43 protein-coding genes and 1 pseudogene (1 of these 44 running past the window's edge) are annotated in these 57671 nt (G+C 60.7%); 12 read left to right on the top strand and 32 right to left on the bottom strand.

The annotated features are described in order from the left end of the window. From ASE60_RS35010 to ASE60_RS08305, 3 genes and pseudogenes are all read left to right on the top strand, one after another. Positions 1 to 723 (top strand): annotated as a pseudogene (locus ASE60_RS35010) (hypothetical protein); the annotation flags it as partial. A gap of 601 nt (positions 724 to 1324) precedes the next feature. Further along, a complete protein-coding gene (locus tag ASE60_RS08300; protein ID WP_057249283.1) occupies positions 1325 to 1594 on the top strand; it encodes a hypothetical protein in 270 nt (89 codons plus the stop codon). 196 nt (positions 1595 to 1790) lie between these two features. Further along, on the top strand, positions 1791 to 2774 hold the full coding sequence (locus ASE60_RS08305) for a L,D-transpeptidase (RefSeq protein WP_057249284.1): 984 nt from the start codon (positions 1791 to 1793) through the stop codon (positions 2772 to 2774). Between the two features lie 108 nt (positions 2775 to 2882). Here ASE60_RS08305 and ASE60_RS08310 read toward each other — a convergent pair whose 3' ends face one another. Further along, the gene (locus tag ASE60_RS08310; protein WP_057249285.1) at positions 2883 to 3071 is read right to left on the bottom strand and encodes a hypothetical protein; all 189 of its coding nucleotides are present in this window, start codon (positions 3069 to 3071) and stop codon (positions 2883 to 2885) included. Positions 3072 to 3234: 163 nt separating this feature from the next. On the opposite strand from ASE60_RS08310, the gene ASE60_RS08315 reads away from it, so the two are divergent. Next, entirely contained in the window at positions 3235 to 3489 is a 255-nt protein-coding gene (locus ASE60_RS08315; protein WP_057249286.1) for a hypothetical protein, read from the top strand. A 202-nt stretch (positions 3490 to 3691) separates the two neighbouring features. Here the strand turns inward: ASE60_RS08315 and ASE60_RS08320 are convergent, their stop codons facing one another. The 16 genes from ASE60_RS08320 to ASE60_RS08395 form a co-directional block, all read right to left on the bottom strand. Continuing rightward, a complete protein-coding gene (locus tag ASE60_RS08320; protein WP_057249287.1) occupies positions 3692 to 4534 on the bottom strand; it encodes a CoA ester lyase in 843 nt (280 codons plus the stop codon). Further along, on the bottom strand, positions 4531 to 5748 hold the full coding sequence (locus ASE60_RS08325; protein ID WP_057249288.1) for a CoA transferase: 1218 nt from the start codon (positions 5746 to 5748) through the stop codon (positions 4531 to 4533). The genes ASE60_RS08320 and ASE60_RS08325 overlap by 4 nt, the downstream gene beginning before the upstream one ends. Beyond that, a complete protein-coding gene (gene ugpC, locus ASE60_RS08330) occupies positions 5745 to 6794 on the bottom strand; it encodes a sn-glycerol-3-phosphate ABC transporter ATP-binding protein UgpC (protein WP_057249289.1) in 1050 nt (349 codons plus the stop codon). The genes ASE60_RS08325 and ugpC overlap by 4 nt, the downstream gene beginning before the upstream one ends. 30 nt (positions 6795 to 6824) lie before the next feature. Continuing rightward, positions 6825 to 8924 (bottom strand): ADP-ribosylglycohydrolase family protein, encoded by a 2100-nt coding sequence (locus tag ASE60_RS08335; protein WP_057249290.1) that lies wholly within the window; start codon positions 8922 to 8924, stop codon positions 6825 to 6827. 16 nt (positions 8925 to 8940) lie between these two features. Then, positions 8941 to 10146, bottom strand: a complete 1206-nt coding sequence (locus tag ASE60_RS08340; protein WP_057249291.1) for an ADP-ribosylglycohydrolase family protein — start codon at positions 10144 to 10146, stop codon at positions 8941 to 8943. Then, positions 10136 to 11557, bottom strand: coding sequence for an extracellular solute-binding protein (locus tag ASE60_RS08345; RefSeq protein ID WP_082615771.1), 1422 nt, complete (start codon positions 11555 to 11557; stop codon positions 10136 to 10138). Before ASE60_RS08345 ends, ASE60_RS08340 begins: the two co-directional genes overlap by 11 nt. 49 nt (positions 11558 to 11606) lie before the next feature. Beyond that, positions 11607 to 12509, bottom strand: a complete 903-nt coding sequence (locus ASE60_RS08350) for a carbohydrate ABC transporter permease (protein WP_057249398.1) — start codon at positions 12507 to 12509, stop codon at positions 11607 to 11609. Next, positions 12509 to 13384 carry an ABC transporter permease subunit gene (locus ASE60_RS08355; protein ID WP_244495565.1) on the bottom strand — a complete coding sequence of 292 codons (876 nt, stop codon included), beginning with the start codon at positions 13382 to 13384 and terminating at the stop codon, positions 12509 to 12511. The genes ASE60_RS08350 and ASE60_RS08355 overlap by 1 nt, the downstream gene beginning before the upstream one ends. 93 nt (positions 13385 to 13477) lie before the next feature. Continuing rightward, on the bottom strand, positions 13478 to 14527 hold the full coding sequence (locus tag ASE60_RS08360) for a LacI family DNA-binding transcriptional regulator (RefSeq protein ID WP_057249292.1): 1050 nt from the start codon (positions 14525 to 14527) through the stop codon (positions 13478 to 13480). 385 nt (positions 14528 to 14912) lie between these two features. Beyond that, positions 14913 to 16532: a dihydroxyacetone kinase subunit DhaK gene (locus ASE60_RS08365; protein WP_057249293.1), complete on the bottom strand. Its 1620-nt coding sequence runs from the start codon at positions 16530 to 16532 to the stop codon at positions 14913 to 14915. A gap of 10 nt (positions 16533 to 16542) precedes the next feature. After that, positions 16543 to 17538 (bottom strand): ABC transporter ATP-binding protein, encoded by a 996-nt coding sequence (locus ASE60_RS08370; protein WP_057249294.1) that lies wholly within the window; start codon positions 17536 to 17538, stop codon positions 16543 to 16545. After that, positions 17531 to 18628 carry an ABC transporter ATP-binding protein gene (locus ASE60_RS08375; RefSeq protein WP_057249295.1) on the bottom strand — a complete coding sequence of 366 codons (1098 nt, stop codon included), beginning with the start codon at positions 18626 to 18628 and terminating at the stop codon, positions 17531 to 17533. Before ASE60_RS08375 ends, ASE60_RS08370 begins: the two co-directional genes overlap by 8 nt. 4 nt (positions 18629 to 18632) lie before the next feature. Continuing rightward, positions 18633 to 18821 carry a hypothetical protein gene (locus ASE60_RS08380; RefSeq protein ID WP_057249296.1) on the bottom strand — a complete coding sequence of 63 codons (189 nt, stop codon included), beginning with the start codon at positions 18819 to 18821 and terminating at the stop codon, positions 18633 to 18635. After that, a complete protein-coding gene (locus tag ASE60_RS08385; protein ID WP_057249297.1) occupies positions 18818 to 19756 on the bottom strand; it encodes a carbohydrate ABC transporter permease in 939 nt (312 codons plus the stop codon). Before ASE60_RS08385 ends, ASE60_RS08380 begins: the two co-directional genes overlap by 4 nt. Then, positions 19753 to 20700, bottom strand: a complete 948-nt coding sequence (locus tag ASE60_RS08390) for a sugar ABC transporter permease (RefSeq protein WP_057249298.1) — start codon at positions 20698 to 20700, stop codon at positions 19753 to 19755. Before ASE60_RS08390 ends, ASE60_RS08385 begins: the two co-directional genes overlap by 4 nt. Positions 20701 to 20909: 209 nt before the next feature. After that, positions 20910 to 22244: an extracellular solute-binding protein gene (locus ASE60_RS08395; protein WP_057249299.1), complete on the bottom strand. Its 1335-nt coding sequence runs from the start codon at positions 22242 to 22244 to the stop codon at positions 20910 to 20912. Between the two features lie 272 nt (positions 22245 to 22516). Between ASE60_RS08395 and ASE60_RS08400 the strand changes: the two genes are divergently transcribed. Beyond that, a complete protein-coding gene (locus ASE60_RS08400) occupies positions 22517 to 23554 on the top strand; it encodes a LacI family DNA-binding transcriptional regulator (protein WP_057249300.1) in 1038 nt (345 codons plus the stop codon). A gap of 89 nt (positions 23555 to 23643) precedes the next feature. On the opposite strand, the gene ASE60_RS34485 is transcribed toward ASE60_RS08400, so the two are convergent. From ASE60_RS34485 to ASE60_RS08420, 4 genes are read right to left on the bottom strand one after another with little or no spacing between them, the layout of a single operon-like run. After that, positions 23644 to 30894, bottom strand: a complete 7251-nt coding sequence (locus tag ASE60_RS34485; protein WP_156414608.1) for an SEL1-like repeat protein — start codon at positions 30892 to 30894, stop codon at positions 23644 to 23646. After that, a complete protein-coding gene (locus ASE60_RS08410) occupies positions 30810 to 31682 on the bottom strand; it encodes a polysaccharide deacetylase family protein (protein WP_082615773.1) in 873 nt (290 codons plus the stop codon). The genes ASE60_RS34485 and ASE60_RS08410 overlap by 85 nt, the downstream gene beginning before the upstream one ends. Further along, positions 31642 to 33813, bottom strand: a complete 2172-nt coding sequence (locus ASE60_RS33565; RefSeq protein WP_082615774.1) for a glycosyltransferase — start codon at positions 33811 to 33813, stop codon at positions 31642 to 31644. Before ASE60_RS33565 ends, ASE60_RS08410 begins: the two co-directional genes overlap by 41 nt. Positions 33814 to 33821: 8 nt before the next feature. Then, positions 33822 to 34679 carry a glycosyltransferase family 2 protein gene (locus tag ASE60_RS08420; protein WP_244495566.1) on the bottom strand — a complete coding sequence of 286 codons (858 nt, stop codon included), beginning with the start codon at positions 34677 to 34679 and terminating at the stop codon, positions 33822 to 33824. A gap of 701 nt (positions 34680 to 35380) precedes the next feature. On the opposite strand from ASE60_RS08420, the gene ASE60_RS08425 reads away from it, so the two are divergent. Beyond that, positions 35381 to 35683: a hypothetical protein gene (locus ASE60_RS08425; RefSeq protein WP_057249303.1), complete on the top strand. Its 303-nt coding sequence runs from the start codon at positions 35381 to 35383 to the stop codon at positions 35681 to 35683. A gap of 27 nt (positions 35684 to 35710) precedes the next feature. Here the strand turns inward: ASE60_RS08425 and ASE60_RS08430 are convergent, their stop codons facing one another. After that, on the bottom strand, positions 35711 to 36760 hold the full coding sequence (locus tag ASE60_RS08430; RefSeq protein WP_057249304.1) for a POTRA domain-containing protein: 1050 nt from the start codon (positions 36758 to 36760) through the stop codon (positions 35711 to 35713). A gap of 175 nt (positions 36761 to 36935) precedes the next feature. On the opposite strand from ASE60_RS08430, the gene ASE60_RS33570 reads away from it, so the two are divergent. The 4 genes from ASE60_RS33570 to ASE60_RS08455 are packed head-to-tail and all read left to right on the top strand — an operon-like array spanning position 36936 to position 43250. Continuing rightward, the gene (locus ASE60_RS33570) at positions 36936 to 38024 is read left to right on the top strand and encodes a GNAT family N-acetyltransferase (protein ID WP_082615776.1); all 1089 of its coding nucleotides are present in this window, start codon (positions 36936 to 36938) and stop codon (positions 38022 to 38024) included. Continuing rightward, positions 38014 to 38856 (top strand): glycoside hydrolase family 16 protein, encoded by an 843-nt coding sequence (locus ASE60_RS08445; protein ID WP_057249307.1) that lies wholly within the window; start codon positions 38014 to 38016, stop codon positions 38854 to 38856. The genes ASE60_RS33570 and ASE60_RS08445 overlap by 11 nt, the downstream gene beginning before the upstream one ends. Continuing rightward, a complete protein-coding gene (locus ASE60_RS08450; RefSeq protein ID WP_057249308.1) occupies positions 38856 to 41381 on the top strand; it encodes a phosphotransferase in 2526 nt (841 codons plus the stop codon). The genes ASE60_RS08445 and ASE60_RS08450 overlap by 1 nt, the downstream gene beginning before the upstream one ends. 6 nt (positions 41382 to 41387) lie before the next feature. Continuing rightward, a complete protein-coding gene (locus ASE60_RS08455) occupies positions 41388 to 43250 on the top strand; it encodes a hypothetical protein (protein ID WP_057249309.1) in 1863 nt (620 codons plus the stop codon). Between the two features lie 89 nt (positions 43251 to 43339). Here the strand turns inward: ASE60_RS08455 and ASE60_RS08460 are convergent, their stop codons facing one another. Continuing rightward, on the bottom strand, positions 43340 to 44263 hold the full coding sequence (locus ASE60_RS08460; RefSeq protein WP_057249310.1) for an NAD-dependent epimerase/dehydratase family protein: 924 nt from the start codon (positions 44261 to 44263) through the stop codon (positions 43340 to 43342). A 597-nt stretch (positions 44264 to 44860) separates the two neighbouring features. Here ASE60_RS08460 and ASE60_RS08465 point away from each other — a divergent pair. Continuing rightward, entirely contained in the window at positions 44861 to 45853 is a 993-nt protein-coding gene (locus ASE60_RS08465; protein ID WP_057249311.1) for a GNAT family N-acetyltransferase, read from the top strand. Between the two features lie 412 nt (positions 45854 to 46265). Here the strand turns inward: ASE60_RS08465 and ASE60_RS08475 are convergent, their stop codons facing one another. From ASE60_RS08475 to ASE60_RS08505, 7 genes are all read right to left on the bottom strand, one after another. Then, the gene (locus tag ASE60_RS08475) at positions 46266 to 46889 is read right to left on the bottom strand and encodes a dual specificity protein phosphatase (protein ID WP_057249401.1); all 624 of its coding nucleotides are present in this window, start codon (positions 46887 to 46889) and stop codon (positions 46266 to 46268) included. A gap of 17 nt (positions 46890 to 46906) precedes the next feature. Continuing rightward, on the bottom strand, positions 46907 to 47800 hold the full coding sequence (locus ASE60_RS08480; protein WP_057249313.1) for an inositol monophosphatase: 894 nt from the start codon (positions 47798 to 47800) through the stop codon (positions 46907 to 46909). Positions 47801 to 47870: 70 nt separating this feature from the next. Continuing rightward, on the bottom strand, positions 47871 to 48968 hold the full coding sequence (locus ASE60_RS08485; protein ID WP_057249402.1) for an ABC transporter substrate-binding protein: 1098 nt from the start codon (positions 48966 to 48968) through the stop codon (positions 47871 to 47873). Between the two features lie 69 nt (positions 48969 to 49037). Next, a complete protein-coding gene (locus ASE60_RS08490) occupies positions 49038 to 50117 on the bottom strand; it encodes an ABC transporter substrate-binding protein (RefSeq protein ID WP_244495573.1) in 1080 nt (359 codons plus the stop codon). Between the two features lie 85 nt (positions 50118 to 50202). Beyond that, complete coding sequence (locus ASE60_RS08495; RefSeq protein WP_057249315.1) at positions 50203 to 51339, bottom strand: ABC transporter substrate-binding protein; 1137 nt, start codon at positions 51337 to 51339, stop codon at positions 50203 to 50205. A 47-nt stretch (positions 51340 to 51386) separates the two neighbouring features. Continuing rightward, positions 51387 to 52517, bottom strand: coding sequence for an ABC transporter ATP-binding protein (locus tag ASE60_RS08500; protein ID WP_057249316.1), 1131 nt, complete (start codon positions 52515 to 52517; stop codon positions 51387 to 51389). After that, the gene (locus tag ASE60_RS08505) at positions 52517 to 54367 is read right to left on the bottom strand and encodes an iron ABC transporter permease (RefSeq protein WP_057249317.1); all 1851 of its coding nucleotides are present in this window, start codon (positions 54365 to 54367) and stop codon (positions 52517 to 52519) included. Before ASE60_RS08505 ends, ASE60_RS08500 begins: the two co-directional genes overlap by 1 nt. A gap of 591 nt (positions 54368 to 54958) precedes the next feature. Here ASE60_RS08505 and ASE60_RS08510 point away from each other — a divergent pair. Further along, the gene (locus ASE60_RS08510) at positions 54959 to 55948 is read left to right on the top strand and encodes a LacI family DNA-binding transcriptional regulator (RefSeq protein WP_057249403.1); all 990 of its coding nucleotides are present in this window, start codon (positions 54959 to 54961) and stop codon (positions 55946 to 55948) included. 9 nt (positions 55949 to 55957) lie between these two features. Here the strand turns inward: ASE60_RS08510 and ASE60_RS08515 are convergent, their stop codons facing one another. Together ASE60_RS08515 and ASE60_RS08520 are read right to left on the bottom strand one after the other, a co-directional pair. Continuing rightward, a complete protein-coding gene (locus ASE60_RS08515; RefSeq protein WP_057249318.1) occupies positions 55958 to 57604 on the bottom strand; it encodes a Na/Pi cotransporter family protein in 1647 nt (548 codons plus the stop codon). A 17-nt stretch (positions 57605 to 57621) separates the two neighbouring features. Further along, positions 57622 to 57671, bottom strand: partial view of a MurR/RpiR family transcriptional regulator gene (locus ASE60_RS08520; RefSeq protein ID WP_057249319.1) — the end only. 244 nt of this gene lie beyond the right edge of the window; 50 of the gene's 294 nt are visible here — the last part of the coding sequence; its start codon lies off the right edge, out of view; the stop codon is at positions 57622 to 57624.

The following is a 57671-nucleotide window of genomic DNA, read 5'->3' on the forward strand; positions in this document are numbered from 1 at the left end:
GAGGATCGCGAGAGCGACCCCCTGGCCGGAGCGCGCATCCTCAAGGCCTTTCTGGCCGGCCCACAGGATCTTTCCTTCAGCGAAACCGCAAGCGACGTTTCGATGCAGATGTGGACACGGCTGCGGGGCGTCGTCCTGCCGCAATACAGCCTCGACTGGGTGCGCGTCATCCAGCCCGCTTCCTTCAGCCTGAGTGTTGCGTCCAACCGCATCAAGCCGGCGCGACTTGCCGCACCTTTCGCGCGGGCCATTGACAGCGCCTACCGCAAGCGGATGGCGCCGGGCGAACAACGTTGGTCCGCCGTGTCTGCCGCCAGCATCGGCCAGGCCGGTTTCACGACACAGGAAACCGATCGCAACGGCTTTGCCGCCGTGGTCGATCGTTTCATCGCGCAGTTTCCGCTGCGCCCCGAATGGGCCGAAGGGCAGCTCGACTACATTCTCGGCGATGCGGAGCAAAAGCCCGAACAGGGAGATCTCGCGAATGGGCCGAAGGGCAGCTCGACTACATTCTCGGCGATGCGGAGCAAAAGCCCGAACAGGGAGATCTCGTCTACGCTCTGGTCGCGGCGCGCACCGGCACGCTCGTTGGCGCTTTCGCCTATTACGCCAGGGCGGGTGCGATCGGACGGGTGCTGCAGGTTTTGGCGCTGCCGGGCCAGGCCGGCCCGGTCATCGACTGTCTTGTCGATCATGCCTCCAAGCGCGGACTTCCGGGCCTAAGGGGACGGACACAGCCGGTCCTTATGGAAGCCATGCTCGGGCGTCGGATTGCCTTCGCCCATGTTTACTCAACAGTACTCCACTCCCGTGACCCGGCAATCGTCCAGGCCTGCCGGGACGGACAAGGCTTTTTCAACGGCATTGCCGGAGAACACTGGTGCCGGCTGATCGCCGGGACTTTTGGTTGATCTTGCTCGGTGATGCGTATCCGTTCCTATGTTGTTCGATCAACCGTGCAGACCTTGAAGCACCTGGGCCGCGACTTAGCGCCCGCCGCATCGAACGACGCGCGGAACCGGACCTTGTCAACCGCCCCCTTTTTTAGAGTTAACTACGATAGCCACAAAACATGTGCTGCGGCTGCCGAACTCCCGGCAACCCATCGTCACTGGCGTAATTCCATGAAGAGGTATAGATTGACCGGCCGGTCGTCGCCCCGGAGCCGACGACCGGGAATGACTGCAAGGGAGTCCGAGCGATTGAAGCCTGTCTCCCTCAAGAAGGTCCGCGGGGCGAAGCCAATATCAGCGATACCCCCGCGTGAAAGTGAAAGCGTCAACTGGAAGATGCGCCGGGAACCGCGGCCGCCAGGGAGGTTTCAATGCAGTGGGCAGTCAATGATCTCAATGGCCAATGGAATGCAACTGAGCTTGAAATGCTCCAGCGCACATTCGACCGGGTCTGCCTGTGGCAGAACATCCCTGCGAACAGTCTGCGTGCAGGGCGCCTGGTTCGGTATCTGACAGATCAGCTTCGCGGCGGCATCTGCGACGAGGGTACCCTGTTTGAAAACGCCATGTTGCTGGAGCGATCGCGTTCGGAGGCGACGTCCTTTCCCCGACGCGGCGCGCCGATGCGTGTGCTCAACTAGCTCCGCCCGATAGATAGATCCGCGAGACCTGCAAGGTCGATCCCTTTTGAGGGCAGAGCGCTTCCGCGCCGGCCATCGGGACGGTGTGGAAAGTGGCTGTTGCCGCGATCAACGGCGTGTCGGCTTTCCGAGCTATGATCCCGGCCGGCTGCGGTATCTCGATGGGCGGGAACAAATCCGGCGCCCAGTTGATTGAATGGTCATGAAAAACATGACCCTGTCGACAGCACTGTTGATGCTGTTTCCCGCCGCTATGGCTCTGGCCCAGCCGCTTCAGCCAGATGCGATCAACAACGCTTCGATCGCGCCCACTTCGTTGGAGCCGAAGACTGGAGCAACTGACGAACCCGACCCCACCATCGTTCGGCTTCAAGTTCTTCTGGATCGCGCGGGTGCGTCGCCTGGCGTAATAGACGGCTACGACGGCGAGAACGTCCGCAAGGCGATTGCCGCCTTCGAGACCATGCAAGGTCTGCCCGCAGACGGCAAATTGGACCCGGATGTCATTGAACGACTTTCGGACCGGACGCCGGCGGTACAGCCCTATGTCATCTCCGAAGAAGACAGCAAAGGGCTCGTCGCTACCATACCCAAAGACTACTCCGAACAGGCGAAAATGGATCAGCTCGGATATACAAGCGTCGCCGAGAAGCTGGCCGAGCGCTTTCACATGGACATCGATCTCCTCAAGGCGCTCAATGCGGCCTCGACGTTTTCGGTCGGCAACAGCGTGTCCGTCATGGTCCCTGGAGCCCCAAGGCAGGGGACAGTCAAACGCATCGAAGTGCACCGACGCTCCGGCCAAGTCATGGCCTTCGCAGGCGACGGGACGCTAATCGCCGCCTACCCAGCCACGATCGGCAGCCGCGAGGCCCCGTCGCCTTCCGGCACGCATAAGGTCAAGGGGGTCGCTCGCACGCCTCCCTATGTTTACAATCCGAAGATCAATTTCCAGCAGGGCGACAACCGGAAGAAACTGACCCTCCCCGGCGGTCCGAACGGCCCTGTCGGCAGCGTCTGGATCGACCTGTCAAAGCCAACCTACGGAATTCACGGCACGCCGGAACCATCGATGATCGACAAGTCCGGATCGCACGGATGCGTTCGCTTGACGAACTGGGATGCGGAAGAATTGGCGGGGATGGTCAAACCTGGCGTCATCGTTGAGTTTGTAGACTGAGCCACCTCAACGCTGCGAAGGGCTGAAACGACCTCGCGAATGAGAGCGTGCAGCCGCGCAAACGAGCGGTCCGGCCGAGGTACTCCGTGAAACGCCTCTTTCGAGCTATCAGCGTATGCGCGTCTGAACGCGCACGATGTTCATCTGAAGCTCATGACTCGTCGCGTATCTGCCAAGCACCTTGATCAGGCGCTGCTCTTCGGTCTTGTGAATGCCAGTGCGCCGGCAATAATCGGCGACATCCCAGATATGCCTGGCCTGGGGGTTGTCGACTGTTCGGATATCCGCGTGTTTCATCCTGCACCTCCCCTTGCGAGCGCATAACGTTGGGAGGCCGCTTTGGTTCCGCGCGAGCCGCTGAAAGCCAACGCGCGGACGGCAATTGTCGCCTTCAAGGGAACGTAGTTTCCGCCCGCTGGTTTGGGGCGCGAAATACCACCCAAAACAGGAGGCAGATGCGATGTTCAACAAACTTCTAATTGCAGCCGTCATGGCCACTTCTTTCACCGGCGCCGCCATGGCCCAGGCCGATATGACGTGCGATGAGGCGGGCATGACAAAGCTGGAAACGGACGTGGGCTCCATCACCGACGCCACCAAGAAGGACATGGCAACGAAGGAACTGGCCATGGCCAAGGAAGCAATGGCGGCGAAAGATACGGCAAAATGCAAGACCCACATGGAGAATGCCATGAAGGGCAAGGACGCCATGTGATTTCAGGTTACGGCGTCCACTGCATGTTTCCTTTGATCGTAGCCGGTTAAAGGCAAAAACATGCAGCGATTCAAAGTGCTACAGCGAACTTTGCGCGTCTGATAAGACGCGCGGCGCTGTAGGGTGTTTCGCCACGTCCCGCGTAGCGTGACACCCAGACCGGCGGCTCCTTGCAAGAATGCGGGGTCTTCGCGGGCTTTGACTAATCGATCTTCTGCAGAATGCGGCGGGCACGCTCGATGATCGGTGCATCCACCATCCTCTCGCCGACAAGGAAGGCGCCCCTGCCCTCGGCCGCTGCACTCGCCGCGGCGTCGAGCACGGCGCGCGCCCAGGCAACCTTTTCTTCGCTGGGTGAAAATGCCGCATTCATGATCGGCACAGCAGAGGGATGAATGCAGGTTGCGCCATCAAAGCCATGGCGGCTTGCTTCGCGGGCGGCGGCTTCAAGGGCATCGCGCTGCTGATAGTCCGCAACGGTCGTCAGAGTGCCGAGCGACAGCTTGCCCTCCGCCTTGGCTGCGAGATGCACGAGCAACTTCGGCAGACGCAACACCTCGGGGAGCGGTTCGGCCCCCATGCTTGTGGCAATATCCTCTCCACCGGCCACAAGGCCCAACACGCGCTGACAGGCGGCAATTGGTCTTGCGTCTACCACCGCGCCGGCATCTTCCAACAGCGCCACGAAGACGAGCGGTTCGCGCCCGAGTTCGCGTTCGGTCGTTTCCAGGTGTTTGCCAAGATCGCACACCTGCTGTGGCGATTGCGTCTTGGCGATGAAAAGACCGAAGGCGCCTGCGCGGCAAGCGGCCTCGGCATCCGCCTTCTGCATTTCCGGTTCGGCATTGATCCGCACGAACACCTTGGCGCCGCTTTGCCCGGCCATGGGGACCGACTGTGCAAGTCCAGCGCGTGCCGCCTGCTTATCGCCTTCGGCGACGGAATCCTCGAGGTCGAGGACGATGGCGTCGGCGCCACGTTCGTGCGCCTTGGCGATGAAGCGTTCGGACGAGGCGGGCACGTAGAGAAGAGACCGCAGTCTCATGCCGCCTCTCCCTTCAGAATGAAGTCGATTGCGCTTGCATCCAACCCGGCTTCTGTGAGGACCTCAGCCGTATGTTCCCCAAGCGTTGGTGCCGGTCGCCGCCATGCACCCGGCGTCTCCGAAAGCCGTGGCACGATGTTGTGCATCGGCAGGCTGCCGAAGTCCGCGTCCTCTACATCGACGATGATCTCGCGCTCGGTAAAATGCGGGTCGGAAACGACATCTGCGATGTTGTAAATCGGCCCGACCGTCGCGCCGGCGTCGCGCATGATCTTCAGCGCTTCGTCGTGGTCGTGCCCGGCAAACCAGCCGCCAACGGCTTCATCGACGAGGTCCCGGTTCTTGACGCGCTCCGAATTGGTTGCAAAGCGCGGATCCTGGTTCATGTCGGCGCGGCCGATGATCTCGAAGATCCGCCTTGCGACCTGCGGCGTGGAACCGGACAGCGCCACGTATTTGCCGTCGCGGCACCGGTAGACGTTGCGCGGCGCGGCTGTGTTGGAGGCGCTGCCCACGCGCTCCTTGATCTTTCCGGTCGTCTGGTAGATCGCGGCTTCCGGTCCGAGCACCGAGAACATCGGTTCCAGCAGCGACAGGTCGATCACCTGCCCCTTTGCGTAGCCGCGATCACGCGCGAGCAGCGCCGTCACGGTGGCCGAACTTCCGTAGACACCGGCGATCATGTCGGCGAGCGCCAGCGGCGGCAGCACCGGTTCACGGTCGGGAAAGCCGGTTCGGTAGGCAAATCCGCTCATGCCTTCGACGATCGTGCCGAAGCCCGGGAACTGCGCATAGGGGCCGGTCTGTCCGAAACCAGAGATCCGCACGATGATCAGGTTGGGGTTGCGAGCATGCAGCGCTTCCGGCGAGAGGCCCATGCGCTCCAGCGTCCCCGGCCGAAAATTCTCGATGAAGACGTCCGCCGTTTCGATCAGCGCCCAGAGCGCCGCCATGGCCGCCTCCTGCCGAAGGTTGAGCACGACGGAGCGCTTGTTGCGGCTATAGGTCTTCCAGTAGAGCGAGTGGCCGTCGTCCTTCCAGTCCCGCAGCGGATCGCCGGCCGGCGACTCGATCTTGATGACGTCTGCACCGGCATCGGCAAGCTGCAGCGACAGCATGTTGCCGGCGACGAGGCGTGAGAGATCCAGAACCCTTGTGCCGACAAGCGGCCCCGTGGCGGCGGGATCGAACTGTCGCTTGGCAAACCCGCTCATCGAATACGCTCCCCGGTTTCCTTGTCGAAGAGCAGAACCTTGTCGACGTCGATCGTGAGCGTCACATCCTGGCCGGCCGAAAGCAGCTTGCCGCCGTGGACAACGACGGAAATATCCTCGCCGCCCATATCGACGACGATTTCCTGATCTTCGCCGGTCGGTTCGACCAGGCTGATGCGGCCCGGCACGCCCGTTGCTCCAAGCGTGATATGTTGCGGGCGGATGCCGCAGACAACGCGCGTACCCGGCTGCACCTGTCTTCCAAGCGGCAAGGAGACCCCGCCGCGGGTCAATGCCGTTTCGCCGTCAGCGATCGCCTCGATGAGGTTGATCTCCGGCGAACCGATGAAGCCGGCAACGAAGAGATTGGCGGGATCGTTGTAGAGTTCGAGCGGCGCGCCCGCCTGCTCGATCTTTCCGCCGTTCATCACCACAATCTTGTCGGCCATGGTCATGGCCTCGGTCTGGTCGTGGGTGACGTAGACCATCGTCCGGCGCAGCCGCTGGTGCAGCTTCTTGATCTCGCCGCGCATCTTCACGCGCAGCTTGGCGTCGAGGTTCGACAACGGTTCGTCGAAGAGGAAGGCGCGCGGGTCGCGCACGATGGCGCGGCCCATGGCAACACGCTGGCGCTGGCCGCCGGAGAGTTCCCGCGGCAAGCGGTCGAGCAACTTTTCCAAGCCGAGGATCTCGGCGGCCTCGATCACGCGCTTGTGGATCTCCGCCTTCGGCGCGCCGGCGAGTTTCAGCGCGAAGCTCATGTTTTCCGCGACCTTCATGTGCGGATAGAGCGCGTAGGACTGGAAGACCATGGCGATGTCACGCTCCTTCGCCGGCATGTCGTTGACGATCTTGCCTCCTATGGTGATTTCGCCGGCTGAAATATCTTCCAGCCCGGCGATCATGCGCAACAGCGTGGACTTGCCGCAGCCCGAAGGACCGACGAGCACGACGAATTCGCCATCGCCCATCTCCAGCGAGATGTCGTTGAGTACGGCGACACTGCCATAGCTCTTGCCGACACTTCTGAGCTCTATCTCGGACATGTTTCCTCCCTTCCTTTCCTCGTCGCGCGACTAGCGCTCTGCGACCTCGAGCCGGCCGATCGACATTCGTCCGGCCGAGGTCATGCGTAGACCCGCCATGCCGTAGCGGAGCGTCGCATCGTCCGCTTGGAGCACTCGCTCGCCATCGACGGAAAGCGTCAGCTTGCCACCTTCGACCGTGAGATCGACCGCGTAGCTTCGGCCGTATTCGATACGGAACGGGCTGCGGGCGAGGATCGTGGTGCCGTGATTTTCCAGAAGGATCACGGCCTCGTCATTCTCAAAACCGGCGGCATAGAAGCGGCTTGTTCCTTGAGCGCGTGCCACCACCAGGTGCGAGGCACCGGAGAGCGGCTGAAGCTCCGCTATGACGCTGACGTCCCGCAGGTAGGCATTGCCGGTCCAGGCGTCCGCATCGGTCGCCGTATGCGCGTGGATGCGGCCCTGCTGCAGGCTCCAATGGCCGCGGTTCCAGGTAAAGCGAGTGATGCCGCCCCATTCATGCGCTTCCCTTGCCGGGTCGATGACGGCACGTCCCTTGCCCGATACGGAGAAGTCGGCAAGGAACAGCCGGCCGAGGAACTTCAGGCGGCCGAAATATTCGACCAGGATACCGATCTCGTCGACCGCCTCGCCATTGCCATCGGGGATGGTGAACGCATAGTCCTGCCAGCCGCTCGCCGATGGCACGTGCCAGGCGCCTGTTTCCTGAATGGTGCCGCTCATGGCGCGACGGACGTAAGGCGCTACGCGCAGGTTGCCGTCGCCATTCCACGGGTCGAGCCAGAGCTTGAACTTCACCGTCTGGCCGTCATCGGCAAGCGGCGTGAACATCGGGCGGTAGCGCTCGTCGTCGAAGTCGGAGCGGCGATAGAAGGGCTTCCAGAAGATCCGCCCACCCTGCCCGCGTTCCAGCCGGTCGAGCAGGATCTCCAACGATCCCCCCGCATTCTCCGTATGGCGCTCCGCCGACGCCTTGACGGCGATCTGGTTGAACGGCTCGGTGCGAAAGCCGTGGGTTGCGCCTGGAGCGTCGAAATCGAAGCGCACGCCGCGACGCTCGAAATCCTCGACCCAGAGCGCCGGAGCTTCTCGCTCCTGCAGGCGGAGCGCCAGCACGGTCAGCTCGCGGGCAAAAGAGGGAATATCGACGACGTTGATCGTGCCGGTAACGCCCGAGGCGACGACGAAATCGTTTATTGGCTTGCGGTATTTGTCCCAGCCCGGCTGCACCTGCTGCAGGGTGCCGACGATCGCGCCGGCGTTGCCGGCGTTGCAGTCCGTATCCCAGCCGGCCATGGTCGCGATCTCGACCGTGCGCGGCAGGTCGCCCTGGCCATAAATCAGGCTCATGACAAGCACGCCGGCATTCGGAATGATGTGGCAGACGCCGGGATAGCGGTCATAGCCCCATTCCGCAGTCAGCATGTCTCGGCAGGCGCGCCAGTCGTTCCGATTGCTGTCGTGGAAACGAAGCACCGCGCGAGAAACTTTGGCGTAGATGGAATCGGCTGGGATCGTCGCGAGGCCCGTCTCGATGACTTCCTCGATGCTTTTTGCAACGAAGGCCTGAGCGATCGCCGCGGTGCAGAAACGCGCGCCATTCAATCCCTCGCCGTCATGGGCGACACTTGCCGCGCGCGCCGAGGCCTTGGCCGCCGTCTTGGGATCGGCCGGGTGCACCCAGCCCCAGCTATCGATGAAGATCTGGCCGCCGATCTGCTCGGCAACCGTGGTGCCGTTCTGGGCGATCGAGCCGGACTGCGGCGCCGGGATGCCGGCCCGAAGGTTCTGGTAGGCGGTATGCTCGGTCGAATTGCCGAAGCCGCCCCACCAATACATGCCGTGTTCCTCGGCCGCATAGTTCAGCCAGGTCTTGCCGACCTCTTCCGCGGTCGCGCCGAGGCCGTAGTCGCGCAGCGCCCGGATGAAATAGACCGGACCGTTGGTGTCGTCATCCGCCGCGAAATTCTTGAAATCGCGCAGATATTCCGTCACCTCGCCATAGGTGTCCCGGATGCGTTCATAGCTCCAGATGGTCGGCTCGACAGGCGCGCCGAGGCGCACGCCGATCGCCTTGCCGATGAAACCGGAATAGATCCGCTCGAAGATTTCTGTGGTGCTGAGCATCGGATACTTTCAAAGACTAGAGACTGGAAACCTGGGTGAGTTCGGGGACGGCAACGAGGCCCGCGCGTGCCTGCGCCCGCGCTGTTTCGCGTTTGCGGTCTGCCGCCTGGATGGCAGTCACCGTTTCGGTGAAGGCATCGGCGGAGCCGAAGAGGTCGAGCTTGTTGACGCGGTCGAGCTGGGAGGCCATCGCCCGGTCTATGATGCTTTCGCCATGCATGGCGCCGAGGATCGCGCCAGCCATGACGCCGATCGAATCCGTGTCGCGGCCGGAATTGATGCCGTCGACGATCGTCTTGTAGAAATCCCCGTCATTGACGACGGCAAAGCCGAGGGCCAGCGGCAATTCCTCGATCGCGTGGAGGCGCGACGGCTGGTAGGCGTCCGTGGCAATGCCTGCCTTCTGCGGCGTATGCTGCACATTGTCGCCCATCGGCGAATAGCGGGCGATGATCCGATGGAACTCGGCGACGACCGTCTGATGGTCCGCGCCCCTCAGTGAGCGCGCGGCGCCCACAATGTCGGCGATCGCATCACGCGTACCGTCCTTGGCAACGGCAAGCGTTTCTTCGATGACGGTGTCGAGCGTGGTTCCCGGCACGAACGCGGCAGCAACTGCGGCCGCGAGCACGCCGGCGGCCTCGAGACCGAAGCTCTGCTGGTGGCCGGAGGCAAAGGCGATCGCCTCGTCATAGGCTGCCTTCGGATCGCAGGCGTTCGCCACGCCGATCGGCGCGATGTACATGGCCGCGCCGCAATTCACCATGTTGCCGACGCCACCCTGTCGCGGGTCGCAGCCGGAAAGCTGATGACGCTGGAAGATCCACTTTTCCGGATAGAACAGTCGCTCGATCAGCATCGTCTCGCGCTGCAATTCCGGCACCCAGCGCGGCGTCCAGGCGATCTCGCGCACCATGCCGGAAGCCATGTCCCAGGCATCAAGGTGACGCTTGACGTCGTCGTAGATCGACATGACGCAGAGCGTCATCAGCGTGTCGTCGGTGACGATGCCGCCACCGCGGACACGGCCGTTGCGGGCCGCTTCGCTCTGCTTCATCCGGTGCCACTCGGTATCGAGCGACGTCACCCGGCCATAGCGCTCGCGAATTTCTGCGGCGGAGAGTTTTTCGACCGGCGCCCCGATGGCGTCGCCGTAAGCGACGCCAAAGAGAAGCGCCCGGACCCTTCCCCTAAGGGAGAGCCCTGCAGCATCATTTGTCATTGAGAACCGTCCTTGCATATTCGGTCATTTTCTCGCCGCCGGCAGCGTTCCATTCGGAAACGAACTGGTCCCATTGGTCCATCTTGGCTTCACCGGAGACGAACTTGTACACCCAGGCCCGGTAGACGTTTTCGGTCGCATCGATGTCGGTGGCGTATTCGGCAGGCCAGACGAAGGCATTGTCCGGCTTGAAGTCAGCTGAAATCGTCTTCAGCGATTGCTGCGCGGCCTCGCTCAGCCATTGCACCGGCGGCTGCCAGTTGGCGGCGACGAGGAATCGGGCATACCAGGTGGCCAGCTTGTCCGTCGGTTTGATGGTCTCGCCGTCCTTGGTGTACTGCTCGCCTTCAAACCCAAGGCGTTCGATCGCTTGGCCCTCGGGGCTGGCGATGAAATCGAGCAGCTTGACGACCTCTTCCTTGTGCTCCGAAGTCGTCGCGATGGCGAGGCCGCGCGCTTCCTTGGAAACGTCGAGTGCCATCAGGCCCTGGCCGGCCGGCCCCTTCGGCGGAGACAGCAGACTCAGCGTCACGTCAGGATGCGCCTGGCGCATCTTGCCGCCATAGATGTCGATGACCTCTGCGGAAGAGCCGAAGATCACGCCGGCCCGGCCGGAATAGAACTTGTCTTCCTTCACGTCCCACTTGGTGGTGATGAACTCCGGGTCATAGAGGCCCTGCTCGCGAAGCGAGGCATAGAAGGCGATCTTCGCCTTTTCCGCTCCCGAGACGCGGGCATGGATCCATTCGCCGGCATCGTTCTTCAGCCAAGTGCCGGTGACGCCGAAGGCCTGGTTGAAGATCGCATCGAGCTCCTGGGTGTTGTCGGCAGTGGTGACGCCATAGCTGTCGGCCTTGCCGTTGCCGTCGAGATCGCCGTCCTTGATCGCCTTGAAGAGGGTGACGTAATCGTCTGTCGTCTTCGGCGCCGCAACGCCCGACTTCTCGAGCCAATCCGTGCGAATGACCGGCTGCGGCATGCGCGGCGGATAGACATAGAGCAGATAGGGATAGTTCTTCAGTCGCTCGACATTGTGCGGAAAGAGCGCGTCCTTGAGATAGGTCGTCTTCGGCAGCCAGTTGTTCCAGTCTTCGAGCACGCCCTGTTCGGCCATCTTGGCGTCGCCGCCCTGGAAATAGATGAGGTCCGGGATATCGCCTGACAGAAGCATGGCGCTCAGCTTGTCGGCGTAGCCCGAGGACGGCAGGTCGATGACCTGAATGTGGATGTCGGTGCCCTTCGCCTTCAGCGCCTCCTCGTAGGCCTTCATGAGCTTGACGTCGTCAGGATTGCTCGTCGTGAGGTCCTTCGAGACGACGCGGATCGTTACTGGATCGGCGAAGGCGGGCATCGCGACGCTCGCCATCAGTGCCACGGCGGTCGTTGCGCCAAGGATCAGTCTTCCAAGCATGTTTGTTCCTCCCAATATGCTTTGGCCATTTATGTTCGGTTCGACATCGTCAGCCCTTCAGCGCACCGCTCATGGTGCCCTTGGTGAAGAACTTCAGGATGAGCGGGTAGATCGCGAGGATCGGCGCGATGGTGAGCAGGATCATGCCGGCCTTCAGCGCACGGATGTTGATTTGGCTCGCACCCGTGTAAGTGTTGCTTTCGACCACCCCGACCATGGCGAGCTTGTCGCCCTCGACCACGAACTGGCGCAGGACGACCTGCAGCGGCCACTTCGACTGGTCGTTGAGGTAGATCATCGCCCGGAAGAACTCGTTCCAGTGGAAGACGAAATAGAAGAGCGCGATGGTTGCGAGCGCTGATTTGGCGAGCGGCAGCGCCACGTACCAGAAGATCTGGAACGGATTGGCGCCGTCGAGCTCGGAGGCCTCGATCAGTTCCTTCGGCACCTCCTCGAAGAAGCGCACCAAGATGATCAGATACCAGGCGTTGACCACCTTGAAGAGGATCAGCGACCAGTAGCTATCGAGCAGGCCGAGGCGCTTGTTGATGAAATAGTCCGGGATGATGCCGGGCTCGAAGACGATCGTGACCAGCACGAAGACGAAGATGATACGCCGTCCCGGCAGACCGGGACGAGAAAGCGCCCACGCCATCAGCGCCGTCAGCACGACACCAAGAACTGTGCTGACGAGCGTGATGAAGATCGAGTTGAGGAGGCCCCGCTGAACGGCGGAATTGTTGATCAGCAGATCCCAGACCTCGGTCGAAAACCCATTGGGGATAACCGTCAAGCCACTCATCCCTGCGACCTTGCCCGGGTCGGAGAACGAAATGGCGAGCAGGTTGAGGAGCGGCTGGACCGTCAGGACGACGAGGAACAAGAGCGTCGAAACGATGATCGCATATTCGAGCCGCTCAAGCGGTGTTCTGCGGACGTTGTGGGCGGCCATCACCATACCCCCTTGCCGGTAAGACGTTTGGAAAGAAGGTGCGCTGCGACGATCATCAGCATGCCGAGCACGGCCTTGAAGAGGCCGGCCGCTGTCGCCAGCGAGTATTCGCCGGTCTGCAGGCCGATGCGGTAGACATAGGTGTCGATGATATCGATCTTGCTGCGCACGACGTCGTTGGAGAAGTTGATCACCTGGTTGAGGTCGGCGTTCAGGAACATGCCGGCGTTCAGGATGAAGAGCGTCGCGATCGTCGGCACGATGCCGGGAATGGTAACGTAGCGGATCTTTTGCCAGCGGTTCGCCCCATCGATCTCGGCCGCGTCATAGAGCTCCTGGTCGATGGCGATGATGGCAGCGAGATAGAGCAAGCTATCCCAGCCGGCTGACCGCCAAATCTCCGAGAAGACCAGCACCCAGCGGATCGAGCCGGTATCGGTCATGAAGGAGACCGGCTGCATGCCGAAGAAACCAATGATGTCATTGACCGCGCCGTCGCTCGGCGAGAGCACTGCGATGAACACGCCGGCGATGACCACCCAGGAGAGGAAGTGCGGCAGGTAGATTGCCGACTGGATGAATTTACGGAAGGCGCCTCCCCGGATCTCGTTGAGCAAGAGCGCGGTGATGATCGGGACCGGGAAGAAGAAGACAATCTTCATCGTTGACAGGATCAGCGTGTTCGCCAGCACCTGCCAGAAGATCGGAGACGAGAACAGCGTCTGGAAATGCTTGATACCGACCCAGATGTTCGGCGGGATGATACGCAGCTGCTCGAAAGCGATCTTGGCTTCCCAGATCGGAAAATAATGAAAGATCACGAAGAAGATCAGGCCAGGAGCCATCATCAGGTAATAGGGCCACCATTGCCGCATACCCCTCGATAGGCCCCGGCGCCGAATTCTGGGAACGTTCCCATTTCGTGACATAGTTGCGTTCACCACAAGCTCGTTGCTTACCGCCATTGCTTACCTCCCTGCCGCAACACGCACGGGTGCCGAGGCTGAAACGTCGGCAAGCGAGCCGCGCTCCACCAGTCGGCACGGCAGATAAATCCGCTCGCGCTGGCGCCCACCAGCAATCTGATCGATCAGGCATTCGACCGCACGAATGCCGATCTGCCGGCCGGGCTTTTCGATGGTCGTCAGGCCCGGCCAGGAAAAGGCCCCTGCCGGGATGCCGTCGAAGCCCAGGATCGAGATGTCCTCCGGGCATCTCAGCCCCGCTTCGCGGACCGCTATCATGGCCCCAAGTGCCATGAGGTCGTTGGCGACGAACACGGCGCGGTTTCCTCTCCACGGCTTCGCAAGCAAGCGGGCCATCGCGCTGCGACCGCCCTCGACGGTATAATCGGACTCTTCGACGAGCAGAACTTCGGGGTCGACATCACGGGCGACGCAATGCTCATGAACGGCCCGCAGGAAGCGGGCGCGCGCCAGACGGGAGCGCGGGCCGAGCATCAGCGCCGGCGCCGGATGTCCGCGCTCAACGAGAATATCCATGCCAAGCCGCACCGCCTGAGCGATATCGGAGCCGACGCTCAACGTATCGGGGAAGCGCTCGGCGCTGGAGCCGATGAAGACGAAAGGCATGCCGAAACGGTCGAGGTCGTCGAAATTATCCGCAACGGGATTGATGATCGCCCCGTCAACACGGGCCCGGCGCAGGGCGCGCAGGTGGGTCGCCTCCTTGTGCGCATCCCAATCCGACGAGAAGATCAGAAGCGAAATGTCATCCTTCGCCGCCCGATCCTGCGCTCCGCGGGCAACTTCGGCCCAGAACGGGTTGGTGATATCAGGAATGACGATGCCGAGCAGGCCGCTACGACCCGAACGCATTCCGACGGCAAGTTGATTGGGCTCGTAACCGGTGGCAGCAACCGCCTTCAATACGCGGTCGCGCGCTTCCTCGGAAATGTTGGCGGAGCCGCCGAGAACACGCGCGACGGTGCTCTTCGAAACGCCTGCGCGTTTGGCAACGTCGATAATGGTCGCCCTTCGACCCGTCGTGTTGTTCATCAAGCTTCCTCCCAAAGCTCAAGCAATGTCTTACATGCCATCACTTGAACTCTGTGGGAACGTTACCACGGCGAAAAACACTTTGGCAATATGCAGAAGAAAATATCCCGATCTTTGCTGCTAGGCCGCCAACGATCTTGCGGAAATATCGATCCTGGCTCGAAATTGCCCTTCGTCCCTTCGCGCACTGTCGAAGCGGAAGTCGCGGCTGTGGCTTTGCAGCCTCCGACGGACATTGGGAATGCTCGATGCCCTTGATGTCCTGGCGGCGTCTTACGATCCATCGGCGAGATGTGGCGGGCTTTCGATCAGACATAGACGGGAGGCAAGTCCCCTAAGCCGCCGAACGCTAGGCTCGGCGGCGTCTCATGAGCGGCACGACAGCCTAAGCGGCCAGGTGCTCGAACAGCCGGGCGACGGCCTCGGCACCGGGGTCGACATGGCCCTCGAGCTGCTTTGCATTGATATAGGCCGCGCGACCGGCCTTGGCACGCGTCAAGGTGGAGGTGAAGTTCGCCCCCGTTCGTGCGGCAGCCGCTGCCGCGACCACGCTGTCGCCGAGCGCATCGAGCGCCGGAGACAGAGCATCGATCATCGTTCGGTCGCCGATCTTGGCGCCGCCGATCTCCTGCATGCGCGCAAGCCCGGTTCGAAGCGCCTCGCGCATCGGTAGACCGCTTGATGCTCCGTCGCCGGCGGCTGCGAAGAAAATGGCAAGCAGCACCCCGGAGGAGCCGCCCATAGTCTGGCTTAGCTCCTGGCCGATCGCACGCAAAAGCTGGGTGTGATCGGATAATGGCAGCCGATCGATCGCATTGATCAGGGCGCGAGCGGCTCCCGCCAGCGTCGAGCCCGTATCGCCATCGCCGGACTTCGCGTCGAGCGCATTGAGATCCTGCTCGGCGGCGATCAACACCTTGCAGCAGTCGATCAGGAATGCACGCGTTGCCCCATGATCGGATGCCATCGGCGTGATCGGAGTCAAGCCATCCGGCAACGCGCTGACGGCGATCGGTCGGACCTCCGAGACACCCGGCCAGGCGGCGATCGCCACCGGTGCCTTCAAAAGTTCAAGTTCCGCCTGGTCTGCTGCAAAAACCGAGACCGAGAAGCCTTGCATGTCGAGCGATGTCATCAGCGGCGCTGGACCAATCGTGTGAGTGATCCTTTTGCCGAGAGGCAAATTGATGAAGTCGTGGGCGAGCACCGACATTTCGAGCACCGAGGTGCCGCCCAGATTGTTGATCAGCGCGACGTGCGTGCCTTCGCCCATGACGGCTGCCAGACGCTCAGCCATGGTCGCCACCGCCGAGCGGGCGCCAGCAAAATCGATCTGTTCGACACCGGCCTCACCATGGATGCCGAGGCCGAGCTCCGCCTTGCCCGAAGGTATCCGTTCCTCCTTTGGCGACCCCGGAACCCGGCAGGTGTCCAGCGACATGCCGATGGTGTGCGTGCCGGCAATGACCTTCTTGGCTGCCGCCGTCACCGTGTCGAGATCGGCACCGCGTTCAGCGAGTGCGCCGGCGATCTTGTGCACAAAAAGGGTGCCGGCAACGCCGCGCGCCTGCGGCAGGTCGGGCAGCGCGATATCGTCCCCGACGACCACCATGCTGACCTTCAGTCCGAAGGCGCGGGCGCGCTCTGCCGCAAGACCGAAATTCAGCCGGTCGCCGGTGTAATTCTTGACGACGAGCAGGCATCCGGCCGGACCGGTCACGGCGAGAATGCCGGCAAGAACCGCGTCGACGCTCGGCGAAGCGAAGACATCGCCGCAGACCGCAGCCGTCAACATGCCGTGTCCAACGAAGCCGACATGAGCGGGTTCATGACCGGAACCGCCGCCTGAGACGATCGCGACCTTCGATTTATCCCAGTCGCTGCGCAACACGACCCGGATATGCGGATAGCCGTCAAGGCGGGTCAGCGCGCCGCCGGACAGGGCCAGAACACCGTCGATCGCTTCTGTCACGACATCTTCCCGCTTATTGATGAATTGCGCCATATCGAGCTCCTTAAGCCAAACGCATGCCTGCCGCATCGAAGTAGAGCGGCTTTAGAGGTTGAATCTTGATCGTTTCACCGCCCCGCAGCGGCGTGTGGGCGTCCGTGACGGTGATGAGATCATGTTTCCTGAAGGTCAGATGCAGACGCGTCTGGTCGCCCAAGTGCTCGACGCGCTTGACCAGAGCATCCTCCCCCGCACCCTGCTGGATGTGCTCCGGTCTGAGGCCGATGCTTGCCGCGCCTAAGGGGGCGCCGGCAAAAATGTCGGCCGGAAGCACATTGATCCGTGGCTGTCCCAGCCGCGTCGCCGCATAGACGCTGACCGGCTGCTCATACACCGCGCGCGGCGAGCCGAACTGAACGAGCTTGCCCTCATTCAGCACCCCGACATGGGTCGCCATCGTCATCGCCTCGATCTGGTCGTGAGTGACGTAGAGCAGGGTAGCGCCCGACCTTGCCTGGATGCGCTTGAGCTCGATGCGAAGATCGGCCCTGAGCTTGGCGTCGAGCGAACTCAACGGCTCGTCCATGAGGAATATCTGCGGGTCTCGGACAAGGGCACGACCGATGGAAACGCGCTGCATCTCTCCACCTGACAATGCCGTTGCCTTGTTATCGAGCTTGTGCGCGATCTGGAGAACCTCGGCAACCTCCCTCACCTTCCGGTCTATCTGTTCCCTCGGCGTCTTCAACAGCGGAGATTTCAGCGGGAACTCCAGATTCTGACGAACCGTGAGGTGCGGGTAGAGCGAGTATTGTTGAAAGACCATGGCTACGTTGCGTTCGGCAGGCGCCAGCCCTTTCACTGGTTCTCCGTCGATATAGACCTCGCCGCGATCGGGGGTGTCCAAGCCGGAGACCATTCTCAGTGTCGTCGTCTTTCCAGCACCGGTCGGCCCGAGCAGCACGACGAAAGAACCGTCCGGAACCGTCAGTGAGACATTATCGAGAGCAACCGTACCAGCAAACGTCTTCGTCACGTTTTCCAAGACGACTTCAGCCATGTCTCAGCACTCCTTGATTGCCGTCGGATAACAGCACCTTGCCGGTTTCCGCATCGAAAACCGAAAGCGTTCTCGCATCGAATTCGAGGCCGATCTGCTCGCCTTCCTGAACCCGGTGGCCCGATGAAATGCGTGCCTTGAGGTCGCCGTGGCTCGTTGCAAGCGTCACGATCTGGGTGGTCCCGAGATATTCGACAGCGCTCACGCGGCCCCGATAGCCGCCGTCACTGACGAACTTCACATGTTCCGGCCGGACGCCAAGCGTCAGCCTTCCGGCGCGTCCTTCCCGCGAGGTCGGCACCTTGACCTCTATGCCGCCGAGATCGATAGCGCCGCCGCCCACGCCGATCATCCCCTCGAATTCCAGGAAGTTCATCGGCGGAGAACCAATGAACTGAGCTACGAATTTCGTCGCGGGCCAGTCGTAGATCTGCTGCGGCTTGCCGAACTGTTCGACGACCCCATGGTTCATGACGACGATCTTGTCGCCCATCTGCATCGCTTCGAGCTGGTCATGGGTCACATAGACGGTGGTCGCACCCATGCGGTCGTGCAGTGCCCGCAGTTCCTCGGCCATGTGCTCGCGGAACTCGGCATCGAGTGCGCCGAGGGGTTCGTCCATGAAGAAGGCCTTGGGGCGACGCACGATGGCGCGCCCGAGCGCGACGCGCTGGCGGTCGCCGCCCGAAAGGCCGCCGACGGGCTTGTCGAGAATGGTCTCGATCTTGAGAATGCGGGCGACTTCGGCGACGCGCGACCTGACTTCCTCGCCGCGCAAGCCCTGGCTGACCAGCGGATAGGAGATGTTCTTGCGCACGTTCATATGCGGATAGAGTGCAAACATCTGGAAGACGAAGGCGATATCGCGCTTGCTGGCCGGTTTCATCCCGACCTCTTCACCGTCGATGAAGATCTCGCCGCTCGTCGGCAGTTCCAGGCCGGCCATCATGCGCAAGGTCGTCGTCTTGCCGCAGCCGGATGGGCCGAGCAGCATGAAAAACTCGCCATCCTCAATGGTGAAGCTCGAGGAGCGCACCGCGGTGAAGGCGCCGAACTCCTTGCGCACATTCTGAATTCTGATCTGCGCCATCGGCTTACTCCGGAAAATGGCTGACGATGATGAACATCACCGTACCCAGCAAGGTTATGACGAAGGACCAGGAATAGAGCGCGAGAGCGAAGGGCTGCATGAGCATGAAGACGCCCGCTGCGATCAGGGCCGATGCCAGCATTTCCCAGGCACCGCGGCGCAAGTGCAGCAATCCATTGAAGAATCTCGTCATTTGCGTACGGCTCCGAAAGTGATGCCGCGCAGCAGGTGTTTGCGCAGAAGAATGGTGAAGACCATGACCGGCACGAGGAACAAGGTCGCCCCGGCGGCAACAGCCGGCCAGTCCTGACCGCTGACGCCGATGATGGTTGGAATGAAGGGAGGCGCCGTCTGGGCGTTGCCCGAGGTCAAAAGCACCGCGAAGGCGTATTCGTTCCAGGCAAAGATCAGGCAGAAGATCGCGGTTGAGGCGATGCCCGTCGCCGCCTGCGGCAACACCACCTTGTAGAAAGCCTGGAACCGGGTGTAGCCATCGATGAGCGCCGCCTCCTCATACTCGACAGGTATCTCGTCGATGAAGCCCTTCAGCAGCCAGACCGACAGCGACAGGTTGACCGCCGTGTAGAGCAGGATCATGCCCGCATGGGTGTCGTTCAAGCCCAATGACCGGAACATCAGGAAGATCGGGATGGCGACGGCGATCGGCGGCATCATGCGCGTCGATAGAATGAAGAACAGCAGATCATCCTTCAGCGGTACCTTGAAGCGCGAGAAGGCGTAGGCGGCGGCCGTGCCGAGCACGATGCAGAGCACGGTCGAGCCGAAGCCGATGATCACCGAATTGGTGAAGCGCTCGGCAAAGCGCGACGGACCGGAGATGACGAGGCCATCCTTGCGAACCAGCCGCTCATACCAGGTCTGCGGCTCGCCGACCGCCTTCAACTGCTCCTCGGTGAGCCGGGTGCGCGTCGTGAAGACGTTGACATAGCCTTCCACCGTCGGCGTAAAGAAGGTCTTGGGCGGATAGGCGATCGCGTCGGCCGGCGACTTGAAGCTCGTCGCGATGATCCAGACAAGCGGTAGGATCGTGATCAGCGCGTAACCAACGACCAGGATCCCGGCGAACCACTTTTGCCGTTGCGACGGCTCGGTAACGGAATAGCTCATCGTTGTTTGACCTTGTTCAGGGCTTTGACGTAGATCGACGCCAGGCCGAAGACGGTGACGAAGAGGATGACGGCGTAGGCGGATGCGTAGCCGGTGCGCCACTTCTCGAAAGCTTCACGCTTCAGGTTGATCGAGGTGAGTTCGGTGATCGATCCCGGTCCGCCGCCCGTCAGCTGCACGACAAGATCGAACATCTTGAAGTTCTCGATGCCGCGAAAGAGCACGGCGAGCATCAGGAACGGCAGTACGAGCGGAATGGTGATCGTCCAGAATTGCCGCCATTTGCTGGCGCGGTCGCATTCGGCGGCCTCATAGATGCTGCTCGGAATGGAGCGAAGGCCCGCAAGGCAGATCAGCATCACGAAGGGCGTCCACATCCAGGTGTCGACGATGATGATTGCCCAAGGGGCAAGCGACACATCGCCGATCATCGAGAAACTTGAGGGATCAGCCCCTGTCAGGAAACCGACTGCGTAGTTGAAGAGACCGATCTGTGGCTGGTAGAGGAAGGTCCAGAAATTGCCGACCACCGCCGGGCTCAGCATCATCGGCAGAACGATGATCGTGGTCCACAGATCGTTGCCGCGGAACTTCTTGTTGATCAGGTAGGCAAGGGAAAAGCCGATGAGCACCTGAAGGACGATCGTCCAGATCAGGAAATGGGCCGTCGCCTGCATGGTCAGCCAGATGTCCTTGTCGGACAGGATGCTCAGGTAGTTCTTGAGCCCGATGAACTGGACCTCGGCATTCGGCCTGTTGACGCGAAAATTCGTAAAGCTCAGTCGGACCGTCCAGATCAGCGGAAAGATATTGACCGCGAGAAGCAGGACGATGGACGGGGCAACGAACAGCCAGGCCAGCGACCGATCCGAGAGACCTCGGACCCGTTTGGCAAGGGCATGCGGTGTCGCTCCGGCGACCCGGTCCACTGTTGATTTCAGCATGGGTAGTTCCCTCATTTGACTGCCGCGCCGCGCGTCTCAATCGAGGCGCAAAGGCCGCTGCAGCACTTTGAATTACTGCATGTTTTCGTCCTTCAATCGACCACGATCGAAGGAACCACGCAGAAGGCGGCGACAGAACCGGGGAAAATCCCCGGCTCCGTGTCGCGCCATGGCGCGCTGGGAGGTGCACAGCCATGGCCTGATGGCGGTCAGTACTTGCCTTCGTCGTCGAAGATCTGCGTCCAGTCCTTGACGAGACCGTCGAGTGCATCCTGCGCAGAACCCTGGCCGGCGACCACATAGTCGTGGAAGCGCTTCTGCGTCGCCTGAAGCAGCGAGGCATAGGATGGCTCAGCCCAGAAGTCCTTCACGATCGCCATGGAGTCGAGGAAGGTCTGGGCATAGGGCTGACTGGTTGCAAAGCCAGGATCTTCGACGACTTTGCGCAGCGCCGAATAGCCGCCCATCTGCCACCACTTCTGTTGGATTTCCGGCTGGGCGAACCACTTGATGTAGGCGAGGGCATCGTCCTGCTTCTCGGACGCTGAGACTACGGAGATGCCCTGGCCGCCGAGCTGCGCGAAGGCAACGCCATCGGGACCGGCCGGGTTCGGGAAATAGCCCGACTTGTCGCCGCCCACATTGGCATCGGCATTGATGCCGGGCCAGGTAAAGGCGAAGTTCATGTGAAGGGCAACCTGGCCTGACTTGTAGGCGTCGATGTCCTCGGACATGTAGGCGTCGGAATGCCCAGGCGGCGTGCAGCAGTCGTAGAGCGCCTTATAGAATTCCAGCCCCTTCACCGCCTTGGCGGAATTCACGTATCCCTCGAGCTCGTAGGGCTTGTCGGGGTTTTGATACTCGAAGCCGAAGCTGTAGAGCACGTCCATCGCACCCATGGTGATGCCTTCGGATCCGCGCTCGGTGTAGATCGCAGCACCGTAGACCGTCTTTCCGTCGATCTCCCGTTTCTGGAAGAATTCGGCGATGTCCTTGAGTTCGGCAAAGGTCTTCGGCACGGCAAGGTCGCGGCCATACTTGCTCTTGAATTCCGCCTGCAATTCGGGGCGGGCGAACCAGTCCTTGCGGTAGCTCCAGCCGACGACGTCGCCGAATGCCGGCAGCGCCCAGTAGTTTGGTGAGTTCTTCGGCCACTCGGCATAGCCGACGACGGTTGCGGGGATGAAGTCGCTCATCTTGATCCCTTCCTTGTCGAAGAAATCGTTGAGCTTGACGTACTGGCCGTTTTCAGCCGCACCGCCGATCCACTGGCTGTCGCCGATCATCAGGTCGCACAGCTTGCCGCCGGAGTTCAGCTCGTTCAGCATGCGGTCGGCGAAGTTCGGCCATGGCACGAACTCATATCTCATCTTGATGCCGCTCTTGGCCTCGAAATCTTTGCTGAGTTCGACCAGGGCATTTGCCGGATCCCATGCCGCCCAGCAGAGCGTCAGCTCGGCTGCACTTGCGTGGCCGGTGTTTGCGACACTTGCCGCCAGCAGGGCACCCGATGCGGCCAATGATTTGAAATGACGAAGTTCCATAGCTGGGGCCTCCTCCCCTTCCTCCCGACCTCCATCGGAAGCTGAAAACGCCTGTGGCGAATAGCGGGCGCAAAGCGACGTTTCTTCGTGGGCAGGCCTCCCTCGCATCGCTCCGTGGCCTCACGCACTCCTCTGCCGGCCACAGCACTATTTTATTGAGGTGCGCACCTCAATGCAAGCAAATTTTGAGGTGCGCACATCAATTCTTGCTTTTCGATTGCTTTTGTTGGAGGAATCGCCCTGAAGGATCGAGAGCAAAGAGAAGCGATTGCATGCGCCCTACCGCGAAAGATCTGGCAGAGGCAGCCGGCGTGAGCCTGGCCACCGTCGACCGCGTGCTGAACGACCGACCGAATGTCAGCAAGAAGGCTTTCCGCAAGGTCAACGACGCCATCGAGCGCATCGGCTTCGTCAGGAACCCGGCGGCGGTAGCACTTGCGCGCAACAAGACCTACCGGTTTCGCTTCGTCCTTCCCGTCTCCGGCGACCAGTATCTGAGCGAACTGATCGGGCGCGTCACCGAGGCACGCGACGCGCTGCGCGCCGATTCCACCGAGGTCGAGGCCGTGCAGATCCCGATGGCAGACCCGCACCACGTCGCCAAGTATCTGAGCCTCATCGATCACGAAACTCTCGATGGCGTCGCGGTGATGGCACCGGAATCGCCACAGGTTCGCGATGCGCTGGTGCGGCTCGTGGAACGAGACGTGAGGGTCGTGCAGTTCCTGTCAGGCCAGGAACGGCTGGAAAGGGCCGACTATGTCGGTATCGACAACTTCGCGGCCGGCGCCACGGCCGGCAAGATCGCAGGCCGCTTCATCGGCAACCAGCCCGGCAAGATCATGGTCGTGGCGGAAACCATGATGGCACTCGACAGCATCCAGCGCCGTCTCGGCTTCGACAGCATCATCAATGCGCAGTTTCCGCGTCTCCAGTGTCTGCCTTCGCTCGAAACCTATGCCGACGAGAAACGCGCCGAATTGATCATCAACAGGACGTTGCAACACAACCCCGATACGCTTGCCGTCTATGTGCTGAGTTCCGAGGCGCGAGCGCCGTTAACGGCGGTCTGGAATGCGCAGGGCTCGCGTCAGCTCACCGTCGTTGCTCACGAGCGCACGCCGTTCAGCGAGCGGGCGTTGATGGACGAACGCATTGATGCCCTGATCGCCCAGGACCCCGGCCATGCGGTCAGAAGCGCACTGCGCATCATGCGCGCCCGCGCAGATCATCGCGAGCTGCTGGCTTCGCAGGAGAGGATTCGCATCGAGATCCTGCTTAAGGAAAATCTTCAGTTTCAGGGCCCCTAGAGAGGCGTTGGCAGCCACAGCCGCCCTATACAGGCAGTGGCGATCAGGGTCGCACGGGAAGACGGGCGTCCCCCGATCGCGAGATTGCTTCAGAACATCTGGGCAAGCGTCTCAACGACCCGCGGCGTCGAGAGACCTTGATTGCATTGGCGCGCCGGAAGAAGCGTGCGGCATTGCCGGGCCAATGCCCTTTGGGCGGCCGCGTTGAGCCGTCCGTCAACCGGCCCGACGCGCACACCGTTTTGGCGCAATTGTGCTTCTATCAGGTAGGCAAACAGTCGAGGGTTGGTCCTTGCCAAATCACGCACGGCCCTTTGGCGTTCCGGTTGTGTCAGGGACTTAAACCTGTTGCTGAGCGCCGCAAACGCGCTGGCTTTTGCCGTCGAGGCATCCAACAGAAAGGTTTGAATGCTCTTTTCGGGGCCTGAGAGCAGGTCGGCCGACGCGAGCAAGACCGACTTCGCTTTCGCGTTGTCCCTTTTTACGAGTTGTGTGCGGCCATCGCGCTTGCCATCACGATAGGCTTCGATCAAATCGATTGCCGCAATCCGATCGCCCTCCTTGGCAGCGTTCTGCAGGACGGCGAGAGCCTTCTTGCTGCTGCGCGTGACGCCTTGACCGTAAAATAGGGCCTCAGCGACAACCGATGATGCTCCGACCACTTTCTCGTCTGCGGAGCGTTGGAGCAAGGCCATGCCCGCAGCTGCATTCTTGCGTGTCTTTGTCAACGCCTTGAAGCGGCCGAGCGCCACATTGGCACCCGGGTTCCCCGTTTCGAAGGCCATCTGGTAGTACCTTTCGGCCTCCTTCGTATTACGCGGGACAAGACGTCCGTTGTTGTAGGCATCACCGAGTCTGAGCATCGCTGAAACGCTACCCTGCTCCGCTGCGGCCTTATAATGTTTCACAGCCAGCTTCGGATCTTGCGCAGTAACTTGCCCCCCGCCGTAAATGTCACCGAGGGAGAGCAGGGCGGAAGCTGAGCCCTCGGCCGCCAGCGATGAAAGCATATTGACCGCCGAAGCGACGTCCTTCTTTATGCCCTGGCCGCGGGCTTCCATCTCGGCAAGGCGTATTTTGGCGTCCACATCGCCCTGCTCGGCTGCCTGGCGATAGTGCTCAAGCGCAGCGCTGTAGTCCGCCTTTACATCATCTCCCTCGGAATAGAGGTCGCCCAGCCGTAGATGCGCCCGGACGGATCCCAAATGCGCCGCCTTCTCAAGCGCCGCGACGGCAGGCGCTGGCTGCAATGGGATACGTCCGGAGAGGTAGAGTTCGGCGAGTGTGACCAGGAGATCCGGGCTCTCGCTTGCTCCGAGTGCACGAAGCTCCGCCATGCCGGCATTCACATCTGGCTGTGTCCCCTCACCCCTGATTGTCAGTTCGGCGACACGTAGCTGGCCTTCCAGGTTGCCTTGATCTGCTGCGGTGCTATAGGCCGCAAACGCCTTACCTGGATCGTCCGACCGATAGCCGTCACCAAGCCTCAACATGGCCCTCACGCTGCCTTGATCTGCGGCTTGCTGGTAATATTGCCGAGCCCGCAGCGGATCAACTGGCACCGTTTGGCCCTTGGCGTAAAGGTCGCCCAAAGAGTAGGCCGCGCCCGCTTCACCTTGGGCGGCAAGCATCGCCAGTTCGCCGGTGGCGCTTCCCGCGTCGGGAGCCATGCCCCGGCCGAGTGCCTTCATTTCAGCGAGCCGCACCTTCGCCTCCAGGCTGCCTTGATCGGCCGCCTGGCGATAGTGCTCTAGTGCGAGAGCATAGTTGACCGTCACGGCATCCCCGGCGGCGTAGAGATCGCCGAGCCGTACATGCGCCGGCACCGAGCCGAGGCGCGCAGCGCGCTCCAAGGTTGTGATGCCGAGTTCCGGCTGCATCGGCACGCGACCGGACAAGCAGAGGTCGGCCAGCGCTTCCAGTACGTTCGGATTGTCACTTTCGGCGAGCGATCGCATCGTCGCAACGCCTTGCGGGACATCGCGTAACGTTCCTTCGCCACGGATCGTCAGCTCCGCAACACGCAGGCTGCCGTCTAGACTACCCTGCTTGGCCGCTGCGCTAAAGGCGGCGAAGGCCTTGCCTGGTTCGCGACCTCGATAAACGTCGCCGAGCCGCAGCAGCGCCGTCAAACTCCCTTGTTTTACGGCTTGTTCGTAGTAGTGGGCGGCCCGGATCGGATCATTGGGCATCACGCCTGCACGTCCATAGAGATCGCCAAGGGCGAGTGCAGCGCTGGCTTCGCCTCTGTCGGCAAGCGCCGCCAATTCGGCACTGGCGGCCTCCATGTTCTGCTCTCCACCTTGGCCTCGGGCCTGCATCTCTGCAAGCCGTATCTTCGCCTCGACGTTGCCCTGTTCTGCCGCCCGGCGGTAGTAGCTTTGGGCCAGCGGAAAGTCGGTCGTGGCTGCCTCGCTTTGCGAATAGAAATCCCCAAGCCGCAGCAATGCGGCGACATTGCCTTGCGCGGCGGCCTGTCGATAATAGTCCGCCGCACGGGCGCGATCGGCCGGCACCGCCTCGCCCTTGCTATAGAGATCGCCGACGGCAAGCGACGCCTCGGCCCCGCCGCGCGCGGCAAGGTTTTCCAGCTCGGTCTTGGCAGCGGAGAGGTCCTGGGGGATGCCCTTGCCCTGCGCCCGCATTTCCGCAAGCCGAACCTTGGCCTCCAAATTGCCCCGCTCTGCCGCGCGGCGATAGTGATCGAAGGCGGCCGCAAAGTCCGTCCTCACCCCCTTGCCCGCGTAATAGAGGTCGCCCAATCGAACATTCGCCGTTGTGCTGCCTTGCGACGCGGCTTGCCGGAAATATTGCACTGCTTGCGCGGGATCAGCCGGCACAACTTTTCCGTCACCATAAAGATCACCCAATGCCAGTGAAGCCTCCTGTCTGCCGGATGCAGCAAGGCTTTTAAGCTCGGCCTGGGCCGCCGCGAGGTCCTGCGGAACGCCAAGGCCCCGGGCTTTCATTTCCGCAAGCCGGACCTTCGCCTCAACGCTACCCTGGCTTGCCGCCTGACGGTAGAAGTTTTGCGCGCGAGCGTAGTCAGTCATGGCCGTCTGGCTCTTGGAGTAAAACTCGCCGAGACGTATCATCGCCGTCACGCTGCCGCGCTCGGCCGCCTGGCTATAGTACTCGACCGTGCGCCCAGGGTCGGCTTGCACAACCTCCCCCTGGCGATAGAGCTCACCGAGAGAAAGCGCGGCTACTGTCTCTCCCTTTTCGGCCAGGGCAGCCAATTCTTGTGTGGCCGATGCCACATCCCGCGCCATGCCCTGTCCCCGAGCCTTCATTTCGGCGAGCCGGACTGCGGCCTCTGTGTTCCCCCGACCGGCAGCCTGCCGATAATAGTTTTGCGCCAGAGCAAAGTCCGCCACTGGCGACCCGCTTTCGGAGTAATAGCTCCCCAGTCTCAGCAACGCGGTAATGCTGCCGTTCTGGGCGGCCTGCCGGTAGTAATGCAGCGCTCTCACAGGATCGGCTGGGACCACGTCTCCCGCGCCATAAAGGTCCCCAAGCGAGATCGCAGCGGCGGTCTCTCCCCTGTCGGCGAGCGCAATCAATTCACGCGTTGCCGTTGCTACGTCGCGGGCAGTCCCCTGGCCCCGCGCCGTCATTTCAGCCATCCGGATCTTTGCCTCGTTGCTGCCGCGCTCTGCCGCCTGGCGATATTGGTCGAATGCTCCGGCGTAGTTCGTCGCCAAAAGACCGCCGGCAGAGTAAAGATTGGCCAAGCGAAGATGTGCGGTGGCGCTTCCCTGCGAGATCGCCTGCCTATAGTAGTTGACGGCGGCTGATGGATCTTGGGGTACGACCTTTCCTTCGGCATAGAGATCACCAAGGGCGAGGGACGCGCTGGCCTCCCCTCCCTTGGCAAGCGCCGCCAGCTCGGCGGTGGCAGCCGTCACGTCTTGCTTGACGCCCAGCCCTCTTGCCTCCATCTCCGCAAGCCGCACCCTTGCCTCAACGCTACCAAGCTCTCCGGCGCGGCGATAATAGCCGGCAGCAAGGGTTGGGTCGGCAGGCACGACCTGTCCATTGCTGTAGAGTTCGCCAAGCGCAATCGCTGCGGCTTTTTCTCCTCCTTTTGTCAGGGCGGTCAATTCGCTTGTCGCCGACGCGACATCCGGCGCCATACCCTGGCCGCGCGCCTTCATTTCGGCGAGCCGAACCTTCGCCACCAAATTCCCTCGTTCAGCAGCGCGGCGGTAGTGGTCTAGCGCTGCCGCGTAATCCGTCGCCGATGTGGTGCCGGCGGAATAGAGGTCGCCAAGCCGCAAATACGCAGTCATGCTGCCTTGCGTGGCCGCCTGGCGATAATATTGCAAACCCTGCGCCGGATTGACCGGTACGGCTTCTCCCCTGCCATAGAGGTCGCCCAACGCCAGCGCGGCAGCCGTCTCACCTCGCTGCGCGAGCTCGGTCAGTTCCCGAGTCGCGGCGGATACGTCCCGCGCAATACCTTGCCCGCGTGCTTGCATTTCGGCGAGCCGGATCTTGGCGCTCACATTCCCCCGGCCGACCGCTTGACGGTAAAAGTCCTGCGCAAGCCCGTAGTCGAGCATCGTCGGTTGGCCTTGTGAATAAAAGTCGCCGAGCCGCAACAAGGCGGTCACGCTGCCCCCATCGGCAGCCCGCCGATACTGGCTGAGAGCTTTCTCAGGATCGAACGCGACAACTTCGCCCTTACCATAGAGGTCGCCGAGAGCCAGTGAGGCATCTGCCTCGCCCGCTGCTGCGAGCTGCTCGAGTCCGGCTTTCGCGGCGGCGATGTCCTGGTTGATGCCGCGCCCCCGCGACTTCATCTCCGCCACCCGTATCTTTGCGTTGACGTTTCCTGCATCTGCGGCCTTGTGATAGAACTCGATGGCGCGCGCGTAATCGGCGGCGGTCCGTTCACCGTCGGAATAAAGGTCGCCAAGGCGAAGAAGCGCCGTGACACTGCCCTGTGCAACTGCCTGCTGATAGTAGAGGAGGGCCTGAGCTGGCTCGGCTGCCAGAGCCTGTCCGTCACTGTACAGATTGCCGAGCGATAGCGAAGCGCCCGCGTCCCCGGCCGACGCGAGAGAATCCAACTCTGCCTTCGCGGCTGCAACGTCCTGCGTTGTGCCGCGTCCTCTCGCCTTCATTTCCGCGAGCCGCACCTTCGCACCGACGTTTCCCCTCGCCGCTGCCTGCTCATAGCTTACTCTTGCGGCCCTATAGTCGCCCGTTAGTGCGCCCTGGGTGAGGTAGAGATCGCCCAGTCGAAGCAAGGCCGTTATGCTTCCAAGCGCGGCAGCGTGCTGGTAATATCCGGTTGCGCGTGCCGGATCCGCCCGGGTGACTTCCCCGGAGTAATAGAGATCACCCAAGCTAAGGGCGGCAGCCGGTTCACTCCGTTCGGCAAGCGACGTCAAAATTCGCGTCGCCGTCGATACGTTGCGAACGAGCCCCTGCCCGTGAGCCTCCATTTCTGCGAGCCGCACCTGGGCGCTCACGCTTCCTCTGCTGACGGCGCGCCGATAGTAGTCCTGCGCGAGGGTATAGTCTGGCTTAGCCCTACCGTTGCCGGCGTAGAGATCGCCAAGCCGTGTCAGCGCAGCGACGCTTCCCTGATCGACAGCACGCCGATAGTGGAGCCAGGCTTGGGCAGGATCGGCTGGCATGACATCCCCACGGGCGTAGAAATCACCCAAGAGAAGGGATGCCTCCCCCTCGCCGCGGGCTGCAAGTTTTTCCAGTTCGGCTTTGGCGGCGGCGACATCCTGCGGCACGCCTCGGCCCATGGCCGTCATTTCTGCCAACCGGACCTTTGCACTGACGCTGCCCCTAGCGATTGCGGCACGATAGTATTCCAACGCACGTCCGTACTCGGGTCGGGATAACTCGCCTTGCGAATGGAATTCCCCGAGCCGGAGCAACGCCGTGACACTGCCCTGAGCGGCGGCCTGTCGATAGTAGATCAGAGCTTTGGCGGGCTCGATGGCTAACGCGCGCCCTTCGCCATAGAGATCGGCAAGCGCCAAAGAGGCACCGGCCTCCCCTGCACTTGCAAGCGTCATCAGTTCCGTCGTCGCCGCGGCAAGATCCCTCGGCATTCCGCGCCCTCGCGCCTTCATTTCCGCAAGCCGTACTCTCGCGCCTGGATTGCCGTTCGCTGCGGCCTGTTGATAGCTTTGAACGGCTGGACCATAGTCGCCAGTCACCGCCCCCTCATCCGCATAGAGGTCTCCAAGCTGCATCAGCGCCGTCCCGCTGCCACGGGCGGCGGCCTGACGGAAGTATTTTGCCGCACGAACCGGGTCGGCCAGCACGACATCGCCTTTCAGATAGAGACTTCCAAGGGAGAGGTCGGCAATCGGTGCGCCGAGATCGGCCAGAACCTGCAATTCGCGCACCGCCTTCGTCACGTCGCGGGCCATGCCTTGACCGCGCGCCTGCATTTCGGCAATCCGAACTTTTGCATCCACATTTCCGTGTCCCGCAGCCAGACGGTAATGAACAAGCGCGGCGGAATAGTCCGAAACCAGGACTGTTCCGGCGTAGTAGAGTTCGCCGAGCCTGAAGTGCGCCCTTGCGGAACCCATATCTGCCGCCTTGCGCAGCGCCGAAACCGCCATATCGGTCTGTTCCGGTATGCGTCCGGAAAGGCAAAGCTCAGCTACTAGCTCCAGCACGCTGGGATTTTCGGATTGACCGAGCACGCGCAGGCTCGCCTCGCCTGCCGTCACATCGCGTTTCGTGCCCTCACCCCGGATCATCAATTCCGCCATCCGCAACTGCGCCGCGGGGATCCCCTGATTTGCCGCCTCGGCATAAGCGGCAAATGCCTTTTCGGGATTGCGAGGGACGAGTTCGCCACGACTGTAGAGATCACCGAGACCAAACAGCGCGCCCCGATAGCCGTAGGCTGCCGCACGTTCGTAGAGAGTAAGCACGCGGGTGCCATCGGGCGCTTCGTTGACAACCTCACCCGAGCCTCTCGGCTGCGATACCGCGACAATCGCATCCGGCCCGGCATTGCGCAGCATACCTTCATACTCGCCGAGCAGACGATCCACGGTCGTGGCATCGACCTTGCGTGCAATGTAGAGGTCAGCCAGTTGCGCCAATGCCCGGCCTAGGTTGGGCTGGAAGACAACCTGTTGCCCTCCTTCAGACCGATCGTGTTGGGATAGAGGGTCGATCGCTGAGGTTTCCGGCGCGGCGGCAGACGCCGACCCGGCCCACAGGACACCGACAGCGACAAGTCCGATCCAGCCCGAGGAACTCATCACGCCCCACTTTCTGCTCCGGCCACTTGGCGCCTTGGAAACACCGAGCGGTGCAAGGCGCGCAGGCGTCTTGCTGCGCGCCAACCGGTGGCAATCAGCCGATCGGCTGGTGGTGCGACGGGAAGCTGCGGCGTCTCGATCATATCCAAGAGCGCGTCTGGCGTTACTTCACTGGTGACAACAATGCGAGAAAGAGCGAAGAGATTTTCCGTCTCGTCGCTGAGCGCGTGACGAACACGGCAGGCGGCGAGGTATCCAGCATCTTTTGCAATCCTGCGCGTTGCGCGGGACGCGTAGCCATGAGGGTATGCGAATGTGGTGACTGCCGCGCCCAACCCGTCTTCCAGGGCCTTTTTGCTATCGCGAAGCTCGCTGGTAGCCTTTGCAAAGGACAGTGTGTCAAGTTCGGGATGAGTTACAGAGTGCGCGCCGATCTCGATCCCGGCGTCGTGCAGGTCACGCAGCGCGGACCAGTTGAGCATTGGGCGATTGCCTTCATCGAGATCCGCAAGCCATCGGGCGGTCGCCCCCACGAAACCGGTGGCGACATAGAGTGTGGCGGCAAACTTCCGGTCGACCAGAACTGGCATTGCGGCTTCGGCAAAGTCGCGAAGTCCATCGTCGAAGGTAATGACGCAGGTGCGCGGAGGGATCGGTTGTCCGCTGCAACGCAATAGCGCAAGGTCGCGAACCGTCATTGAGCGGTAGCCGCGCTGCGTCAGGGCCTGGAGATATGCGTCCAACTCCCGCTCGGTCACCAGCCAGCGTCGATAGGCCGGGCCGCAAGTGCGGCCGACGCTGTGATAGACCAGGATCGGGATAGCTTGCATGTCAAACCTCTCTTTCTGCCGGTCGTCTTTCGTCAACGCCATTACGCGGTCGATCGTCGCGCCGACGTTTTGCTAGGCTGCGCAAATAGCCTGGTACACCTGCAAGGATGCCAAGGCGCTCCATCCAGACGAGCCGTAGCGGGTAGTCGCTTGGTAGCCGCGCGGTTTTCTGCGATGTCGGCCCGGCCATGTGTAAGATGCCTGCTGGAAATGCCGCAGCGAGCCGAATAGCCCGACGTGGTTCGTCGACAACGATCTTCGTCAGGTAGGCGCCAAGCCCCATGCCATAACAAAAGGCTTGCCGACGCATGCCGTCTTCGCCGCGGCGGTGGTAGTGCCAGATAATGCCCTGAGGCTGGTAGACCAGTCTAAAGCCGCCGCTAACGATGGCGAAGAAGGCAGCAAGGTCATCGCCGCCACGCGCCAGCGTTCCAGCACCGAGTGCTGCATCGAAGCCGCCAAGCCGGCGCAACGCACTTGCCCGGAACGCCATGTTGGCACCTGAACCGAATTGACCAGCGGTGAAGGGAAAGAGCATGCTTTTGGGACGGTTCGCCTCCAAATCGTAAACTCGACGTTGCAGCCCCTTCCCGAAGCCGCCATGCCGCTCCGTCCAGACCTGCGCCCGAGTTTCGAGTTCGGCTGGCAGGATCAAACCGGTCACGCAACCGACAGCCTTATCCTCCTCCATCGGCGCCGCCATCGCTTCGACCCAATGTCGGTCGAGCACGACGTCATCATCGGTAAAGAGAACGATGTCGCTGGACACGTAGCGCAGGCCAGTATTGTGTGCCCGTCCGAGCCCCGGGGTTGGCTCGAGCACATAGTGCACCCGTCCGCGGTAATGTGCCGAAATCAGATCCAATGTCGCCTTCGAGGCCGGAGCGTTGTCTACAACGTGCACCTCATCGGGGGCGCGGGTCTGATCAAACAGCGACGCGAGGCAGCGATCCAGGCTCTCTGCGCGATCACGCGTTGCAATCACCACCGCCACTCTTTCACGCGCAGGCGCACGGCTGGAGTTAACTGAAGGCAAGGACCGCACGGAGCCGATCTCCGCGAGCAAGTCTGCAGGCGCAATCATGGGGCCAGAATGCTGCAACTCGACGAGTGAGAGCGGCTGCGCGCCAGAGCGGATCAAACAGAAAACGCCGCCATAGGGCACATCGCCGCTCGGCCTGGTAAGGTCGATCGCCGGAAGTGGCTTGGTATGGTCTATGTCTACGATCTTAATTGGGCGGAAAGGACTTGAGCGTCTGGAGAATTTTGCGGCAAGATAGGCTGCCGTCGTAAACATAAGCCCCGCGACGATTGTGAACGCACGCATCGGCCCCGAAGGGTCAAGTCGCGTCACCATATCCATCAAGCCGCGAAAGACGCCAGCCGGCAAGGTGCGGGTAACATAGGCACGCTCGGCACCAAGCTTGTCGCCCGCCCCTGCGGTTTCGACCACAACACTTTTCGAGCGTCCCTCAGCCTGGCATCGTCTGCGGAAGTAGGCCCACCGCGTCCGTTCTCTGGTAACGTGGTGATGAACCACGGCTAGCGGATCGTAGAGAATGACTGCTGCCGGGAAGTGCCGGCGGGCGCGAATGCAAAGCTCTGTTTCCTCGCACCCTGCGGCATCCTGGCCGCTGCGACCGAGACCCTCGCGAAAGCCGCCCACGGCATCGAAGACGGTCCGTCGGAACGACATGTTGCAGCCAATCGGATTGCGAACCGGGCTCAGCCTGTTCGGCAGGCCCTTGTAACTGCAGCCGACCACCCACTGGAATTCTTCTGGAAACCAGCGCGGTCGCTGATCTGGCCAAAGTGGCAGCACCTTGCCACCGACGCCGATAATGTTTGGATCCACAAAGTGCAGCGCGAGCCGTTGCAGCCAGTCGGCTTCGGCGACAGCGTCGTCGTCAAGAAACGCAACGATATCGCAGGGCGCGGCGGCATGCACGCCGGTGTTTCGCGCACCCGAGAGGCCTCGCGCCCCGTCATTGGCGATCACCTCGACACCTGGGTAAGAGGTCCGCATGTCCCGCAGCAGGTCGTCGTTGTGGTCGATGACGACGACGAGCCGATCAGGTTTGCGGGCTTGTTTCAATACCGAGTTAATAGCGTCGCCCAGTTGTAGGCGGCGCTCATCGCAGTAAGCGCAGATCACAACCGCAATCGAAGACATGGCAGGCCTCAACCTGCCCGCTGCGTACGGTTTCTGACCATGGCACCGGCGCGACTGCGTTGACTGAGGCCCAGCCGAGCAATTGTCTTCAGGACGCGCCAGCCATCGGGGATCGTGCGTAGATTGCTGACGCCGTGAATCCGCGCATATTCCCGGCTCGGAAGCTCCGCTATGGCGAGGCCTGCTTGTAGCGCGCGGATATTCATTTGCGTTTCGATCTCGAAACCGGTCGCGGACTCGACCCGCAAATGGGGTAAAACGTCACGCCAGAAGGCGTTGTAACCGTAGCAAAGATCGCTGTAGCGACCGCCGAAGCGCAGACGCACCAATTGCAGCAGGCCCCAGTTTCCAAGACGTCGGTACCATTCCATGTCACGCGTATCGCCGCCTTGGAGAAACCGCGAACCCTTTACGAAATCGGCGCCTGCAAGCAATGCACCCACAAAACCAGTCATCTCTTCGGGGTCAGCGGAACCATCCGCGTCAAGGGTGATGAGGATGTCTCCGCGGGCCGCGGCGAAACCAGCAGCAAGCGCCACCCCTTTTCCAAGGCGCGGCTGCTCTATTACGACGATATCGGGCATAAGTTCGCGCGCAACGGCGACGGTGCCATCGGTAGAGTTTCCGTCTACAAGGATGACCTCGTCTATCCAGGCGGGTATGCGTGGCAGGACATGCGGTAGGTTTTTTGCCTCATTTACCGTAGGGACGATGACACTGACCCTCGGGACAACGATGGCCCTGTCCATGGTGGACGGGCGGAGGGCTGCTCTTAATGAATTGTGAAAATGCTCACCCATCTTATTCAAAATCCTCCAACCAAAAAAAAAGAAAATTGAAAACAATAAGCGTTCATCCCCGGTCATGCAGATGGCCGCGGAAGAGAAAAGTGTGTATTACTTGTACATATTCAGTTTTATTACAATATTCTAACTTTGTAAACTACCGCGTGAATTTCCTGAAAAAGAGCACTTTATAGTAGAAGCCGTTATTTTCCTTGGTTTATTCCAAGATAGGCTCGATGGTGCCGTTTTATTGCAGAAATATGTCACAGTATAATGGATGGAATAGTTCCGTTCACAAAAAAATTTAGGAAACAAATTCTCTCTCGGACGCAATTTCTCCGGCATCGTTATATTTATACCCTTTATTTTTCTCTGGAAAATAAGATATTTTCCGAATTTCAATACATAAACCTCAATATAAGCAACTCCTTAAATGAGAGAATTCGCCGGAGATTCATAACGAGCGGAGCCACACTGTGAGCGCACATGGCTGACTGCTATCCACACACGTTGTCGTGACCAGAGCGCCTCGTCGCCGCGTCAGTTAAAGAACAGCTCGCCCTCGGATATCCTGGTTTGTGTGCCGTAGAAGCACAACATAGCGCCGCGCAAAGCTGAGCGCAGTCGAATCTAACCGATTGAATTTGCCTAGCTATGAGGGATAACGGAGGGTTGCGACCCACGAAGGTTGCAAGATCGATGGCTTATCAAGCGGGAATCGCGTATATTTGCAGCGCGAGGCATGATGCAGATTACCGTGCAATCAAAGGTAAGCGAGGCTGATGCAGTCGGAAGAACATATCGCCAAGGCACCGACAACGGACCCAGTCAAGCGGTGGATGAAGCTCATGGAAGAGTGGAACGCTCTGATTGCGGACTTGAGGGAATTGCGACGTTCCATCGCAACAGCCGCGAGCGCGGATAACGCTACCTTAATCCAGGCCGAGGCGGCGCTCGTCGCCAAAGGCCAGGCGCTTAAGGAAGAGATTGACGCTGTTCTCGGCGAGGCCGCCAGTCAACGCCAGCCAGTCAACGGCCCACTGATTGTCGGAACCCTTATTCCGACGCCCAAAGGCGAGCAATAGCACACGTTCAGCCTAACGCATGCCGTGTCAAGCTAAGAAGCTAACGAGCCTGAGAGCCGCCAACACTGCAAATATCAATAGGCAGCCACCTGTGCACCATATTAGTGGGCGCAACCGGGATCGCGGCAAGCCAGTCTGTGCGCCCATCTGAACAAAAAATAGACCTGCGATCGCGGCGAGGCCACTTCCAACGTCGAGCGGGTTCGTATGGCGTAGCGTCTCGAGATTTGCAGGCGCTTCGCGGATCCTGACATCGATCGGGACCATTCCGTCTTCGTCTTTACCTATGGCAATCCTTACAGACTTCACAGTACCAAGGGCCTCAATATTGTGACGTAGCTGTTCGACAGCTGCGGCGCTGTAGCGGTCGCCGGAACGAAAGGGAACGAGGCGCTGGAGTTCGGATTGCATGCGAAGACCGCCACTAAATCGAACCTCACCGAAACGGTTGCGGGGGCCCAAGTCGAGATCAATGACAGCAGTCGCGACACCCTCGCCCTTACGGACCCAATCCGTTGCCCGTCGCCGTGCGTGCGCGAAATCTTGGGCGGTGACGATTTGGAGGATACGCCGAGTGAACGTATCAACGACGAATGTCGTCGCGGGCTGCCCGACAAACTCATCAATGATCGCGGCGAGCCGATCGAGGACCTCACGGTCCAGTTCCGATGGACGAATGCCCTTGAGTTCAACGGACGTCACCCTGTAGATATCACCAAGCTTGGGGTGGAGAACTATTTTCCCTTTCTGATCCTCCTCGGATACCTCCGCGTCCAAATAGCCAAAGCCGGCGATCACGCCCTTGAGCCGGGCCTTTTCGGTCGCGAGCGCCTCCTTTCGTTCGGCCGGCGAAGCGCCGGCGTCTAACAGAAGCGGCAATTGGTAAGCCTGCTCAAGTGCCCGCGCGAGATACGGTAAGGAAATTTCCTGCGTGTCGAGTACCACCGATTGGGCTGACGCCGGTAAGACCGCAAACATCCAGACGGCGCCAGCGGTAAGGAACCTTGTGACGCACCAGTTCATCTTTTTGAGCTTCTGTTTCGCCGTTAATATTCGGTTTTGCGATCGATGCGGCATTTGCTGGCTCCAAACATAACCTGCCAGTGTGCTGTCCTATATTAGTAAAGCACAAAATTGTGAAGATGCACGCCCCCTAAGAGATCATTCTCGGGCATTTCATTTCCTGCTTATTCGTCCTATGCTTGTGAAACGCACCGATGAACGACCATGAGGGAAGCGCTGGATCGGCTGTATGAGTTTGGAGACGGCATCAACGCAACCGATCGGCCCTAACGCCTTTGGTCACCTCATCCAATCAAGTGGGCCGGCCTCAGATGCCGTTTGGCTTGACCTTTATCAAAGTGACCCGACCGCGCTCGTCAGCCAATCGCACCAATGGGCACAAGCCGTCACCGCCAGCGGCAACTACCAACGCAGCCCGCAGTACTTCCATTTCGCCGACGGTTCCCAAGCGGTATTGCCCCTATTTACCAAGGGTGTCGCCTCCTTGCGTTACGCTTGGTCGCCACCGCCGGCCTGGGGGTTCGGTGGCCTGCTTTCTGACGAGGGAATTTCACCTGACAAGTTGCGTTGCGTTCTCGCTCATCTTGAGACGTTGCCCTATGTCGGACTTAAAATCCGACCAAACCCTCTTTTAGCGAATATCTGGGCTGAGGCTGCCCGCCCCGGCTGGGCGACCATTCCCCGTCTGGCGCATGTCGTTGACTTGGCCGGAGGGACTGAGGTTGTACGGGCGCGCTTTCGCTCTAATGCTGGAACCAACATCCGACGCGCCCAAAAATGTGGCGTTGAGGTGGAAGCAGGTAACAGCGCTCGACTGATCGATGAGTTTCACAGCCTGCTCGAACTTTCGTTGTTGCGTTGGGCGCGCAAGCAGCATGAACCTGCAGTACTTGCACGCTTCCGTGGGTTACGCCGTGATCCACGTTCAAAGTTCGCCGAAATGGCGAGCCATCTCGGCGAGGCTTTTCGGCTCTATGTGGCGCGCATCAACGGCCGGCCCGTTGCCGCAATATTAGTGCTCATGCATCACCAAGCCCATTACACGCGCGGCGCGATCGATGAGGAGCTCGCGGGCGAAAGCCGCGCCACATACCTGCTTCAAGCCCGGGCAATCGAAGATGCCTGCCGGCTCGGCAGTACACATTATCATATGGGCGAGACCGGCAATTCCGCTTCGCTCGCCCAATTCAAATCTCGCTTCGGCGCGGTCGCCATCCCCTATGCGGAATACCGCTATGAGCGACTTCCCCTCGCAAGCCTCGACAGTTTCGCCCGAAGTACAGTCAAACGCGTGGTGGGGTTTCGTGATGCATCTTAGGCAATCGATCACCCTCACCGCCATACTCCTGTCTCTCTGTCTCGCAACATCGGCGGCGCGTGCTGACGGACCGGTTCCGATCGCTGCCAAAGGTTCGTGGCGGCTGATCTTTGAAGATAACTTCGACGGACCCGAACTTGACCGGGAAAAGTGGACCACCTGTTATTGGTGGAACAAGGACGGCTGTACCAATCTCGGCAATGCCGAATTGCAATGGTACCGACCAGAAAACGTCACTATGTCCGAAGGACTTTTGCGGCTCACTGCTCGACGACAAAAGGCCAAGGGCATCGAAGACCGGACTTTCGACTACACTTCCGGCATCGTCACCACGGGGCGCGACTACGACGAACTGCCTCGTCCCTCGCGTGTTCGGTTCCGTTACGGCCACGTTGAAGTCAAGGCAAAAGTTCCTGCGGGCACGGGGCTCTGGGCCGCGATATGGCTTCTGCCGGAGACACGCAAATCCCGTCCGGAAATCGATATTATGGAGGTTCTTGGCGATTCATCCTCCACGTTGCGAATGCACTATCATTACCTTGACGCGGCCTCTGAGAAGAAGAGCGTCGGGAAGGACGTCGAGACATCAGACTTGACGGCGAACTGGCACATCTACAGTCTGACCTGGGACGCGGACAAGATCATTTGGTACCTCGACGGCAAGGAGGTCTGGCGACACGCGGACGTCCCGACGATATCCAGTGAAGAGATGTACCTGCTCCTCAATCTGGCTGTTGGCGGTGAGTGGGCGGGGGCTCCATCGAAGACTACGAAATTTCCCTCCGCATACCTCGTCGACTACGTACGTATCTGGCAGCGGGACGACGGCTGATGTTGCAGCGTAACAACCACGACCACGTCAACTTCATGGCCCGAGTCTCGGGGGCCTATCCAGCGTTGGCTGCGCTTGCCCACTCGTCACTCCTAAAAAACGGCTACGCGCTAATCGCGAGCGCCGGGCTCACTTCGGTGCTCGGACTCGCCTTCTGGGGCCTGGCTTCCCGCTTTTACTCCCCCGAACAAGTCGGGCTTGGGGCAGCACTCATCTCTACCATGCTGGCGCTTGGAAACATCTCGCAGCTCAACATGGGCAACTTTCTGAACCGCTATCTACCTGCGACCGCGAAGGAGGGCGTCCGGCGTCTGGTGCTTTGGGCCTATGCATTAGCCGCCATTGCGGCGGCTTTTCTTTCCACGCTCGCCATCATTTTCATCTCCCGTATCACACCCGAATTGGGTTTCCTGCGAGAGCAGCCCATCTCAGCCGCAGCCTTCGTGGTCGCAACGGTCGCCTGGACCCTCTTTGCCCTACAGGATAGCGTGTTAGCGGGTTTGCGGCGCGCGACGGTCGTGCCTATTGAAAACGCCATATTCGCCGTTGCCAAGCTTTTGTTGCTTACACTATTTGCAGGCTCCTCCATTCTCGGTGCTGGGCTCTATGCGGCGTGGATCTTGCCGCTGCCACTCTTGTTGGCCGGCATTAATTGGCTGATTTTTATCCGTTTTCTTCCGAAACACCGCATCAACGGCGAGTCCCAGAGAGCTGACCGCAGAGCGCTCACTCGATATTTTGGGTGGGACTATCTGGGTACGCTCGCCTCAATGACGGCAATGGGCATCGCGCCTCTCGTCGTCCTGCATTATGGCGGCTCGGCCAATCTGGCTGTCTATTATATCAGCTGGGAAATCGTCTACGGGGTCTATTTGATCAGCCGTTCGATGGGCGTCTCCCTCTTGGCAGAAATCGCGTTCGATAAGTCGAAATTGCATCGGCTCGCCGTAGATGCCTTGCTCTACACGATCGCGCCATTGGCAGCTGTTGTGTTGGTGTTGATCATAGGCGCGCCACTTCTGTTGACGGTGCTCGGTATCGATGTCTCGTTTACAAATTCGACGCTGCTGCGCCTGCTCGCTATATCCTGCCTGCCTTGGAGCCTCGTCACGCTCGTTCTCGCTGTTCACCGTGCGACGGGTCGGACACAAGTCGTTGCACTCGCACAAGTCGTAACGTTAGTCATTGTGCTTGGTCTTGGCACTCCGCTTGTCGCAGCCTATGGCGCTCTAGGGATGGCGGCCGCGTGGCTGATCGCCCACAGCTTAACGGCGGTCGGCCTGTTAGGCGACCTGTCGCGCCGTCTCGGACCGTCCGGTCGGATCGATCTTACATTGCGTTTGTTATCGTCGTTGGCGCGGATCTGGAGCAATGTCGCACCGCGGCGGCACTCAGCGCCGCCACTCGAGGCGTCAATTGCGAGCTTCTGTGCCGCCACCGGGCTTGCAATGCCAGCTGCGCAGTCCGTGCGGGAATTTTTCCGTGAAAGCGACGTACGAACAGGCATGTTCCGGACGGATGACGCTGCGAACGAACTCCTGGTCTTCAAGGCATCGACATCGCCAGAGGGGCACCGAGCAGTTACCCGCCACATCGAACGCAGCCGTGAACTCGCCACCAATCCCGCGTTCCGACACCTTGATTTTGCGGTTTCAACGATTATCGCGAGTTCTGTTGACCCATCAGGAGCGAAGCTCGCGGAGCGCGCGTTGCCGGGTGCCGACGGTCGTTCGGTTTTTGCCAAGTCTGAACAGTACCTTTCCGCACTCACCCAAGCGATAGACGCCATCCACATAATGCACTCGCGCACAGGAACAAAAGGGGTAATCAACCAGGATTGGCTGGAAAGCTGGCTCTATTATGGATCCGATATTGTATGCGCATCGCAATCGCATTTGCTCGGCCCGGCGTCGCGCGCAGAGGCACTTGCTGTCTTTCAGGCGCAACAACGCGAGTTCTGGAGCGGTCGTTCGTTGTCTCTCAGTCTCGGCCATGGGGATTTCGCCCCCGGAAACTTGCTTTTCACGTCCGGCCCAGATGAAGCTGATGTCCGCCTGAGTGCAATTATTGACTGGGAGACGGCCACCCAGGATACCCCGCCCGGCCTTGATGTCATCTTCCTGTTGCTGACCGCGCGCGCATTGCGCAGCGGCGAAGACCTGGGTTTCGTTGTACGCCGCTTTTTGGAAGTGCCGCAATTGTCACCCGAGGAGGTGAAGGCCATGGCACCAATGCGTGCCACACTTGAGGAGAGCTACGGTGCACTTACGGACCCCGCCGTGTTGCGCGCGCTTTGCGGGTTGGCGTGGTGGCACCACATTGCGACCAATTTGACCAAATCGTCTTGTTTTGCTGATAAGGCGCTATGGCTGGCGGTCAACATCGACCTCGTCCTGGCCTGGTATGGCGGTAAGGTGAACGCGGCACCGCACATACTTGCGATCGGCTGCCTCCGCAGACAAAAGCGCAAGACAAGCGCGACGTCGTCCTACCCCATTCCTGCCGGCTCCACGAAGAGGGGGTAACAGGTAATGACCGTTCTTGCCCGCGTCGAAGACATGCCATTGAACACAGGCGCTGACACAGTCTCCAAGCGATATGGCGTAGCCCTGGCCGCTATACTCTTTGCGACGCTCCTCCTTTGGGCGATATCGTTGCCTGCGATCGAGCCCGATCGGATGACCGACGTCGGCTTGGTTTCGGTTTTGCCCAGGAGCTTCTTTCTGTCACTGGCGTTGCTAGCAGCAGGTTTTGCCTGGCTGGTATGTGCTGGGCGTACCGCTGGCCCCTTACCCGTCTTCTATCTGATCGCGCTCGTCATCGTCCTTCACGCGACCCCACCGATCGTTTACGGAACATTGCGCTATTCCTGGGCCTGGAAGCACCTCGGCGTCGTCGACTACATCCAACGTTATGGAGCCGTTGACCGAAATGCATCTTTCCTCGCGGCCTATCACAATTGGCCCGGGCTGTTCGCGGCGACGGCTTGGTTGGCCGACCGCTTCGGCTTGAGATCGGTCGATCTCGCACCAATCGTAAGCTTCACCCCGCCGGTCCTCACGCTCGGGCTTGTCGGGGCGTTTCTGGGAATTGCCAAACGCCTGTCCGCAGATCGCCGCCTACAACTGACGGCCTGTTGGCTATTCGTAGTCGCCAACTGGGTCGGCCAGGACTATTTTTCGCCGCAAGGCGTTACATTTCTTTGTTACCTCATTCTCATAGGCCTATTTCTTGGCCCCTTGCGCAAACGCGAAACGACTTGGGCGGCGCGACGACCTGGTTTTCTGTATGTGCTCGGCCCTGTCTCACGCCCCATCGGGCTACCTTCCTGGACGGGCAGCCGCTTTGTGCGTACCTTCTCCGCGTTGCTGGCGATGGTGCTCATTTGCGTGGTCGTGGTCACGCATCAGCTGACGCCTCTCATGATCATCCTCGCGGCGGTATCGCTGACCCTCCTCGGATGGCTTTCGCCCGCCTATCTGGTGTTTGCTATCGTCGCTGAAATTGGATGGCTTCTCTGGCCAGCGGCCCCCTTTGTCTACGAGCAAATTTTGAGCGAACTGGCCAGCATGGGTACGCTGTCAGAAGCCACCAGCAAGCTCGCGAATGTGGCCGACGTGAGTGCCGAACGTGCATGGGTGGTTTTGTTCGGGCGCGCGCTTTCGGCAGGCGTCATAGTCCTTGCGCTCCTCGGCGGTTTGCGTCGGCTCTTAAATGGCCACTGGGACCTCACCGCCGCCGCACTCTTGCTCTCACCAATGCCGCTGATAGCGGTTGCGTATGGCGGAGAGTCGATATTTCGCGTTTACCTCTTTGCGTCGCCCTTCCTTGCCTTCTTCGCTGCCGCCGCGTTCTTTCCATCGACGCGGGCGGGAAAGCCGGCCTATGTCTTCCTGCCGCTTGCTATCGTGCTTCTTTTTTCGACCATCGGTTTCCTATTCGCAAACAATGGCAAGGACCGCGAATACCGCTTTGCGCAAGATGAGGTCGCCGTGGCCGAATGGCTCTATCGCACAGCTCCGGAGGGCACACTCCTCATCGAAGGTTCGCGTAGTTACCCGTCGCAGTTCATGAACTACGAGAATTTCTACTATTTGGCGATTTCGTTGGAAGCGAAGTCAACGCGAGAAGAAATTGCCGCCGACCCATCAGGTGTCTTTTTGCGGTGGATGGATAGTCCCCAATGGCGTGACGCCTACGTGATTCTCACGCGCAGCCAGAAAGCTTCTCTCGAAGCCAACGGGCAGTTGCGGCCGGGCGACTTCGACCACATCGAACGGGACCTGCTGACCTCGCCTCGCTTTAAGCTGGTGCGGGCATCGACCAATGCGAAAGTATTTCGCTTACTGCCCGCGACTGCGGACGGCAGCGCCCGCGACAATCGGTACCATTGAGCGGAGCTCAACCAACATCAGAAAGGTGTGTCGCATCGGAGCGCACATTGGTGTGGTCATGCGTGGGGGCCGCAACAAGGCCTTTCAGGCTATTGCCGCCCTTGCGTAAGCAACTGTGCCAGTCCAGTGCGAAGATCCGTACGGCATCGTTGGTCGAGCTCTGCCTGGAGCGCTTGGGTGCACCCTTGAGAACGCCTGACTTCGCCGAGCAGTCCGTCCACGTAACTGATTGCGCATTGAGACTTGGTTTCTTCGATCATGATCCGCGCGAGCTCATTGATCGATGTCTCGACACCGCTGCAAACATTTAAGATCCGAGCACCGTCCGGAATCCGCTCCGCTGATCGGATAAGCGCCTCGACGACATCGGCGACGTAAACGAAATCACGGGTCTGCTTGCCATCGCCGTAGATCACGATGTCCTCGTTGTTTCCCAGCCGCTGCGCAAATTTGGTGATCACACCGGAATAGGGTGACTGCGGATCCTGGCCCGGTCCAAAGACGTTGAAGAAGCGAAGGCCCGTCGTCGAGAGACCATAGACTTCGTAGGCGGCTCGGGCGTGCAATTCGCACGAAAGCTTGTCGGCGCCGTAGGGCGAAAGCGGAACGCACTTGCCTTCCTCCGAGAGCGGCAGGTCCTGGCTCGCGCCGTAAACGGCGGCTGAGGAGGCGTAGACTACTGTTCGCTTGGTGCCAGACTTCGCAATTTCCTCAACCAGATTTAGGAACCCGGTGATGTTGATTGCGTGAGAATGCGTCAGCTCTCGATTGCATTTTTCGACGGAAGCGACAGCGGCCAGATGAATGCAGGCATCGACACCGGAAAGCGCACCGCGAACGACCTCTTTATCCAGAATAGAACCGTTAATAAACGTGGCTGCCTTCGGCACATTGTCACGCTTTCCTGAACTGAGGTCATCCAGCACCACAACCTCGCGGCCAGTTTCCAGCAATCGCCGCGCCAGATGCGCACCGATGAACCCTGCCCCCCCGGTAACCAAGATCGTTTTCAACCCGTTTCCCCCATGACATTTGGTCTCGGCGAAAGTTGTCGCGGCAATTAGCCAACCAGAACGCGCAAATGAGTTGCGAACGAAACCAATACTTTGCTGTCTCTGCGCCACCACCGACGCTCTCAGCGTCTCTATTCAATCCTCTATTTTCGCTGCCTAGCAGTCAAGTCACCGATGCCCCCCATCCTTGCTACTCGCGTCCAGGTAGCGGGCATCGAGAGAGGGCATGCGAAGCGCTAAATCCTGGCTGCCAAAACTTGGGGCCGTTCCTGGTCGTAAACTAGTTGTGGGTCTACTCCGTGCCGGGGGGCGCGCGAATGTAGTCTGCGCCCTCTTTCCTTAAATTAAAACATACGTAATATATATCATGCGGAAGTTTGTACGGCCGAAGTGAATTATGGGTTTTAGCTTCTTCGCGGACCGACGCTTAAGTGTCGGATTCCACGCGATTTATTTGCATAAAATGATTTTCTTGTTCTTGCGTGTCCACTCTTCTTGCGTATTGGGCCAATGCAACACACTTACGACAACCGGATCGCACCCACGATTTGCTATCGCGTCACAAGCCCCGCACCGCGTGACGCGTGGAGGCAATTGATGAACCATGACCCCGAGGCGATGCCTTATCAATCGCCAGAGTGGAACAATGCAATCTGCGCTGAGGGCAGGCTCAGGGACATCAGCCGCTACTACCAGTTCGAAGACGGGTGCCAGATCCTAGTTCCGCTCGTGACCGTGACGGCCATTGGTCCCGTGGACCTTGTTGCGGGGTCGTATCCCGATGGTTGCGGTATGGGCGGGGCTGTCTGCTGCGAGAACACGACCAACCGCCACCTCAGGGAAGTCCTGAAGGATCTCATGGCTTTGCGTTTCCTCAGCATTCGGATCAGGCCCAACCCATTACAGGGAAAACGATGGTCCGAAGCGGCGGCCGGCCTAGGTCTGATGACGAAACCGCGACGCGCGCACGTTATCGATCTCAAGGATGGTTTCGATCACGTCTACAGCAAGCTCTTCACCAAGGCGACAAGGGTCAGTATCCGCAAGGCCGAGAGGGAGGCCGTTGTCGTTAAGAGCAGCAGCAGCGGCGAGTTGATCCCGTTGCTCCACAGCTTGCTTGAGACGTCCGTCAAGAGATGGGCCGAACAGCACAACGAACCGCACTGGCTGGCGAAGTTTCGCTTTGGGAGACGGGATCCCATCAAAAAGCTCTATCGGATTCAGGAGGCGCTCGGAGCATCCTGCAAGGTGTGGGCAGCCTGGGTGAACGGACAACCCGTTGCAGCGTCCCTGGTCTTGATGGGGAAGAATGTGAACGACGCACGCGGCGCAATCGACCGGGTTGCATTGGGTACGTCGCGCGCCAACGATCTCCTTCAAAAGCTCTCCATCGAAGATGCGTGCCGGGCGGGCTGCCGTTTCTATCACCTTGGCGAGAGCGGCAATTCGGCCTCACTTTCACATTTCAAGGAGCGCTTTGGCGCGACACACTACGACTACTCCGAGATATTCATCGAGCGATTCCCGATTTCCCGAGCCGAATACCTGCTTAAATCAGGCGTCAAGCGAGCGATCGGCTTCAAGGACTGAATCCGCGTTCGTCCCGTTCACCGCGCCCCGCCCATTTAACGAGAATGTGCCGGGGGCCGTTAAACGGGGCACAAGTTTGCGTCACTTATACGCATTGAATCGCCGCGAGCGCACCAACAAATCGGCATTTGATCTCGGCAAGCCGGAAATGGATGCCAAATGGAAGGCCCGGATGGCTCCCGAGGAGCTGCCCACCCGCGCAACTGTCGGCGTTGCCGATCTTGGCGGCGACACGCTGATCGCAGTCGTCGTCGGCGTTCAAGTGACGCCTCGGTCGTAACGGCACTCTGCGGGGCCGCCGCGTCCCGCAGAGTGCTCTACTTTCATTTGCACACACGCCACTTCGCAGGCCCCGATTTGTCAGCTTGCTCCCGGGCCTCGCGCGAGTGTCGAGGCCATCGTCCTTGGTGTATCAGCAACCAATTGCGCGTGCCCATCCGGCCGCGCGCCGCGCCGCTTCCGTCAACACGGGCTTTGGTGCCTTGTACCATTCCTCTTCAGGAAGGTTGCGCCTATCACGAACGAAGTCGATCGCGGCCTCCAGGGTTGGGAACTGCTCAGGTAGTGTAAGATGCAGAAACAGCGACACGACGGCTACGGACCGCGAACGGCCGCCGCGGCAATTGACGAGAACCCCACCGCGCTCGCGCCTTGGGTAGGACGGCTTTTCCGGCAGGATCTGCTCCAGCGCAGCGCGTAGGATATAGTACGCTGCCAACATCTGGGTATCCGGATTCCCGTCCCCGTCGATCAGCCCGACCTTGTAGTAACGGATCTCACCTGGACCATGGACACTGTTGCGATGATCCGAGACGAGTTGCGGTTGGCGGACGAAATTGAAATCCAGGTTGACCGCGCAGTTGACGACGGCGGTAATGCCATTGCTGCGCAGGAGATCGAGATCGCTCGCCCCCTCCTTGCCCGCGATGAAGATGTCGACCCCATAGGCCGGATGCTTGGCGTATATGAGGCTGAGCTTTGGCAACACGCTGCTGGTCTTTTCGGTTGTGGGGGTGTCGGTCGCGCTAATTTGCATGATTTCCTCATAGGCAGTCATGGTGCGAGGACTTTAGCAACACGGCCATCCGAAATGGCCATGGCGACACGGTTCAAGGTCGGATAATCCGCGCCGGCGCCGTATGCCACGTAACCCGGGCACAGATAATCGGGGGAACCGGCCGGCACCTTGCCGAGGGTCAGAGGCACATAGCGGCCGCCGGCGTTCTTCAGGATCAGCGTGGCGGCCGCCACGTCCCATGCATTGACACCGAAGCCGGCGGCGGCATCGGCGAAGCCCGCGGCCACATGCGCGATGCTGAGCGCGGCGCTACCGGGCCTTCGCAACGTTGAGAAGGTCTCGACCAGATCGCCGAAGCGGCGAAGCGCGACATCCTGCCCATCGAGGCGAAAGTCCCTGGAAACGGGATATCCTGTGATCAAGGTCGCACGGTTTTCATCGCTGACCGACTTTGAGACGATGACGTGCCCATTCAAATAGGAGCGCTCGAGATCACTCGCGAAGAGCATGTCGGCGACCGGGTCGTAGACGACCCCTGCCACGACGGCCCCGGCTTCGACCGCGGCGATCGACACGCACCAGAAAGCAAGCCCTCTGGCGAAATTGGCCGTTCCGTCGATCGGGTCGACATACCACTGGATGTCACCCTTGCCGATCTGGCCTCCTTCCTCGCCAAGCATGGTGGAGTTCGGTTCGTTCGCGAAGATGACGTCGCGGATCAACGCCTCGGCATTCCTGTCATGTATCGTCACGATATCGTGCAGGTCGCGCTTGTAATCGACCGCCATTTCGGCCCGAAAGGCGGCAATCAGCGACGGTCCGACGGCGCGGGCAGCGCCCTCGGCAATCTTCATCAGATGACGCGAGCGGCCAAATCGGCCCGCATCGTCCGATCGGCTCTGGCTTGCCTGCGGATAGGCGTTGTCCATGCTCTTTTTCCGTTCATTCAGAAACGGCCGGCGCGACCCGCATTCGTGAGGCCGCGCCGAGCCCAAGTTTCTATTTGCCGTAGTTAACTCGCCAGAAGTCCTGCCATTCCTCGCGCCGGTCGAAATCCTCAAGACCCGTTGCGGCATCGTAGGGGAACAGGCGGTCCGCCACTTCCATGATCCCCGACGGCTCGTCCGCCGGCATCTTGATATCGGAGTTGGTCGGCAGCTTGCCGTCCTTCATCTGCGGCGCAATCCCCTCTTCCGTCAGCACGTAATGGATGAAGAGCCTTGCGGCGTTCGGGCTTGCGGTCTTTGCCGCGACCATGCCGAGCTTGGTGTAGGTCCAACCGACCCATGGCCGGAGTTCCGTACACAGCCCGAGCTTATAGCCCTTGCCTTCATTGTCGCGGAACTTGGCCGAACTCAGGAGCCCGAAGAAAGGCTCCTTCTGGCCGGCGGCGCCAACCGCTTCAGCCACCGGGTCGTCGCCTTCCGTGACGAGCGGTCCGTTCTGGGCGAGCGCCTTGATCCATGCCGCCGCGGCGCTCTTTTCACCCGTCTCCAAGTCCCTGCCAAAGTGGACCTTGTAGGCCTCCGCGACCTTGGCGTCGGCGTGTCTCTCCAACTGGTTGAACCAGTCGGTATAGGTACTCTTGGTCAGGGGATCGACGAGCGCGATCTTGCCTTTCCATTTCGCCTCCGTCAGTTCCCAGATGTTGCTGATGGGGCATTTGTCATAGACCTCGGTGTTATAGGCCCAGACATTGGCATTGGTCGAAATTGCCAGAGGGTTCTGGAAGGCCGCCGGTATTTTTTCCTTCATATCACCGGGCAGATAGCTTTCGACAAAGCCCTGCGGCAGAAGCTGCGCCAGCGCGCCGGGTGCATCGGTGATCAGCGCGACATCGCCCTGGACATTGCCGGCCTGCGCCTCCCGGATGATCATCTCCAGCTGGCTGTTTGCCGACACTTTCACGCCCGTTGCCTTGACCCCGTATTTGGCAGTGAAGGCCTCGGCCATTTCGACGATCTTGCCTGTACTGTCATAGACGTTGATCGGTTTTTCCTTCTTCGCAGCCTCGACCAACGCTTCGAGATCGAAGGCTTCTTCGGCGCGCGCCTCAACTGCGACAGCGGTCGCAAGGGCGGCAAACGCCACCCCCATTACAAGAAACTTGCTGTTGCCTTTTTTCATGGTTTCCCCTCCCAAGGAGACCGTTTCAAATTCACGAAGCTATTTCTGGTAGTTGATCCGCCAGAGGTCTTGCCAGGTTTCGCGCTTTTGGAGATCGTCATCGGCCGTCGCAGCATCAAAGACCATCAGTTCACCGAGGTGTTTGGAGACGCCGGAAGGCTCGTCCGCAGGCAGGGCAATCGTCCTGTTGCCGGAGACCTTTCCGTCAACGGTCTGCGGCGCGATCCCCTCGGCGGTCATGAGATACCGAACAAAAAGCTTCGCCGCGTTCGGGCTCTTCGTCTGGGCGGCGATCAAGCCAAGGCCGGGATAAAGGAAGCCCGTGAACGGCTCGACACCGGCACAAATACCGAGCTTCAGTCCCTTGGTGACATTCTCCCGGTACTTTGCAGTCGAGGTAATCGCAAAGAACGGCTCTGCCTGACCGGGCGCACCTGCGGCCTCGGCCACGGTTGATGAATCGGCGAGCAGCGGGCCATTTGAGGCGAATGCCTTGACCCAAGCGACCGTTGCGCTCTCGCCTTGCGTATCGAGCGTCTTGCCGTAGTGCGCCTCATAGGCGCGCGCGACGTCGTTGTCGCGATGAGCAGCGATCTGATTGAACCAATCCGCATAGAGCGGCTTGTCGAACAGATCGAGCATCGCGACCTTCCCCTTCCATTCCGGCTCGGTCAGCTGCCAGATGTTGGTAATGGGGCATTTCTCGTACTTCTCCGTGTTGTAGGTCCATACGTGCGGATCGGAGACGACCACCAACGGGTTGCGCGACGTCTCGGCAATGTCACCCGCAAGATCGGGCGGCGTCCAGCTGGTGGCGATGCCCTCGGGAAGAATCTGCCCAACTGCGGAAGCAACATCCATGGCGAGGCTGACATCGCCGACGGCGTTGCCCGCCTGATGCTCGCGGATCATGAGTTCGACCTGCGTCGCCTCATTCACCTTCTTGCCATTTGCTTCAATTCCGTATTTTTCGGTGAAGTCTTTGACAGTATCGACGATTTTGCCGGTCACGGCATAGACTGTGATCGGCGGTTCTTTCTTTGCCGCCGCGATCGTCGCTTCAAGATCGAAGATTTCCTCGCCCTTGGCTGCGGAAGCGAAGGATATAACGGCCGCCATACCCAAGGCGGTGACGGACACAACCGCTCCGAGCCGACGGGACTCCATGATTTGAGTGCTCATAAAATTATCCTCGGATCTCGCTTCACTTCTGGTAGTTAATGCGCCAGAGGTCCTGCCAGGTTTCGCGTGCGTCCCAGTCGTCGAGGCTGGTCGACATCTCATAAGGCATGACCTGGTCGAGGACGGCGCCGATGCCGGACGGTTCGTCGGCAGGCAGCGAGACATCCTTGTTCGTCGACATCTTCCCGTCTTCGGCCTGCGGGGCGATGCCTTCGGCGGTCATCACATAGTGGATGAAGAGCTTCGAGGCGTTCGGGCTGTTGGTGCCCTTTGTGATCAGCCCGACACCTGGATACATCCAGCCGAGCCACGGCTTCAGGTCCTTGCAAAGCCCGAGCTTCATGCCCTTCTCGGCATTGTCACGAAACTTTGCCGAACTCATCAGTCCCATGAACGGCTGCGATTGACCGGGCGCCCCGACGGCATCGGCAGCCGCCGCATCGGCATCGGTCAGGAGCGGAGCATTGGCGGCAAGCGCCTTCACCCAGGCGGCGGTTGCACTGCCGTCGTCGGTTTGAAGGTCCTTGCCATGGAGCTCCTTATAGGCGGCGGCAACCTTGTCGTCGCCGTGCTTGGCCATCTGGTTGAACCAGTCGACATAGGACGCCTTGCCGAGCGGGTCCTGCATCGCGACTTTACCCTTCCACTCCGGTCCGGTCAGCTGCCAGATGTTCGTGACCGGACACTTGTCGAAGAGTTCGGTGTTGTAGGCCCAGACATTGGCGCTGGTGACCACGGTGAGCGGGTCGTGGTATTGCGCGGAAATCTTCGATGCGAGGTCCGGCGGCAGCCAGCTCTCGGCAAAGCCCTGCGGTATGAGCTGCGCCATCGCGGCCGGCGCGTCGCTGATGATCGAGACATCGCCCTGGATATTGTTGGCCCGGGCTTCGCGAATGATCATCTCGAGCTGTGCTGTCGCCTTGACCTTGGAACCCTCGGCGCCCACACCGTATTTCTCGGCAAAGGCCTTGGCCATTTCGACGATCTTGCCGGTGCTGTCGTAGACCGTGATCGGCGGCTCCTTGCGCGCAGCCTCGATCAGCGCGTTGAGACCGAACGGCTCCTCCGCCAGCGCCGGGCCACCCAGTGTGGCGATGGCCGATGCCAGCAACGCGCGTCTGATTGCCCGTCTTGTCCTGTCAGTCTTCCGAAATTGCATCGTCTGTTCCTCCCTCAGAGCGTGTTTCTGTTTATCGCTGTGGCGCCTTAGTTCAGCGTGCGCGCACGCAGAAGCGCGTCCGCTTCGGCGATGCGCTGGCCGTCTTTGTCGAAGACGTGCAGCGCATCGGATGGCGCAAAAAAATCGACCCTGGATCCGGTCTCGACGCGCGGGAGCGCGTTGGTTGTCAGGAACAGCGTGTCGTTGTCGTTCCTCAGTTCAAGGATCCAGCTGCCGCCGGTCGGCAAGACCCCAGTCACCGTCATCTCACCTGTGAAGCTTCCGGCCGGAACATCCCCGCCCTTTGTCGCGTAGCCGATCGCTTCCGGCCGGATGCCGACCGAACCGACGCCGCGCGACGACGGATAGCGCTCGCCGAGATAGGCTGCGGCGGCCCGCGACATCGCCGATGCGGACGATCCGAAGGTCAGGATATTGATCGGCGGGCTGCCGACGAATTCTGCAACGAAGCGATTGGCGGGGCGGTCGTAGATATCGTTCGGCGTGCCCATCTGCTGCAACGTGCCTTCGTTCATGACGGCAATCGTCGTCGCCAGCGTCATCGCTTCCCATTGGTCGTGTGTCACGAAGACGATCGTCGTCTTGAATTCCTTGTGGATGCGCTTGAGCTCCGCCCGCATTTCGAGACGCAGCCGCGCATCGAGGTTGGAGAGCGGCTCGTCGAGCAGAAGCACGCCCGGATTGACCGCGAGCATCCGGGCAAGCGCCACACGCTGCTGCTGGCCGCCGGAAAGTTGCGAGGGGTAGCGGTCGCGATATTTGGCGATGTCGAGCGCTTGCATGACCTTCTCGACCCGCTGCTCCCGCTCTTCCTTCGGCAGCTTGCGCAGGCGCAGACCGAAGTCGGTATTGCGTTCGATGGTCAGATGCGGCCACAGCGCGTAGCTCTGGAAAACAAGCCCCATCTCGCGCTTTTCCGGGGGTATGAACACACCTGCCCTGACCGAGTCAACCACACGCTCGCCAATGCGGATTTCTCCATCGGAGAGGTTCTCGAGGCCGGCGATCATACGCAGCGTCGTGGTCTTGCCGCAGCCGGACGGCCCGAGCAGACACATGAACTCACCGTCGCGGATTTCGAGGTCAAGGTTCGAAACGGCATTGGCGGAATTCACGCCATAGTTCTTCTGAGCACCGCTGAGATTGATGGTGGGCATCAGCTTCCGAGTCCTTCTGCGAGGTTGGTCTTGGTCAGCTTCTGGGCTGCCAGGGTTCCGAGATAGGCGATGGCGGCGATGATCAGCACGACCGCGTTTGCCGCCTGGGTGTAGTGGTAGTCGACGAGCCGGAGCGAGTAGGTCGTCAGCACATCGGTGCTCGGCACGGCGAGGATGACGAAGAGGCTCAGCCCCTTGATGCCGGAGATGAACGGCAACAGCACGCCAGTGACGAGCGACCCCTTCTGGATCGGGATGACGATCGAGATCATCCGTCGGAACCAGCCGGCGCCGGCGATCTGGGCCGCCTCTTCGGGATCCTTGCCGAGTTGGGTCATGGCGGAAATACCGGCGCGCGAGGCATAGGGCATCTGGTCGGCAATCAGCGCCAGGATCAGGATCGTGACCGTGCCGTAGAGAGCGGGCATTGGCCCACGCGGCACGGCGAAGAGCGAGAGGTAGGCGGCGGCGAAGGCGATGCCGGGCACCAGATAGGGCAGGAAGGTCACCTGGCGCAGATAGACCGACAGCGCTTTGACCGGTGTGCGGATGACGACATAGCCGACGAACAGGCCGAGGATGCCGGAGGTCAGCGAGGCAAGACCGACGATCATGAGCGTGTTCTTGGCGGCAGCCCACAGGTCCGGGCTCAAGAGTATGCCTGTCTGCAGCGCCACAGTGTTGAGATCACGGCCGATCCAGTAGTCGAGCGTGAAGTTGTCGAGTGTAAACTGTGCCGGCAGCTTCATGATGGTGGACAGGAACAGGGTGAGCAGCGGCAACCCGACGCTCAGCAGGAAGATAAGCGCGGCGAAACCCGTCGCCGGCAGACGATACTTACCAAGCCGGCTCTGGCGGTTCATCGAGCCCTTCGAGCCGACGGTGACAAACCGTCTGGCTTCGCGGACAAGCCGGGCGTCGATCATCAGGGTCATGATGCCGATCAGCATGATCGAGGCCGCGACGACACCGGCAACGCCCGTCTGACGGGAGGCGATGCTGCGGAAGAGAGACGTCGAGAGCACTTCGAACTTGACCGGCAGGCCGAGGACATAGGGTACGCCGAACTCGCCGAGGCATTTGGCGAAGATCAGCACCATGGAGGACAGCAGCGCCGGGCGCATCAGCGGCAGGATGATCTGGATCGCCACCTGGTAACGCTTGGCTCCCAGGATGCGCGCGGAGTCTTCGAGCTGCGAGTCGAAACGGCGAAGAGCCGAGCCAAACAGCAGGATGACGAACGGCGTATAGTGCAGCGCCAGGATAACGATGATCGGGAAGCGACCATAGGCGACCCAATCGGGCGGCGTCAGCCCCATCGCCTCGAACCACCCTGGTTGGCCGCCAACCGTCCTGTTCTTGAAGAGCGTCGTCCAGGCGAGCGCGAAGGTCCAGGCTGGCAGCATGTACGGCACTATGAGCGCGGTCGCGAACCAGCGGCGCCCAAACATATCTGTTCGGCTGATCAACCATGCGAGCACAGTCCCGATCAGCAGCGACAGGCTGATGGCCCCGAGGGCGACCGACAGGGTGTTCAGGAGGGGCCGCCAGAAGAGATCAACCGAAACAGGTGAAAGGAACGCACGATCAAGATAGTAGAGCGTCAGATCACCAAAATCCTTGCCGAGCCGCCGCTCGTGACCGAACTGAACCCGAACTGAATCCAAGACGATCGAAATAATCGGCACGACGATCAGATAGGTGAACAGAAGAGCCGTCAGGATTCCGATCAATGTGGTCGGCTCCCGGGAAGCGACCTTCGCGCGATAGCGCCAGCGCTGCCATGGCGTCGGCGCGATCGCGCCATCTGGCACTGTCGACGCCTTGGCTGTTTCACTCAATAAGGCCATGCTCTTCCCCTCGGAACTCGACATGCGCAATCTGTCGCGGCGATCGAAGCCGGGCAGCGCTCCAGTAATGTTGATGGGGAAGCAGAGTTCGCGCTTCGCTCTACGCAGCGCGCGCAGCGCCGCACACGGACACAAGATACCGCACCCGCCCGGCTCCAATCCTCCCCACTCGCGGACAGGTACGAACGCCCTGCCAAAACGACAGCTCCAACTCCTCAAAGGCGCCGCCATTGTCGCGAACACAGACGGAACAAATATTCCAAAAACTCTCCGGCTGTGGAATGCATGATCCAACGCAGACTTAATCTTGTCAATAAAAAAATGCACACGTGCGCAATGATTTATCCGTCTGTTTTAATTGATATTTTTTTGATGGTTGGCTATTCATTTTAGAACACGTGATCAATCGCCTATCGAGGGGTCTTTCCGAGGCTACGATCAATGGCGAGCGCGGAGGTAAAAGTACCGTGGATAGAGGCTGTCGAGCGGGAGCCGTGGACTGTCGGTCCTAAGCGGGTGCTTGCACTTTTTCGTTGGAATGGGGCAGCTTTTATGGCCCTGATGGAAATGTCTGATTCAATGGGGGAAGGCATGGCAAGAGGGTTCGTGACGGCCGAGGAAGTCGCAAAGCGCGCGGGCGTCTCGCGCTCGGCGGTCTCTCGGACCTTTACACCTGGAGCCAGCGTTTCCCAGTCCGTGAGGCGCAAGGTTTTGAAGGCTGCCCGGGAGCTCGGCTACCGTGTCAACCGGCTGGCGCAAGGCTTGAACAACGACCGATCGAACCTGATCGGTGTCGTCGGCGCCAACCTCAGCTCACCCTTCATTTCGAAACAGCTCGATCTGCTGAGCATCGGCCTCTTGCGAAAGGGTTTGCAGTGCCTGCTACTCAATGCCGCGGATGCCCGCAAGGATATCGCGCCGCTGATCGAACTGCTCTTCGAGTTCCGCGCGCAGGCCATCGTGGTTCTTTCCGGAGAGCCGCCGGAATCCATCGTCGACCAGTGCATCGCGAACGGCGTTAGGTTGATCCTCATCAACCAGAAACTCGAACGCACCGATACGAGCATGGTCTTGAGCGACGATTCCCGTGGCGCCGATCTCGCGGCCGTTCGGTTGATTGAGGCGCAGTGCAAGAAGGTCGCGGTCATTTCAAGCGGCAGTCAGACACCGGCGCAGGTTCGTCGGGCAACGGCTTTCAAGCAGAAGATGGCTACGGCAGGCGTTGAAGTCGTTGCCTGGTCGGGCGGCCCGACCAGCTACGAGAGTGGCTATCAGGCCGGTTGTGAGGTGCTGAAAGATGAGGCCATTGACGGCGCATTCTGCGTCACCGATCTGCTCGCCCTCGGCTTTCTAGATGCGGCGCGTACCGAGATGCATCGCCGCATCCCTGCCGACCTTTCCGTCGTTGGCTTCGACGATATTCCGCAGGCGAGTTGGAAGAGCTACGAGCTCACCACCGTCGCGCAATCCTTTACCGCGCTGACCGATCACGTGCTGGCCGCGCTTGATTCCGACGATGCCGAAACCCGTCTCCGGGTCGTGCCCGTCGCGATGGTCGAGCGCAAGACGGCAAGACGCTAAGCCATTTCCTCAAGAAGCCGCCGGCCTGATGCGGCTGTCGATCAACAGTCCGCTTTGATCCAGGATCGGATGCGCAACCGACGCGATATGCGCATTGATGCGCTTCAAGTCGCGCAACATGTCGAGATGAAGCGAGCTGGTTTCGATGCTTTCGGCGCGTCCGTCGCGTAGCCGTTGGAGATGCCGTTCGGCCGATTGCCGCTCCAATCTGCGAACATCTTCTTTCGCTTCGACAAGGCGCCGCGCCATGGCGTTGTCGCGCGTGGCAAATACCGCCTGCGCCATGCGCAGGTTGTCGATCGTGACCGCGAACAGCCGCGATAGTTCTTCGTGGCCGTCGCGGGAAAAGGTAAGGCCTCGAGTAATCTTCTTCGCGAGTTCGGCCAACAAACCCTTTTCGATGATGTCGCCGATGTGCTCGAGGTTGATGGCATAGTCGACGATGTCCGTGGCCCGGCGTCGGTGCTGGTCGCCGATTTCGGTCTGGCCCACGCGGGAGACATACACCTTGATTTCGTGCTGAACGCGATCGACCCGCCCCTCGAGCGCACTGATCGTCGACAGCTTGGAAATGTCCGTCTGCTGTAGCGCGTCGTTTGCCTGCACGAGCATGCGCTCGATCATGTCCCCGACGCCGAGGACCTCGCGGCTGGCGCCAGCGAGGGCTGCAACAGGTGTCTGTAGATCGCTCTGTTCCAGAAACGACCGGCCATTCTCGGCTTTAGCCGGGTCCGGCAAAAGCCGCGTGGTCAGGCGAGAAAGCGAGCCAGTGAAAGGAGCAGCCAGGACCGCCAGCGCAAGATTGAAGCCGAGATGCGCGTCGACCGGCAGCTTGTCGTGCGACAGGGGCAGCAGTTCGAGCAATTGGGCGGAATAGCCAGCGAGCGGCAGCGCCAGAAAGCAACCGACCGCCCGCACGATCAGGTTACCAACCGCAACGCGCCTGGCGCTCGGCGCTGCATGCAGCGTGGCCAGCACCGGCGGCACGGCCCCGCCAAGATTTGCGCCGAGCACAAGGACGATGAGCAGGCCTGTCGAAAGGTGCCCTGATGCCGCAAGCGAGAGGATCAACACCACGATCGCCAGGCTGGACGAGGCAAGCACGGCGAGGACGGCGGAGATGATGAGGGCGACCGGCCAGGCGTTGTCGAGCAGCGCGAGGAAGGCCGAAAGCGCGGCTGATGTGCGAAGCGGCTCCGTCGCGGCGCCGATCAGATGCAGCGACAGCAACATCAGCCCGATGCCCACAAGGGCAGCACCTGCCCCCTTGCGTGCGTTCGAGCTTCCACGCCCCACGACAACGCCAGAAAGCAACAGAAGCGGCGAAAGCCAACCCACGCCCATTGCGACGATCCAAGCAGTCATTGCCGTTCCGACATTGGCGCCAAGCAACACCACTTGCGCTATGCGGGGCAGGATGAGGTCACGCTCGACGAAGGACGCGACCATGAGGGCGGTGGCGGTCGAACTCTGAAGAGCGACGGTCGCAACAAGGCCGGCAAAGAAGGCGCGCGGACTATCGCGCGTTCCGGTCGCCAGGCCCGCCTTCAGGCGAGCACCGAAGGCGCGCTGCATGCCGTCACGCACCAGACCGAGACCGAACAGAAGCAGGGCCACGGCGCCGAAGAGATTGATGCTGACGATCGCCGAATCCATGGCCTCTCCCCTGAACGCTACTGTCTGCCGCGCATCAACTCGGCCCTGAAGAGCCGCTGAAAGGCCG

Source organism: Ensifer sp. Root278 (genome assembly GCF_001429285.1).
Lineage (GTDB): Bacteria > Pseudomonadota > Alphaproteobacteria > Rhizobiales > Rhizobiaceae > Ensifer.

Coding starts and splice junctions, on each gene's coding strand:
- ASE60_RS08300 (WP_057249283.1), top strand. CDS start 1,325: ATGCAGTGGGCAGTCAATGATCTCAATGGCCAATGGAATGCAACTGAG.
- ASE60_RS08305 (WP_057249284.1), top strand. CDS start 1,791: ATGGTCATGAAAAACATGACCCTGTCGACAGCACTGTTGATGCTGTTT.
- ASE60_RS08310 (WP_057249285.1), bottom strand. CDS start 3,071: ATGAAACACGCGGATATCCGAACAGTCGACAACCCCCAGGCCAGGCAT.
- ASE60_RS08315 (WP_057249286.1), top strand. CDS start 3,235: ATGTTCAACAAACTTCTAATTGCAGCCGTCATGGCCACTTCTTTCACC.
- ASE60_RS08320 (WP_057249287.1), bottom strand. CDS start 4,534: ATGAGACTGCGGTCTCTTCTCTACGTGCCCGCCTCGTCCGAACGCTTC.
- ASE60_RS08325 (WP_057249288.1), bottom strand. CDS start 5,748: ATGAGCGGGTTTGCCAAGCGACAGTTCGATCCCGCCGCCACGGGGCCG.
- ugpC (WP_057249289.1), bottom strand. CDS start 6,794: ATGTCCGAGATAGAGCTCAGAAGTGTCGGCAAGAGCTATGGCAGTGTC.
- ASE60_RS08335 (WP_057249290.1), bottom strand. CDS start 8,924: ATGCTCAGCACCACAGAAATCTTCGAGCGGATCTATTCCGGTTTCATC.
- ASE60_RS08340 (WP_057249291.1), bottom strand. CDS start 10,146: ATGACAAATGATGCTGCAGGGCTCTCCCTTAGGGGAAGGGTCCGGGCG.
- ASE60_RS08345 (WP_082615771.1), bottom strand. CDS start 11,557: ATGCTTGGAAGACTGATCCTTGGCGCAACGACCGCCGTGGCACTGATG.
- ASE60_RS08350 (WP_057249398.1), bottom strand. CDS start 12,509: ATGGCCGCCCACAACGTCCGCAGAACACCGCTTGAGCGGCTCGAATAT.
- ASE60_RS08355 (WP_244495565.1), bottom strand. CDS start 13,384: ATGCGGCAATGGTGGCCCTATTACCTGATGATGGCTCCTGGCCTGATC.
- ASE60_RS08360 (WP_057249292.1), bottom strand. CDS start 14,527: ATGAACAACACGACGGGTCGAAGGGCGACCATTATCGACGTTGCCAAA.
- ASE60_RS08365 (WP_057249293.1), bottom strand. CDS start 16,532: ATGGCGCAATTCATCAATAAGCGGGAAGATGTCGTGACAGAAGCGATC.
- ASE60_RS08370 (WP_057249294.1), bottom strand. CDS start 17,538: ATGGCTGAAGTCGTCTTGGAAAACGTGACGAAGACGTTTGCTGGTACG.
- ASE60_RS08375 (WP_057249295.1), bottom strand. CDS start 18,628: ATGGCGCAGATCAGAATTCAGAATGTGCGCAAGGAGTTCGGCGCCTTC.
- ASE60_RS08380 (WP_057249296.1), bottom strand. CDS start 18,821: ATGACGAGATTCTTCAATGGATTGCTGCACTTGCGCCGCGGTGCCTGG.
- ASE60_RS08385 (WP_057249297.1), bottom strand. CDS start 19,756: ATGAGCTATTCCGTTACCGAGCCGTCGCAACGGCAAAAGTGGTTCGCC.
- ASE60_RS08390 (WP_057249298.1), bottom strand. CDS start 20,700: ATGCTGAAATCAACAGTGGACCGGGTCGCCGGAGCGACACCGCATGCC.
- ASE60_RS08395 (WP_057249299.1), bottom strand. CDS start 22,244: ATGGAACTTCGTCATTTCAAATCATTGGCCGCATCGGGTGCCCTGCTG.
- ASE60_RS08400 (WP_057249300.1), top strand. CDS start 22,517: ATGCGCCCTACCGCGAAAGATCTGGCAGAGGCAGCCGGCGTGAGCCTG.
- ASE60_RS08410 (WP_082615773.1), bottom strand. CDS start 31,682: ATGGCGTTGACGAAAGACGACCGGCAGAAAGAGAGGTTTGACATGCAA.
- ASE60_RS33565 (WP_082615774.1), bottom strand. CDS start 33,813: ATGTCTTCGATTGCGGTTGTGATCTGCGCTTACTGCGATGAGCGCCGC.
- ASE60_RS08420 (WP_244495566.1), bottom strand. CDS start 34,679: ATGACCGGGGATGAACGCTTATTGTTTTCAATTTTCTTTTTTTTTGGT.
- ASE60_RS08425 (WP_057249303.1), top strand. CDS start 35,381: ATGCAGTCGGAAGAACATATCGCCAAGGCACCGACAACGGACCCAGTC.
- ASE60_RS08430 (WP_057249304.1), bottom strand. CDS start 36,760: ATGCCGCATCGATCGCAAAACCGAATATTAACGGCGAAACAGAAGCTC.
- ASE60_RS33570 (WP_082615776.1), top strand. CDS start 36,936: ATGAGTTTGGAGACGGCATCAACGCAACCGATCGGCCCTAACGCCTTT.
- ASE60_RS08445 (WP_057249307.1), top strand. CDS start 38,014: ATGCATCTTAGGCAATCGATCACCCTCACCGCCATACTCCTGTCTCTC.
- ASE60_RS08450 (WP_057249308.1), top strand. CDS start 38,856: ATGTTGCAGCGTAACAACCACGACCACGTCAACTTCATGGCCCGAGTC.
- ASE60_RS08455 (WP_057249309.1), top strand. CDS start 41,388: ATGACCGTTCTTGCCCGCGTCGAAGACATGCCATTGAACACAGGCGCT.
- ASE60_RS08465 (WP_057249311.1), top strand. CDS start 44,861: ATGAACCATGACCCCGAGGCGATGCCTTATCAATCGCCAGAGTGGAAC.
- ASE60_RS08475 (WP_057249401.1), bottom strand. CDS start 46,889: ATGCAAATTAGCGCGACCGACACCCCCACAACCGAAAAGACCAGCAGC.
- ASE60_RS08480 (WP_057249313.1), bottom strand. CDS start 47,800: ATGGACAACGCCTATCCGCAGGCAAGCCAGAGCCGATCGGACGATGCG.
- ASE60_RS08485 (WP_057249402.1), bottom strand. CDS start 48,968: ATGGGGGTGGCGTTTGCCGCCCTTGCGACCGCTGTCGCAGTTGAGGCG.
- ASE60_RS08490 (WP_244495573.1), bottom strand. CDS start 50,117: ATGGCGGCCGTTATATCCTTCGCTTCCGCAGCCAAGGGCGAGGAAATC.
- ASE60_RS08495 (WP_057249315.1), bottom strand. CDS start 51,339: ATGCAATTTCGGAAGACTGACAGGACAAGACGGGCAATCAGACGCGCG.
- ASE60_RS08500 (WP_057249316.1), bottom strand. CDS start 52,517: ATGCCCACCATCAATCTCAGCGGTGCTCAGAAGAACTATGGCGTGAAT.
- ASE60_RS08505 (WP_057249317.1), bottom strand. CDS start 54,367: ATGGCCTTATTGAGTGAAACAGCCAAGGCGTCGACAGTGCCAGATGGC.
- ASE60_RS08510 (WP_057249403.1), top strand. CDS start 54,959: ATGGCAAGAGGGTTCGTGACGGCCGAGGAAGTCGCAAAGCGCGCGGGC.
- ASE60_RS08515 (WP_057249318.1), bottom strand. CDS start 57,604: ATGGATTCGGCGATCGTCAGCATCAATCTCTTCGGCGCCGTGGCCCTG.